The sequence below is a fragment of the Virgibacillus chiguensis genome (genome assembly GCF_900129865.1).
Classification (GTDB): Bacteria; Bacillota; Bacilli; order Bacillales; family Amphibacillaceae; genus Virgibacillus; species Virgibacillus chiguensis.
Window position 1 is genome coordinate 57672 of record NZ_FQXD01000013.1, and the last position, 57316, is coordinate 114987.

General features: G+C 36.9%; 59 protein-coding genes and 2 riboswitches (1 of these 61 running past the window's edge). Of the genes, 39 read left to right on the plus strand and 20 right to left on the minus strand.

The window, feature by feature from the left end:
* The 13 genes from BUB45_RS14120 to BUB45_RS14175 form a co-directional block, all read left to right on the plus strand.
* Window positions 1–282, plus strand: the 3' end of a protein-coding gene (locus tag BUB45_RS14120; protein ID WP_342068359.1) for a peptidase U32 family protein. It extends 630 nt beyond the left edge of the window; the window shows 282 of its 912 coding nt (coding positions 631–912); the start codon falls outside the window, past its left edge; the stop codon is at window positions 280–282.
* Between the two features lie 215 nt (window positions 283–497).
* Complete coding sequence (locus BUB45_RS14125; protein ID WP_073010911.1) at window positions 498–1730, plus strand: peptidase U32 family protein; 1233 nt, start codon at window positions 498–500, stop codon at window positions 1728–1730.
* 102 nt (window positions 1731–1832) lie between these two features.
* The gene (locus tag BUB45_RS14130; RefSeq protein ID WP_073010914.1) at window positions 1833–3395 is read left to right on the plus strand and encodes a BCCT family transporter; all 1563 of its coding nucleotides are present in this window, start codon (window positions 1833–1835) and stop codon (window positions 3393–3395) included.
* A 322-nt stretch (window positions 3396–3717) separates the two neighbouring features.
* A complete protein-coding gene (locus BUB45_RS20225) occupies window positions 3718–3882 on the plus strand; it encodes a hypothetical protein (protein WP_212590778.1) in 165 nt (54 codons plus the stop codon).
* Window positions 3883–3981: 99 nt separating this feature from the next.
* Window positions 3982–4197: an HTH domain-containing protein gene (locus BUB45_RS14135; RefSeq protein WP_073010917.1), complete on the plus strand. Its 216-nt coding sequence runs from the start codon at window positions 3982–3984 to the stop codon at window positions 4195–4197.
* A gap of 30 nt (window positions 4198–4227) precedes the next feature.
* A complete protein-coding gene (locus tag BUB45_RS14140; protein ID WP_073010920.1) occupies window positions 4228–4662 on the plus strand; it encodes a universal stress protein in 435 nt (144 codons plus the stop codon).
* A gap of 173 nt (window positions 4663–4835) precedes the next feature.
* Complete coding sequence (locus BUB45_RS14145; RefSeq protein WP_073010925.1) at window positions 4836–5762, plus strand: c-type cytochrome; 927 nt, start codon at window positions 4836–4838, stop codon at window positions 5760–5762.
* Window positions 5763–6004: 242 nt separating this feature from the next.
* Window positions 6005–6820, plus strand: a complete 816-nt coding sequence (locus BUB45_RS14150) for a sulfite exporter TauE/SafE family protein (RefSeq protein WP_073010929.1) — start codon at window positions 6005–6007, stop codon at window positions 6818–6820.
* A 14-nt stretch (window positions 6821–6834) separates the two neighbouring features.
* Window positions 6835–8232, plus strand: a complete 1398-nt coding sequence (locus BUB45_RS14155) for a bifunctional metallophosphatase/5'-nucleotidase (protein WP_073010932.1) — start codon at window positions 6835–6837, stop codon at window positions 8230–8232.
* Between the two features lie 220 nt (window positions 8233–8452).
* On the plus strand, window positions 8453–9226 hold the full coding sequence (gene yunB / locus BUB45_RS14160; protein WP_073010935.1) for a sporulation protein YunB: 774 nt from the start codon (window positions 8453–8455) through the stop codon (window positions 9224–9226).
* Window positions 9227–9272: 46 nt separating this feature from the next.
* Window positions 9273–9453: riboswitch (Lysine riboswitch) on the plus strand.
* A gap of 160 nt (window positions 9454–9613) precedes the next feature.
* On the plus strand, window positions 9614–11170 hold the full coding sequence (locus tag BUB45_RS14165; RefSeq protein ID WP_073010938.1) for a Na+/H+ antiporter NhaC family protein: 1557 nt from the start codon (window positions 9614–9616) through the stop codon (window positions 11168–11170).
* A gap of 313 nt (window positions 11171–11483) precedes the next feature.
* Window positions 11484–13013 (plus strand): sodium-dependent transporter, encoded by a 1530-nt coding sequence (locus BUB45_RS14170; protein WP_073010940.1) that lies wholly within the window; start codon window positions 11484–11486, stop codon window positions 13011–13013.
* Window position 13014: 1 nt separating this feature from the next.
* The gene (locus BUB45_RS14175) at window positions 13015–13119 is read left to right on the plus strand and encodes a methionine/alanine import family NSS transporter small subunit (RefSeq protein ID WP_073010943.1); all 105 of its coding nucleotides are present in this window, start codon (window positions 13015–13017) and stop codon (window positions 13117–13119) included.
* A 186-nt stretch (window positions 13120–13305) separates the two neighbouring features.
* On the opposite strand, the gene BUB45_RS14180 is transcribed toward BUB45_RS14175, so the two are convergent.
* Together BUB45_RS14180 and BUB45_RS14185 are read right to left on the minus strand one after the other, a co-directional pair.
* On the minus strand, window positions 13306–14211 hold the full coding sequence (locus BUB45_RS14180; RefSeq protein WP_073011092.1) for a M23 family metallopeptidase: 906 nt from the start codon (window positions 14209–14211) through the stop codon (window positions 13306–13308).
* A gap of 351 nt (window positions 14212–14562) precedes the next feature.
* Window positions 14563–15096, minus strand: a complete 534-nt coding sequence (locus tag BUB45_RS14185) for a YhcN/YlaJ family sporulation lipoprotein (protein ID WP_073010946.1) — start codon at window positions 15094–15096, stop codon at window positions 14563–14565.
* A 134-nt stretch (window positions 15097–15230) separates the two neighbouring features.
* Between BUB45_RS14185 and BUB45_RS14190 the strand changes: the two genes are divergently transcribed.
* Window positions 15231–15506 carry a YutD family protein gene (locus BUB45_RS14190; protein ID WP_073010949.1) on the plus strand — a complete coding sequence of 92 codons (276 nt, stop codon included), beginning with the start codon at window positions 15231–15233 and terminating at the stop codon, window positions 15504–15506.
* An 11-nt stretch (window positions 15507–15517) separates the two neighbouring features.
* Here BUB45_RS14190 and BUB45_RS14195 read toward each other — a convergent pair whose 3' ends face one another.
* Together BUB45_RS14195 and BUB45_RS14200 are read right to left on the minus strand one after the other, a co-directional pair.
* A complete protein-coding gene (locus tag BUB45_RS14195; protein ID WP_073010952.1) occupies window positions 15518–15772 on the minus strand; it encodes a hypothetical protein in 255 nt (84 codons plus the stop codon).
* A 116-nt stretch (window positions 15773–15888) separates the two neighbouring features.
* The gene (locus tag BUB45_RS14200; protein WP_073010955.1) at window positions 15889–16158 is read right to left on the minus strand and encodes an SAV0927 family protein; all 270 of its coding nucleotides are present in this window, start codon (window positions 16156–16158) and stop codon (window positions 15889–15891) included.
* Between the two features lie 110 nt (window positions 16159–16268).
* On the opposite strand from BUB45_RS14200, the gene BUB45_RS14205 reads away from it, so the two are divergent.
* The gene (locus BUB45_RS14205; RefSeq protein ID WP_073010958.1) at window positions 16269–16721 is read left to right on the plus strand and encodes a DUF86 domain-containing protein; all 453 of its coding nucleotides are present in this window, start codon (window positions 16269–16271) and stop codon (window positions 16719–16721) included.
* A gap of 105 nt (window positions 16722–16826) precedes the next feature.
* The gene (locus BUB45_RS14210; RefSeq protein WP_073010960.1) at window positions 16827–17603 is read left to right on the plus strand and encodes a TIGR01457 family HAD-type hydrolase; all 777 of its coding nucleotides are present in this window, start codon (window positions 16827–16829) and stop codon (window positions 17601–17603) included.
* 174 nt (window positions 17604–17777) lie between these two features.
* On the opposite strand, the gene BUB45_RS14215 is transcribed toward BUB45_RS14210, so the two are convergent.
* Window positions 17778–18290, minus strand: a complete 513-nt coding sequence (locus tag BUB45_RS14215) for a phosphatidylglycerophosphatase A family protein (RefSeq protein ID WP_073010963.1) — start codon at window positions 18288–18290, stop codon at window positions 17778–17780.
* 417 nt (window positions 18291–18707) lie between these two features.
* On the opposite strand from BUB45_RS14215, the gene BUB45_RS14220 reads away from it, so the two are divergent.
* The gene (locus BUB45_RS14220; protein ID WP_073010966.1) at window positions 18708–19679 is read left to right on the plus strand and encodes a protein kinase family protein; all 972 of its coding nucleotides are present in this window, start codon (window positions 18708–18710) and stop codon (window positions 19677–19679) included.
* A gap of 265 nt (window positions 19680–19944) precedes the next feature.
* Window positions 19945–20913, plus strand: a complete 969-nt coding sequence (locus tag BUB45_RS14225; protein WP_073010969.1) for a 2-hydroxyacid dehydrogenase — start codon at window positions 19945–19947, stop codon at window positions 20911–20913.
* A 212-nt stretch (window positions 20914–21125) separates the two neighbouring features.
* Here the strand turns inward: BUB45_RS14225 and BUB45_RS14230 are convergent, their stop codons facing one another.
* On the minus strand, window positions 21126–21350 hold the full coding sequence (locus BUB45_RS14230; RefSeq protein WP_073010972.1) for a NifU family protein: 225 nt from the start codon (window positions 21348–21350) through the stop codon (window positions 21126–21128).
* A 150-nt stretch (window positions 21351–21500) separates the two neighbouring features.
* On the opposite strand from BUB45_RS14230, the gene BUB45_RS14235 reads away from it, so the two are divergent.
* The 3 genes from BUB45_RS14235 to BUB45_RS14245 all read left to right on the plus strand — a co-directional run bounded on the left by BUB45_RS14235 (window position 21501) and on the right by BUB45_RS14245 (window position 23275).
* Window positions 21501–21833: a YuzD family protein gene (locus tag BUB45_RS14235; RefSeq protein WP_073010975.1), complete on the plus strand. Its 333-nt coding sequence runs from the start codon at window positions 21501–21503 to the stop codon at window positions 21831–21833.
* A gap of 6 nt (window positions 21834–21839) precedes the next feature.
* Entirely contained in the window at window positions 21840–22712 is an 873-nt protein-coding gene (gene dapF / locus BUB45_RS14240) for a diaminopimelate epimerase (protein WP_073010978.1), read from the plus strand.
* A 206-nt stretch (window positions 22713–22918) separates the two neighbouring features.
* Window positions 22919–23275: a HesB/IscA family protein gene (locus BUB45_RS14245; RefSeq protein WP_073010981.1), complete on the plus strand. Its 357-nt coding sequence runs from the start codon at window positions 22919–22921 to the stop codon at window positions 23273–23275.
* A 71-nt stretch (window positions 23276–23346) separates the two neighbouring features.
* Here the strand turns inward: BUB45_RS14245 and BUB45_RS14250 are convergent, their stop codons facing one another.
* On the minus strand, window positions 23347–24333 hold the full coding sequence (locus BUB45_RS14250; protein ID WP_073010984.1) for an NAD(P)/FAD-dependent oxidoreductase: 987 nt from the start codon (window positions 24331–24333) through the stop codon (window positions 23347–23349).
* Between the two features lie 534 nt (window positions 24334–24867).
* Here BUB45_RS14250 and BUB45_RS14255 point away from each other — a divergent pair.
* The 3 genes from BUB45_RS14255 (at window position 24868) to BUB45_RS20655 (ending at window position 27647) form a co-directional block, all read left to right on the plus strand.
* Entirely contained in the window at window positions 24868–26100 is a 1233-nt protein-coding gene (locus BUB45_RS14255) for an NAD(P)/FAD-dependent oxidoreductase (RefSeq protein WP_342068360.1), read from the plus strand.
* A 424-nt stretch (window positions 26101–26524) separates the two neighbouring features.
* Complete coding sequence (locus BUB45_RS14260; RefSeq protein ID WP_073010990.1) at window positions 26525–26836, plus strand: YuiB family protein; 312 nt, start codon at window positions 26525–26527, stop codon at window positions 26834–26836.
* A 112-nt stretch (window positions 26837–26948) separates the two neighbouring features.
* Window positions 26949–27647, plus strand: a complete 699-nt coding sequence (locus BUB45_RS20655) for a 3D domain-containing protein (RefSeq protein WP_073010993.1) — start codon at window positions 26949–26951, stop codon at window positions 27645–27647.
* A 210-nt stretch (window positions 27648–27857) separates the two neighbouring features.
* On the opposite strand, the gene BUB45_RS14270 is transcribed toward BUB45_RS20655, so the two are convergent.
* The 3 genes from BUB45_RS14270 to deoD all read right to left on the minus strand — a co-directional run bounded on the left by BUB45_RS14270 (window position 27858) and on the right by deoD (window position 30385).
* Complete coding sequence (locus BUB45_RS14270; RefSeq protein WP_073010995.1) at window positions 27858–28334, minus strand: divergent PAP2 family protein; 477 nt, start codon at window positions 28332–28334, stop codon at window positions 27858–27860.
* A 268-nt stretch (window positions 28335–28602) separates the two neighbouring features.
* Window positions 28603–29202, minus strand: a complete 600-nt coding sequence (locus BUB45_RS14275; protein ID WP_073010998.1) for a biotin transporter BioY — start codon at window positions 29200–29202, stop codon at window positions 28603–28605.
* Window positions 29203–29677: 475 nt separating this feature from the next.
* Entirely contained in the window at window positions 29678–30385 is a 708-nt protein-coding gene (gene deoD, locus BUB45_RS14280; protein WP_073011001.1) for a purine-nucleoside phosphorylase, read from the minus strand.
* A 275-nt stretch (window positions 30386–30660) separates the two neighbouring features.
* Here deoD and BUB45_RS20230 point away from each other — a divergent pair, with 275 nt between their 5' ends.
* A complete protein-coding gene (locus BUB45_RS20230) occupies window positions 30661–30846 on the plus strand; it encodes a hypothetical protein (protein WP_139300171.1) in 186 nt (61 codons plus the stop codon).
* A gap of 71 nt (window positions 30847–30917) precedes the next feature.
* The gene (locus tag BUB45_RS14285) at window positions 30918–31181 is read left to right on the plus strand and encodes a phosphocarrier protein HPr (protein ID WP_073011004.1); all 264 of its coding nucleotides are present in this window, start codon (window positions 30918–30920) and stop codon (window positions 31179–31181) included.
* A gap of 118 nt (window positions 31182–31299) precedes the next feature.
* Here the strand turns inward: BUB45_RS14285 and kapB are convergent, their stop codons facing one another.
* Window positions 31300–31677 carry a kinase-associated lipoprotein KapB gene (gene kapB / locus BUB45_RS14290; RefSeq protein ID WP_073011007.1) on the minus strand — a complete coding sequence of 126 codons (378 nt, stop codon included), beginning with the start codon at window positions 31675–31677 and terminating at the stop codon, window positions 31300–31302.
* A gap of 373 nt (window positions 31678–32050) precedes the next feature.
* On the opposite strand from kapB, the gene BUB45_RS14295 reads away from it, so the two are divergent.
* Together BUB45_RS14295 and BUB45_RS14300 are read left to right on the plus strand one after the other, a co-directional pair.
* Entirely contained in the window at window positions 32051–32230 is a 180-nt protein-coding gene (locus BUB45_RS14295; RefSeq protein WP_073011010.1) for a hypothetical protein, read from the plus strand.
* Window positions 32231–32498: 268 nt separating this feature from the next.
* Window positions 32499–33068 (plus strand): superoxide dismutase family protein, encoded by a 570-nt coding sequence (locus BUB45_RS14300; protein WP_073011013.1) that lies wholly within the window; start codon window positions 32499–32501, stop codon window positions 33066–33068.
* 103 nt (window positions 33069–33171) lie between these two features.
* Here BUB45_RS14300 and BUB45_RS14305 read toward each other — a convergent pair whose 3' ends face one another.
* Both BUB45_RS14305 and BUB45_RS14310 read right to left on the minus strand, forming a co-directional pair.
* The gene (locus BUB45_RS14305; RefSeq protein WP_073011016.1) at window positions 33172–34341 is read right to left on the minus strand and encodes a MalY/PatB family protein; all 1170 of its coding nucleotides are present in this window, start codon (window positions 34339–34341) and stop codon (window positions 33172–33174) included.
* A gap of 540 nt (window positions 34342–34881) precedes the next feature.
* A complete protein-coding gene (locus BUB45_RS14310) occupies window positions 34882–36228 on the minus strand; it encodes a glucose-6-phosphate isomerase (protein ID WP_073011019.1) in 1347 nt (448 codons plus the stop codon).
* A 145-nt stretch (window positions 36229–36373) separates the two neighbouring features.
* Here BUB45_RS14310 and BUB45_RS14315 point away from each other — a divergent pair, with 145 nt between their 5' ends.
* Window positions 36374–36613, plus strand: a complete 240-nt coding sequence (locus BUB45_RS14315; RefSeq protein WP_073011021.1) for a DUF378 domain-containing protein — start codon at window positions 36374–36376, stop codon at window positions 36611–36613.
* Window positions 36614–36651: 38 nt separating this feature from the next.
* Here BUB45_RS14315 and yugI read toward each other — a convergent pair whose 3' ends face one another.
* A complete protein-coding gene (gene yugI / locus BUB45_RS14320) occupies window positions 36652–37017 on the minus strand; it encodes a S1 domain-containing post-transcriptional regulator GSP13 (protein WP_073011024.1) in 366 nt (121 codons plus the stop codon).
* Window positions 37018–37201: 184 nt separating this feature from the next.
* On the opposite strand from yugI, the gene BUB45_RS14325 reads away from it, so the two are divergent.
* The gene (locus BUB45_RS14325) at window positions 37202–37615 is read left to right on the plus strand and encodes a YugN family protein (RefSeq protein ID WP_073011026.1); all 414 of its coding nucleotides are present in this window, start codon (window positions 37202–37204) and stop codon (window positions 37613–37615) included.
* On the opposite strand, the gene BUB45_RS14330 is transcribed toward BUB45_RS14325, so the two are convergent.
* From BUB45_RS14330 to BUB45_RS20235, 3 genes are all read right to left on the minus strand, one after another.
* The gene (locus BUB45_RS14330) at window positions 37592–38596 is read right to left on the minus strand and encodes a potassium channel family protein (protein ID WP_073011029.1); all 1005 of its coding nucleotides are present in this window, start codon (window positions 38594–38596) and stop codon (window positions 37592–37594) included. The genes BUB45_RS14325 and BUB45_RS14330 overlap by 24 nt on opposite strands.
* A gap of 324 nt (window positions 38597–38920) precedes the next feature.
* A complete protein-coding gene (locus BUB45_RS14335) occupies window positions 38921–39478 on the minus strand; it encodes a thioredoxin family protein (RefSeq protein WP_073011032.1) in 558 nt (185 codons plus the stop codon).
* A 53-nt stretch (window positions 39479–39531) separates the two neighbouring features.
* The gene (locus BUB45_RS20235; RefSeq protein ID WP_073011035.1) at window positions 39532–39765 is read right to left on the minus strand and encodes a hypothetical protein; all 234 of its coding nucleotides are present in this window, start codon (window positions 39763–39765) and stop codon (window positions 39532–39534) included.
* Window positions 39766–40041: 276 nt separating this feature from the next.
* Between BUB45_RS20235 and BUB45_RS14345 the strand changes: the two genes are divergently transcribed.
* From BUB45_RS14345 to BUB45_RS14360, 4 genes are all read left to right on the plus strand, one after another.
* Window positions 40042–41100 carry a M20/M25/M40 family metallo-hydrolase gene (locus BUB45_RS14345; RefSeq protein ID WP_073011037.1) on the plus strand — a complete coding sequence of 353 codons (1059 nt, stop codon included), beginning with the start codon at window positions 40042–40044 and terminating at the stop codon, window positions 41098–41100.
* Between the two features lie 747 nt (window positions 41101–41847).
* Window positions 41848–46176 carry a S8 family serine peptidase gene (locus tag BUB45_RS14350; protein WP_073011040.1) on the plus strand — a complete coding sequence of 1443 codons (4329 nt, stop codon included), beginning with the start codon at window positions 41848–41850 and terminating at the stop codon, window positions 46174–46176.
* A 113-nt stretch (window positions 46177–46289) separates the two neighbouring features.
* Window positions 46290–46431: riboswitch (FMN riboswitch) on the plus strand.
* Between the two features lie 166 nt (window positions 46432–46597).
* Window positions 46598–47194: an ECF transporter S component gene (locus BUB45_RS14355; protein ID WP_371413704.1), complete on the plus strand. Its 597-nt coding sequence runs from the start codon at window positions 46598–46600 to the stop codon at window positions 47192–47194.
* Window positions 47195–47519: 325 nt separating this feature from the next.
* Window positions 47520–48491, plus strand: coding sequence for a P1 family peptidase (locus BUB45_RS14360; protein ID WP_073011043.1), 972 nt, complete (start codon window positions 47520–47522; stop codon window positions 48489–48491).
* 187 nt (window positions 48492–48678) lie between these two features.
* Here BUB45_RS14360 and BUB45_RS14365 read toward each other — a convergent pair whose 3' ends face one another.
* Genes BUB45_RS14365 through BUB45_RS14375 form a run of 3 tightly spaced genes read right to left on the minus strand, consistent with a single transcriptional unit; the run spans window position 48679 to window position 50399 of the window.
* Window positions 48679–49032, minus strand: coding sequence for a TraR/DksA C4-type zinc finger protein (locus BUB45_RS14365; protein ID WP_073011046.1), 354 nt, complete (start codon window positions 49030–49032; stop codon window positions 48679–48681).
* 25 nt (window positions 49033–49057) lie between these two features.
* Window positions 49058–49444 carry a hotdog fold thioesterase gene (locus tag BUB45_RS14370; RefSeq protein ID WP_073011048.1) on the minus strand — a complete coding sequence of 129 codons (387 nt, stop codon included), beginning with the start codon at window positions 49442–49444 and terminating at the stop codon, window positions 49058–49060.
* A gap of 16 nt (window positions 49445–49460) precedes the next feature.
* On the minus strand, window positions 49461–50399 hold the full coding sequence (locus BUB45_RS14375; RefSeq protein ID WP_073011051.1) for a 1,4-dihydroxy-2-naphthoate polyprenyltransferase: 939 nt from the start codon (window positions 50397–50399) through the stop codon (window positions 49461–49463).
* Between the two features lie 214 nt (window positions 50400–50613).
* On the opposite strand from BUB45_RS14375, the gene BUB45_RS14380 reads away from it, so the two are divergent.
* From BUB45_RS14380 to BUB45_RS14400, 5 genes are all read left to right on the plus strand, one after another.
* Entirely contained in the window at window positions 50614–52005 is a 1392-nt protein-coding gene (locus BUB45_RS14380) for an isochorismate synthase (RefSeq protein WP_073011053.1), read from the plus strand.
* On the plus strand, window positions 52002–53750 hold the full coding sequence (gene menD / locus BUB45_RS14385) for a 2-succinyl-5-enolpyruvyl-6-hydroxy-3-cyclohexene-1-carboxylic-acid synthase (RefSeq protein ID WP_073011056.1): 1749 nt from the start codon (window positions 52002–52004) through the stop codon (window positions 53748–53750). The genes BUB45_RS14380 and menD overlap by 4 nt, the downstream gene beginning before the upstream one ends.
* A complete protein-coding gene (menH, locus tag BUB45_RS14390) occupies window positions 53750–54550 on the plus strand; it encodes a 2-succinyl-6-hydroxy-2,4-cyclohexadiene-1-carboxylate synthase (RefSeq protein WP_073011059.1) in 801 nt (266 codons plus the stop codon). The genes menD and menH overlap by 1 nt, the downstream gene beginning before the upstream one ends.
* A 1-nt stretch (window position 54551) precedes the next feature.
* Window positions 54552–55406 (plus strand): 1,4-dihydroxy-2-naphthoyl-CoA synthase, encoded by an 855-nt coding sequence (gene menB / locus BUB45_RS14395; protein ID WP_170861763.1) that lies wholly within the window; start codon window positions 54552–54554, stop codon window positions 55404–55406.
* Between the two features lie 409 nt (window positions 55407–55815).
* Window positions 55816–57264, plus strand: a complete 1449-nt coding sequence (locus tag BUB45_RS14400) for an o-succinylbenzoate--CoA ligase (protein WP_073011062.1) — start codon at window positions 55816–55818, stop codon at window positions 57262–57264.
* Window positions 57265–57316 lie beyond the last annotated feature (52 nt).

Consider the following 57316-nt stretch of genomic DNA (forward strand, 5'->3'; position numbering starts at 1 on the left):
GGTACACATATATTTGACACAAATGATATTAACTTATTACCTTATTTAGAAAAATTAGCGCATGCACGGATTTTAAAATGGAAACTAGATGGGATCTACACACGAGGACAAGCATTTGTAGAGATTGCAAAGCTTTTTGTTCAAGCAAAACAGGCGTTTGTAGATAATGGTTGGAGCGATCAGTTGCAGGAAAATTTAACAACAAAATTAATGGAAAATCATCCATATGAACGAACGCTGGATGCCGGATTCTTTTTAAAAAATCCAGAAGATGTGCAGTAATGCGTTGTTTGCATTATAGGAGGAGCTAACATTTTAGTGTTAACTTATAAAACAAAATTTTTTGCCATGGGGCTTGGATATAAGCCAAGGCGTAGATTTTGTTAACCGAATGTATTTGACTCCCAAAATAGGTAGGTAGCTTTGAGTTTATTTCAAAGGCTCTTTATTTTAATTGAAATTAACTTGATGAATGAGTGAAGGAAGGTTTGTGAATCATGCAAGTTTTAAAGAAAAAGCCAGAAGTTTTAGCGCCAGCTGGAACATTAGAAAAATTAAAAACAGCTATATACTACGGTGCAGATGCTGTTTACATTGGTGGGAATGCATACGGATTACGAAGCCGTGCAGGTAATTTTTCGTATGAAGAAATGCAGGAAGGGGTTGCCTTTGCCAAAAGACATGAAGCGAATGTGTATGTTGCTGCAAATATGGTAGCTCATGAAGGAGATATGAAAGGAGCTGGGGATTTCTTTCGAACGATAAGGGATATTGGGGTCCGTGCAGTTATTGTCTCAGATCCAGCTTTAATTGAAACGTGTATGATAGAAGCGCCGGGACTTCCGATTCACTTATCGACACAATCTTCTGCAACGAATTATGAGACGTTGAACTTTTGGAAACAAGAGGGTTTGGAGCGCGTTGTATTAGCAAGAGAAGTTGGAATGGATGAGATTAAAGAAATACGAAATCATACAGATGTAGAGATTGAAGCATTTATCCACGGTGCAATGTGTATTTCATATTCTGGGCGTTGTACGTTATCTAACCATATGTCTGCTAGAGATGCAAATCGAGGTGGTTGTTCCCAATCCTGTCGTTGGAAATATGATTTGTTCGAGTTGGAGCATCAAGGCGTTTGCCAAGCTTATACAGATGAGGAAACGGATGAACCATTCTCCATGAGTGCGGTAGATATGTCTATGATTCACCACATTCCCGACTTTATTGAAAATGGCGTAGATAGTTTGAAAATTGAAGGAAGAATGAAATCAATCCATTATGTTTCTACGGTAGCAAATGTGTACCGCAAAGCTGTTGACAGTTATTGTGAAGATCCTGCTCATTTTACATTCCAGCAAGCTTGGGAAGATGAACTTTGGAAAGTGGCACAACGTGAATTATCAACTGGTTTTTATTACGGAACGCCGAATGAACAGCAGCAATTATTTGGACGTCGTAGAAAAATTCCGGTATATAAATTTGTTGGTCAAGTATTGGAATATAATGATGCTTCCAAAATAGCTACTGTACAACAACGAAATAGTTTTTCTGTCGGAGATAAAGTAGAGTTTTACGGCCCTGGCTTTACACATGTTTATCAAACAATAAATCAGATGTGGAACGATGAGGGTGAGCCTATAGAGCGAGCTGCTCACCCAATGATGAAAGTCCGTGTGCAAATGGATGCACCTGTGAAGCCATTCGATATGATGAGAAAAGCAAAATAGTAAGATGAATTTTTAATATGTGAAAAACCGTACTAACGTTTACAAACTTCTTCCAAGTGGTATTACAAAAAGTAAACTTAATCATACTTGGAGGTTGTTTGTTTGAGTACAAAGCGTAAAGGAAGGCAGCAAAAAAAATTAATTGATTATCAAATTTTCTTACCGGCACTTTTCATCATTATTGCTATTAGCATTCCCTTATCATTGTATGAAGATGAATCGCTGAAAATTTTAAATATGATATTTAATAAATTAGTAGATGTGTTTAGTTGGGGCTATCTTTGGTATGCAATTATCTTAGTAGGCGTAGCGTTTTATTTATCTTTTTCAAAATACGGTAAAGTGGTGTTAGGAAATCCTGCTGATAAGCCACGGTTTACATTATTTGAATATGCGTCTATTTTAATTGCTATGGGTTTAGGCTCAACGATTATGCGTACAGGCATGACGGAGTGGGCGAATGTTGCGGTTAACCCACCATTTGGAGTCGCTCCTCAGTCAGCGGAAGCTATACTGTGGGGGAATTCATATAGTATGTTTTTATGGAGCTTTCAAACATTTGCTATCTTTGTGATGGCTGCTCCAGCAATGGGGTATATTTTACATGTGAGAAAGAGTCCAGTCATGCGGATATCTGAAGCTTGTCGTGTTATTTTCGGGGACCAATTTACAGATGGTGTCGGGGGCAAAATTTTAGATGTTATCTTTCTAATAAGCATTCTAGCAGGAGCCGCTGTAACATTAGGACTGGGCGCGCCGATTGTTACTTATAATCTTGCTGAACTATTAAACATAGAAATAAACTTTACCCTAACGTTTATTGTTACAGTTGTATGGGTGCTTTTATTTTCGGTGAGTGCTTATTTAGGGATAGAGAGAGGAATAAAAAAGTTAAGTACATTTAATATGTATCTTGCTGGTGCATTTGCTTTAATCATTATGCTAATAGGACCTGGTGTTTTTATCCTTAATTACTTTACGGACAGTGTTGGATTTTTAGTGTCTAATTATGTCGATATGTCTTTTCATACAAATGCTTTAAGTATGGGTGGGACTTCGCATATAGAAAGTCAGACTATATTTTGGTTTGCTTATAATGCTACTTGGGCCATGTTGCACAGCGTATTTGCGGCGAAGATTTCTTATGGTCGTACGATTAAAGAAATGATATTAACGTATTTAATGGCTCCAACTTTTATTTCTTGGGTAGCAACAGGTGTACTTGGTGGTTTAGGTGTAAACAGTTATTTGTCAGGTGATGTTTCCGTCTTAGATACGGTAGCAAATAATGACGCTATGCAAGCTATTCCAGATATATTATCGTCGTTACCATTTTCAACGATCGTGCTTATCATGTTTATTACGATTGCAATGATTTTCTTAACGACTACATTAGATTCTACTACGTATACTATCGCGTCTTATACGAGTACCGAAAATATGAGCAAAGTGGAACCATCCAAATATTTACGCATCATTGTCGCTGCTGTTATTACAGTGCTGGCGTTAATTTTAATGCGAATAGGTGGTTTGCCGCCGTTAGAAGTTGTTTCAGGATTATTGGGGCTCCCAATAATTGTTGTTCAATTTCTAACGATATATGCTATTAAAAAAATGATCGATGAAGATAAAGCTTGGAAAACAAATGTACGTGATGAAGAATAAGTTGTTTAAAAGATATGGAGTGAAGAACCTCTAGTAGCTTAGACTGAAAAGTTACTAGAGGTTTTTTAATTTCTATAGGAAAGCATAAATGTAAAGTTTATAATTCTTACCTGTTTTATTTCATTTGTAAGGAAATATGAAAAAATTTCCGAAAGAGGGGATAGTAATAGACTTAATAGCAAATATTAACATGGTTAATATTAGTGTTCTACTATTTTCGAATAGAATATTTTACCTAATACTTGTACTATAGGATATATAGAGGGAGTATAAAATTTTGGGGTTTATAGGATAAGGAAAACAAAGTCTTTCTCCATAATACTTGGCGACAAGCCAAGTATTTCTAAAAGATAGCACAGCTAATGGCGATTTTGGGCCATTTAGATTGTTTAAAAAAGCATTAAAAATGGCACATAGATGTTTATGGGTGCTCGATTGCGAAAGACTTGGCTTATTGCCAAGTCTTTCGCAATCAATTGCAGTTTAAATTGCAATTGCTAAACCAAAGATTGCAATTTAAACTGCAATGATTTGGTCTTGGTAGCTAAACTAGGGACTTTGTATAATATAAATGAGGTGAAGATAGATGAATAATCGCGCGCGAGATATTGTTTTATTTTTTATTGAAAATGATCATTTTTTTACGGTCCATGCACTTACGCAACACTTTTCTGTAAGTCAACGTACTATTTACAATGACTTAATGGACATTATATTTAGTGTTTACTTTTGGATACTTATAGGTTTCGGCAATGATTTTGTTAAAGATAACCATTATATATGTTATGATGAAACTAGGTAGAAAATGTTAGCTAAGGGGGAGTAGCATAGTATGAGTGCAAATATTCTAGTAGCTTATGACGGTTCAGAATTAAGTAGAAAAGCAGTAGAGGAAGCAAAAAAGCAGGCTAAGCTTGTTGATGATGCAACAGTGCATGCAGTAACTGTCATTACTCACGCTGGGCCAACAGCTAATGCGGCACTTGCTCGCAGTTTTATGGGTGATATGGCAGAAGAAATTCGTCCATCAATGGAAAGGATACGAGAAGAATTTGAAGAAGAAGGCATTCATTGTAAATCGGAAGTGTTGTTAGATTATTCTTTTCGTAATCCAAGCTCTCAAATTGTAGAGTATGCAAAAGAAAATAATATAGAATTGATTATTTTAGGTAGTAGAGGACTGGGTGGAGTAGGTCGACTTCTGTTAGGAAGTGTCAGTAGTCAAATTGTTCAACATGCAGCGTGTAAAGTACTTATTGTAAAATAGAGTAAATGGTGGAGCAAGGGAATAATCCCTTGCTTTTTACATTTGCAATGTCAATATTTTTGCTCACAAAATAAGGGAAATGTTAACTTTGTGAAAACGTTTTCTTAAATAGCATTATGTATCCTGCATATATGTTACGCTTAAAGTGACTAGATGAACAGGGGGGATACATAATGATGAGAAGTAGAATAAAATGGCTGTTGTTCATGTCACTTGGAATGTTTTTAATTTTATTTACAGCGTGTAGTAATAGCGAGGCAGAAAACAATGAGAAAACAGGAGAACAAGAGGGAGAGTTAGCGTATAATCCCCCTTCTATGGAGGAGTTAGATGCGGATGATCCGATGACTTCTTACATTCAAAAAGGCGAAAAAATATTTAACGAGACGAACACTGTATTATCGGAAAGAGTAGGGAATGAATTATCCTGTGCAAGCTGTCACGCGGATGGTGGGGTAGCTCCTTCCTCTAGTATGGTAGGTGTGACGACACAATTTCCGCAGTATAGACCAAGAGAAGGCGTAGCGTTTACAATTGAAGACAGAATTAATGGATGTATGATAAGAAGTATGAATGGGCAGAAAATGGATTATGATAGTGAAGAAATGCGTGCGCTTACAGCTTACTTAACGTATATTTCAGAAGGGGTTGAAACGGGTGAAGAAATCCCGTGGCGGATGCAAAATACGATGGAGGAAATTCCTGAGCCTAATGTAACCAGGGGAGAAGAATTATACGAGCAAAAAAATTGTTTGAGTTGTCATGCCACTGATGGTTCTGGAACCGGAGCAACAACTGGACCAGCCTTGTGGGGAGATAATTCATTTAATGATGGAGCGGGTATGAGTAGACTGAGTAAAATGTCTGGGTATTTAAAAAATAATATGCCTCCAAATAAAGACGACACGTTAACAGATCAAGAAGCAGCGGATATTGCAGCTTTTCTGTTATCAAAAGAGCGACCAGAGTGGAAAGGACATGACTCAGATTGGCCAAATGGAGGAAGACCTTCTGATGTCATAAATAAAGAACGTAGAGAAAAAATTCGTGAAGGCACATTTAATTGGGCTGATATTGAGAATGTTATTCCTGCTAAATAATGCATGAGAGCTGTATTTACTTTATCCCAAAGTATAATTACAGCTCTTTTAAATGCGTTTATATTTATGCAAGATAGGCTATTATAGGCTGTACTCCCATTATAAGAAGGGCATACCCGAGCTAATTATACAAGATGAAAGTTTCTCTTTCTAAAAATCAGTGCTAGGATAGAGAAAGGAAAAGCTTTTTACACTGGCTATCGTCAGAAGAAAATGGCGATATGTAGAAGAAGGGATCAAAAATGGTATTCATTCTTTGTTTAGCAATAGGGATAATAACAGCGCTGGTTGGTGCTTTGATGGGATTAGGTGGAGGACTTATTCTTATTCCAAGCTTACTGGGGTTACATCAATTTGTAGATGCATTCGCGTGGGCAACGCCTCAAGCTGTAGTTGGAATCTCGCTTGTAGCAATGGTATTCACAGCATTATCTTCAACAATTGCTTATGTAAAAACAAAACGAATTGATTATAAAGCAGGCTTGTGGCTTATTTCAGGGAGTATTCCTGGAAGTGTTTTTGGCTCTTGGCTCAACAAGTTTATGGATACAGAGTCGTTTTTATTTTACTTTGGAATCGTTATGATCGCAGTGTCCATGTTATTTTTTATGAAACGAAAGATAACCTCGCAAGTTGAACCCCAAAATAAAGGTTTACGGAGCTTTTATATAGACGGTAAAACGTATTATTATCATTTTTCGGCTTGGATAGCGTTTGTGTTGTCGCTAGTTGTAGGGATTCTTTCCGGCTTGTTTGGTATTGGTGGTGGATCAATCATGGTTCCCGCTATGATTCTTTTATTTGGTATACCTGCGCATGTAGCTACGGCGACATCTATGTTTATGATTTTATTTATTAGTCTAATTGGAGCTAGCACACATATTACGCTTGGTCATTTGGAATGGCAATATGCGCTATTCTTCATTCCAGGAGCATGGATTGGTGGAAAATTAGGAGCCATGATCAATCAACGCTTGACTGGAAAAGCGCTTGAATGGATTTTGCGCATTTTATTAATTATAATTGGAATTCGAATGATTTTTCAAGGGCTGTCATAAGGAGTATTTGTAAAATGGAAGAACAAATCTATTTTTATTATACGAACGATTTACATAGTAAGTTTGATCATTGGTCCCAAGTATCGTATTTTTTAAAGCAGTCGAAACGGCGTTGTGAAGTTACAGGGGAATCGTGCTGGACGGTAGATATTGGTGATCATATGGACAGAGTACATCCAATAGCAGAAGCATTTAAGGGGCAAGCAAATACTGCTTTATTAAATGAAGCTGGTTACGATATCGTTACACTTGGTAACAATGAGGGGATTACTATTTCTCATGATGAGCTCCATGCATTATATGATGAGGCGAAATTCACAGTGGTTTGTGGTAATTTGCATGATACGATTGGAAAATCACCAAGCTGGCTACAGTCTTATACAATAGTAACTTCAAAACAAGGAGTCAAAATTGCTGTGTTAGGACTTACTGCCCCTTTTAATGCGTATTATGAGTTGTTGGGGTGGCATGTTTCCCCGCCTTTAGAACAGTTGGAGCACTTATTAGATACTGTGAACCGTGAAGCGGACATCATTATCGTTTTATCTCACTTAGGATATAGTGAGGATTGTGAAATAGCACGTCGGTTTCCAAATATTGATGTAATTATAGGTGGGCATACGCATCATTTGTTGAAAAATGGTGAACGTGTGAATAATAGCCTTCTTACTGCTGCAGGAAAAAATTGTTATTATGTTGGAGAAGTAATTTTAACATGGGATCATAAGCAAGGTAAATTAAAAAACAAACAGGCACACACGACAAATATTAGCCATTTGCCAAAAGACCTAGATACAGAAGAGTTGCTAGTAGCGTATGAAGAGCAAGCAAAAAATAGATTGGCGGAACCAGTTGTTCAATTATCCAGCTGTTTAGAAGTGAATTGGCGCAAAGTAACTCCAATTTTACAAGCTTTAACAGCAGCGCTAAAAGAGCAGACAAATGCTGATTTTGCTATGCTGAATGCGGGTGTATTACTAGAAAGCTTGCCTAAAGGAGTTGTCACATACGGCGACATTCACCGTATTTGTCCACATCCGATAAATACATGTGTCGTTGAATTAACTGGAAGTGAAATAGTAGAAGCTATCCGTTCTTCTTTAACAGAAGAATTTATGGAATTTCAGTTAAAAGGGTTTGGTTTTCGCGGGAAAATGATAGGAAGAATGGCTTTTTCAGGTTTAACACCACAATTAGAAAAATTAAAGGATGGAGCTGTATTTGTTAAACAAGTATGTCAAACAAGGGACGTTCCATTACAGCCGAATCAAATGTATACATTGGCTACCGCTGATACGTTTACGTTTGGAAGGTTAATACCGGAAATTGCACGTTCGAAAATGAAAAAATACTATTTGCCAGCATTTCTGCGGGATATATTGGCGCAAACTTTAAGACGTATGTATGGGTGATGTTTTTAGCATTCCACCAGTCTGGGAAGCTCCTGCTTGAAGAAAGCCTGTATAGTAGGAGGTAACACTATTTAAGTTTTATTCCTTCTTTAATAATTCGTGGGGAAGAAAAGAAACGCTCTCGAATGCAAGATATACTTTATATGAAACATGGAATGATAGAATTATTCATTCTAAACCTCCTTCAGCATACATAGACTTGCTTTGAGGAGGTTTTTTGATGAAAAAGCGACCAAGAAGGAAATTACGAACAGACTCCCCTTTGAAAATAATATTATTGTTGACGACAATTGCTTTTGTTATTTTGACCTCCCTTAGTATTTTAATTGTTGATAAGGGGATAACTCCTCCTCTGATGGAGATTGCAAATCAAAAAACGAGAGAATTTGCTACGAGGACGATCAATGAAGCAGTGAAGTCGACGGAAAATATTAGCTTTGATGATTTAATGGAAGTTAATTCAGAAAACGATGTCTCTATTGTCGGATGGAAATCTGCTGCTGTAAATCGTGCACTTCGAGCGGCTACCAAACGAGCAGAATACTTTTTGTACGGTATGAATAAAGGGCAAACATTGGATACTGAAGATCCTGACATGCCTCCACAAGATTATGGAGATACAGCAAATGAGTTAGCTGATAAAGACCCTACAGTTGTTGAGATTCCAATAGGTCAAGCTACTGGTAGCACGATCTTAGCAAATCTAGGGCCTAAAATACCGGTTCATTTTGAAATTGTTGGTAGTATTCAATCAGATGTGGAATATATTATGAAAGACTTTGGGATCAATGCTGCATTAATAGAAATATATATACCAGTGACAGTAAATGCACAAATTGTTGTACCGTTTAGTACGGAGTCAGCAGAAATTCGTACGAAGGTATATGTAGATTCTCGCGTAATTATGGGCGATGTTCCACAATTTTACGGAGGTGATGGTGAAAACGCACCTAACATTTCCGTTCCCAAAGATGACTTGAATCGAGACAATTAAAATGTTATAATTACTTTCATAAATAGAATATGAAACCTTATCAGATCGGTGAGGTAGAGGTGCAGTGTATAAGAGTAGTCTATTGGAGGATGATAACAATGAAGATAGATGAAAGGATATATTGCCGAAGCAGTATGTAAGGGTCGCACTTCGTATTGCTGGTATGCTTTTGAATAAGAGGTATACTGTCATGCAGTAAGCAACATGCATGGAGAACTACTGATCGAAATGGAGGATAACGTATATTGTAAAGACAATGGTAGGTTATTTTCTATCATTGTCTTTTTCTATGTTTTAACTTAAAAACTTCAATTCACTTATCCCCTCTCTCCTTGAACAGTATGTTTCCTTGCTCGATTGCAACCAATTTTTATGGAGGTAACCGAAATGGAAGGAACAATTTTTTCGCTTATTCCAGCAGTCTTGATGCTGGTACTAGTTCTCTTGACGAGAAATGTTTTATTATCTTTAGGAACTGGAATTGTAGTAGGCGCTCTACTTATCCATAATTTTTCTGTTTTAGATTCATTCCACGAGATTTGGACACAGTTTTATACCATATTTGTCTCTGATGGAGGGTTAAATACTGGGAATATCCTATTGCTATCATTTTTAATATTATTAGGCATGATGACTGCTTTTTTACAAGCGTCTGGAGGAAGCAAAGCCTTTGGTGATTGGATGATAAAAAAAGTAAAAACTCGCTCTGGAGCTCAGGGAATGAGTGCATTCTTAGGGTTAATTATATTTATAGATGATTATTTTAACAGTTTGGCCGTTGGTCAAATTGCCCGCCCGCTTACAGATCGACATAAAGTTTCTCGAGCTAAATTGGCCTATATTATTGACTCGACATCTGCGCCTGTCACAGTCATATCTCCTATTTCTAGCTGGGGAGCATATATCATTGGAATTATGGGTGGTTTATTTGCTGCCAATGGAATTACATCATTGGAGCCTTTGGAAGCTTTTGTTAAAATGATTCCCTATAATTTATATGCAATCGCAGCAGTTTTAGCGGTTTTTTTAGTTGCTTATTTAAAAGTAGATATTGGGCCAATGCGAAAACATGAAAAACGTGCAATGGAAACAGGTGAATTAATTGATCCGAAACAGGATAATGTACCGGGAGATTTAAGTGACACGTTTACAGCACATCAAAATGGGAGAATTTATCATCTTTTATTACCTATCGGTGTACTTATTATAGCAACAGTGTCTTCCATGATTATTACTGGTGCAATGGCTACAGAAGATAACATTAATTTACTGACTATATTTGCAAACACTAACGTAAACTTATCCTTGTTTACTGGTGGCGTAATCGCAGTATTAACATCCTTTTTGTTTCATCTTAGCCAGCAAAAACCGAGAAATTCAAGCTTAAAGATTGTTTTAGAAGGTGCCAAAACAATGATGCCGGCAATTTATATCCTACTCTTGGCTTGGATGATTGGATCTATTATTGGTGTTTTGGAAACGGGTGAATATTTAGCTGGTATCGTAAATGATGCCTCGATAAACCCTGCTTTATTACCATTTTTGTTTTTCATAATTGCTGGTTTTATGGCACTTGCAACAGGAACATCTTGGGGAACGTTTGGAATCATGTTACCGATTGCTGCGGAAGTAACAAGTATTACAAATATGGAAATGCTATTACCATCTATGGCCGCGGTATTAGCTGGTGCTGTCTTTGGAGATCATTGTACACCGATATCGGATACAACTATTCTGTCAGCTACGGGAGCAGGAGCGAATCATATTGACCATGTGATGACACAACTTCCCTACGCTTTCATTTCTGCTTTAGCTGCATCTATTGGTTACATTTTAGTCGGACTTACAAATCAAGTGTTACTGCCACTAGTAGTGACACTATCCATTATTATTGCCTTTGCTACCATTATTCATTTTGTGAGAAAAACAAAAACCATACAATAAGTGTATGAAAGTGAAAAGCCTCTAAGGTTTTGCTGCTAAGAAATCAAAAGCTTCTTAGTATAAAGCCGAAGGAGGTTTTTTGCATTATAGGAAAGCATAAAAGTTTAAAGATTTATGGTTAGTATTATTTCTCAACATATCGACTGGTTATTTTTAGTGTATCTCTTAAGTACTCCATATAATGATCATAAATATTTTTTGACATATGCATGAAGTGCCGTTATAATACAAACATAAATATCTGAAAAAACTAAACTTTTAAAAGATTTCTTCTTTCTAATTTTTTAGACAGAAGAAAGGAGGGAGAAAAGATATGGAAACACGTTCGCAGTGGGGAACAAGAGCAGGGTTTATTATGGCGGCAATTGGATCAGCTGTGGGATTAGGAAACATTTGGCGTTTTCCTGCTGAAGCTTATGGCAATGGTGGAGGAGCCTTCTTTATTCCATATTTATTTGCATTATTAACTGCTGGTATCCCTATCTTAATCATGGAATTTACGATGGGGCATAAATACCGCGGTTCTGCTCCATTAACGTTTCGGAAAATGAATAAGAAAACCGAATTTATTGGCTGGTGGGCAGTGTTGGTGGCGTTTGTAATTTCTACTTATTATTCTGTTATTATTGCCTGGGCAATATCATATGCCTATTTTTCTATCAATTTGTCCTGGGGGACGGATACAGAAGGGTTTTTATTTAATGATTATTTAAAAACGGTTGATCCGGGTCAAATGGGGAATTTAGTTCCAGGGGTATTTATTCCATTAATTTTAGTCTGGATTGTTGTTTTATTTATCTTGTTCCGCGGTGTGAAAAAAGGAATTGAAATTGCGAATCGGATTTTTATTCCAACATTAGCTATTATATTTTTAATTATTGTTATTCGCGCGGTGACATTGGATGGAGCACTCCAAGGTTTGCAAGCCTTTTTCGAACCAGATTTTACTAGTATTTTTTCAGGTGAAGTATGGGTCGCTGCCTACGGGCAAATATTCTTTAGTTTATCAATCGCATTTGCAATTATGATTACGTACTCAAGTTATTTGCCTAACAAATCAGATATAACAAACAATGCATTTATTACTGGGTTTGGAAACTCTAGTTTTGAATTACTTGCAGGAATAGGCGTCTTTTCGGTACTTGGATTTATGGCAAGTCAATCGGGGGTAGCTGTAGATGAAGTTGTTTCTAGTGGTGTCGGTCTTGCGTTTGTTGTTTTTCCAGCCATTATTAATGAGTTCCCAGGCTTAAATGGGTTGTTCGGTTTCTTGTTTTTTGCATCTTTGGTATTAGCTGGGTTAACATCGTTAATGTCCATTTCGGAAACATACATTGCTGGCATATCTGATAAGTTTAATATATCCCGTGGAAAAGCAGTCCTGTTTGGAGGGGGAATAGCTGCTTTTATTTCACTAGTTTATGCAACACAAGGTGGCTTGTTTTTCCTTGATACGGCAGACTATTTTATTAATCAATTCGGTGTAGCAATGCTTGGTTTAGTAGAAGTTGTATTAATTGCTTGGATACTTCGCCAGGTGAAAAATTTGAAAAACCATGCCGATGAATTATCTGATATTAAGTTAGGTTGGTGGTTCCCAGTTAGTTTAAATGTTATTACACCAATTGTATTAGGATATATGATGTTCGATCTATTACGGTTAAATATATTGAAGTTATTTGATACACAAACAGGTAATTATGAGGGTTATTCTGATACATTTATTTTATTTGGAGGTTGGTCGGTTGCTGCCGTTGCACTAATTATAGGTGTCTTTATGGCTGCTACAAAATGGCGTTCAAAAGAGGCTAAAGGTTATTCGGATCAAAGGGAGGCTAAATGATATGAGTACTAGTGCTATCTTTGTCATGATCTTAGGAATGGTAATTATTTGGGGAGGGCTTGCAGCAAGTATTACTTATGCTGTAAGAAAATCAAAACAAAAATAAAAGCGGATAAAATAAGAGTTTGCAATTAATAAAAACTTGTTTTGAAACAAGGGCCTTATCAAACCCTCTATTCGAGAAGATTAAATCATGTAAATATAAAAAACAGACGTTATATGGAAAATGCCAGCAATACAAAGCGATGTAGCTTTGTATTGCTGGCATTTTAAACGTATATCATTTATCTTTTTATTTTGTCATGCGTTCCCATTTTTTTAAGTACGGATATGGATCAAAAGACCATTCACTATACCCATTATCTTTATACATACCATAGTGTAAATGCGGTGGGAATTTTCCTGAAGTTCCAGGTGGCCCATAACCAGTGGAACCGACTCCTCCAAGCACATCACCTGGCTTCACAACTTTCCCTACTTTAATGTCATCTTCATAACCACTCATGTGAGCATAATAATGGTAAATATTATATATATCTCTTATTCCAATGCGCCAACCACCGTATAAGTTCCACCCCATCATTTCAACGACTCCATAAGTGGTTGACTTCACAGGAGTACCATAATCGGCAAAAATATCTGTTCCTTCATGAATTCTTAAGCCACCAAAGCCTCTTTTATCTCCCCATGTACTGCGATAGCTATAATTATAAGATGTAGACACGGGAAAATCTCGTTCAATTAACTGAATGTCTTGAAATCTTTTAAAGACTTTAGCTGTATTCATAATGGTTTGGACAGTTAAATCTCGGTTATAGTAATTCCAAAGAGCAATCTTAATATCATCTTTTGTTTGTCCGTACTGCAAAATATAGTTTCCCATTGTATAAAGAACATCTTCAGGATTGGTTGGGTCAGCTATTTGATCGCCGTTGCCATCTTTTCCATAACCATTAAAAAAATGTATGAGTCGTTCATCATTAATCATTGCTGCATTACCAAGGCCAAACCAAGCTTCTGTAGGAAATTCAATAGAAACTGCTTGTTCATCATCAGCATCTTTTTTTGCGTTTCGTTCATAGTTATCAATGGCAGCAAAATAATACCATGGAATTTGTGTTACTGCTTCTGTTTTTTTAAATAATGCCATTCTTTTTTTATAAATAGAATTACTATCTGCTTTTGTAAGTGTAGGCATAAGTATAATGGAAAGTGTACATAATAAAAACGTTATAACAATACGGTTGATAGACAATTTTTTCACCCTTTTGATCCACGATAGGAAGTATAAAAATTTATGGATTGTAGTAGTGTTTCAACACTTATCTTTTTGCATTTTAAACTTGTTATTGGCTTTAACTTTTCCTACAATCCTCTTTTATATACAAAATTAGCTGAAAGAATATTTTTATCCTTCCAAGCGTTTTAGCGGAGAAAGTTTGATGGATGGTTATTTAAAGGCTAGCCATCGTCTAGCAAGCAATGATGTGGCTTTCTATAGTGTAAAATAAGGACAAACGGTTGGACGTTTGCCTCATTCTACAAAAGTTTATTTTGAATTTTTCATTTCTTTAATGATGTTATTAATGGTGTTGTCGTAGTCGTCTTCAGTAGTCGTTGAATTATGCAAACTTTGAATGTCATTAATTAAGTTCGTGTTATCAGTAGAATAGATATTAAAGTATCTTGGCAAGATGGAAGCAGCAGTTTTCTCTGCCATTTGAGATGCTTTTTCTTTATCGAAATCATCTGCCTTTTCATAGGCAATGAGTACTTCTTCATCTGTTACTAACGTAGCAGCTTCTTTAAAAGCATCTGATCTTAACATACTACGAGTAATCATATCAGCCATCTTTGTACGGTCTATACGCATGGAGTGCTGCTTTTCTTTATCATTATCAATTTGTTCTTTTGAATAACGAACATAGCCCAGTCTGTTATTTGAATCATTATCCGCAGGAGCTTCTTTATTTGGGTCAAGTTGGTTTTGTATACGTTCTCTTTCATTTGTAGCAGTATCATTATCCATACAGCCAGTGGCTAAAAAGAGAACGGATAGACCAATGGGAATTATCCTTTTCATTGTTTACCCTCCATTCTTTTAAAAGATCATTATTAGTTTGTTTATTCTAACGGAAATCATAACTGTTTTTTTCTGGAGCGTTTAGGTAAAAGGTGTTAAACTGAGAAGATACCGATGTTAAAGGGGAATCGAGTATGGTTGAACTATTTGGAAAAACATATGAGTTGATTGAAGATCATAAAGCTGGGTTTCAGGAAAGTGTTGTAAAGGAGAGGTATTCTGATATTTTAGCTAAATATGATTATATTGTTGGTGATTGGGGATATGATCAATTACGGCTAAAAGGTTTTTATGATAATAGGCACGTGAAAGTTCCAGTAGATACTAAAATTGATACATTGGATGATTACCTATATGAGTATTGTAATTTTGGTTGCGCTTATTTTGTATTAAAAAAAATGGAGCAGTAGTAAAAGCCTCTCTACTGCTCTTTTTCATCATGAATAATATGAGAGCCTGGCGCCTTTCTAGGGACGTTTTCATGCTGTTTGCGATCTGGATAAACAAAGGCGCTATCTCTATGCTGTCCTTCTTCCCATGAAGTTGATTTCCCTTCCACAGCTGTATCGCTATGGATAGGAGAGCCAAAAGCCCCTTCTGGAAATTCTTCGGGTATTAAACGATCATGGGAATGCTTTACATTTGAAAAGTCACTATAGTTTTTTTTCTTAACCATGTTTTTTCACCTTCTTCATTGTAAACGCAAGTTATTATTAGTGTTACCCTATGTGTATAGCTTCTACGCTTAACAATTTAAGGTAAAAATATATTGTAGTTATTTATACTTTTGCTTCACAGAATATCTTGTAAAAAGTGGCGAATCTCATCCGCCTCCATGTTGGCTTCGTTAAATGTATGTTCGATCACACCTTTATTGTGCAAATCTTGTTTATCAATCGATAAGCATCGGTTTTTTCGCATGTTTATAATCAGCTTTTTGTTTACGTCTTCATGATCATCTAAAATAGCTAAATCATAACGTTGTAACTGCCCCATAAAGCTGACATACCGCACATCTTTTCCTACTGTCTCATCCTTAATTACTTCATAATTTTTGCCCATCATATCCCCCCATTTTAAAAATAATATTTTCCCAACTATATCATGTTTTACTTCATATTCCTACAGAATATGGTATGATAAAATTGTAATTCTTGATGGAGGGGTGACCAATGTATTTTGTTGATCGAGAGAAGCTGGAGTCGATTTTACAGTATATGGATCAGTTAAATGGTATATTGGAAATGGACCGTCTACACTCTTTAGAAGAAAAGTTAAGCTTGGAACGAGCAGTACATGTTTACATTGAGTCTGTACTTGATGTAGGAAATATGATGATTGACGGATTTATTATGCGTGATCCAGGTAGTTACCACGATATTATTGACATTTTATTGGACGAAAAGGTACTGCCAACTGAACAGGAGCGTGCATATAAAGAATTAATTACGCTAAGGAGAATGTTGATTTCCGACTATGCGCAAGTGGATCATAAAAAAATGGTTCAAGTAATGCAAACCTATCTTAAAGATTACAAACAGTTTGCAACATATATTCGCAAATATATTAATGAAGAACATCAGCAAGTTACTCACGCGTTTTCAAATGATACTTCAAAACAATAAACGAATTAATAAACAGCTAGTGTGTTGTTTATTAGCACGATGGAAAAGTAAAAACATTAGTATAAAGAAAGCGTCTATTTAATAATGAGGAGAGTACTAACTACCATGACTAAAGCATATCAAGGCTATTTAATCGATTTAGACGGAACAATGTATCAAGGAGATGAAGCTATTCCGTTTGCGTCTGATTTTGTAAAAGCATTACAGGAAAAACAACTCCCTTATGTTTTTGTAACGAATAATTCTTCCAAAACACAGCAAGATGTAGCGATGAAACTTAAAAAGTTAGATATTCCAGCAGAACCTAAGCAAATTGTTACTACAAGTTTAGCCACTGCTTCTTATATTACAGAAAATTACGGACAATCTCGTTGTTACGTTATTGGTGAAGAAGGGATACATAAAGCATTACAGGAAGAAGGGCATACCATTACAGAAACGGAAAATTGCGACGTCGTTGTTATAGGAATTGACCGTAATATTACGTACGAAAAGCTGGCTAAAGCTAGCATAGCCGTTCGTAACGGTGCAACATTCATTTCGACAAATGGCGACAAGGCTATTCCTAACGAACGTGGTTTATTACCAGGAAATGGGTCTTTAACGGCTGTTATTTCTATTTGTACTGGTGTTGATCCTGTGTTCATCGGCAAGCCTGAGGCAGTTATTATGAAAGAAGCATTGCACGTGCTCGGTTTAAAAGCAGATGAGGCATTAATGGTTGGAGATAATTATGCAACAGACATTCAGGCGGGCATCCAAGCAGGTATAGATACCTTAATGGTTTTTACAGGGGTGACGCCATTTTTAGAGTATGAACAACTACCTGTTAAACCTACTCATTATGTACACAATCTCAAAGAATGGTTGGAAAAGCTATAATCGTAGAAAAAGCTCGTTTAATAAATTCCAGCTATTTTTAGATAGAAATATGGCGAGCCTTCGAAACGCTGTTAGCTTGGAGGCTCGCTAATTTCCATGTAGACCTATCAATCTTGGTTTACGTTGGTAAAAATACTACGCTTACTATATTTATTACTGCAATGTGATTATGATTTAATCATCAAGCAGTATATCTTCACCCGTTCCATGCGCCAAACGGCTGGAGGCCGCTGCTGCAATAGCCCCTACAATATCATCTAAAAAAGTATGGCATTCTCTAGTAGATTTATCATTTAATTTTTTTAAGATACCTGGCTTTTGTTTGTCAATATATCCATAATTAGTAAATCCAATGGAACCATAAACATTGACAATAGATAATGCAATTACTTCGTCAACACCATATAAACTTTCATCTGTATCAATTGTTCTTTGTAAAGGCTGCTCCAATTGTTTTTTTTCTGCTAGAACATCTAATTGAATTCCAGTTAAAATGGCATTTTGCACTTCTCGTTTTTTAAGTACACGGTCAACATTATGCCTGCATACATCAAGTGTTAAATTCTCGTGATATTTAGATTGCAAGTAATATACCAGTTCTGCAATGTCATCTAAAGATACGCCTCGTTCCGTTAACCACTGTCTGGCTTTCTCTTCTAACTCACTTCGATCTGTTTTTGCATCCATTTTTAAATCATCCTTTCTAATTTTAGTTAAAATTAGCTAACCTAGATCATAAACTGTTATAAAAAGCATATGCCTTTCTTAAGAGATAAGAAAGTATAAAATTTGATGCTATGGCGTAACCAAATAACCGAATGGGCCCCGTCCGGGTTCAGCGCCCATCAACTAGGCGACTTCGCGAAATCGCCCTACGATAAGTCATCATCGGTTCGTTCTAAATTGCCGGAGGGCGCCGGCATACTCCTGTTGCAGGAGCATGATTCCTAAAACTTTCGTTGATTCGTTCCAGTCGCTGCGTTGCTAACAGGGCGCCCCGAGCCTTTGTTCTACTATAGAAAAAATAACACATTAATCATATCAACTGTGTCTTTCTGAACGAACAAATTGCTTTATAGAAAGCCCAGTGAAGGAGGTATACATGTGCAGGTTAGTGATTGGCTTTATGAGAACTATAAAATTCATCCAGAAACGAAACGATGGATTGCGGGTAAGGAATGTTATCAAGCGAGTCAATATGTATATTTTATCACTTCTATCGATAACAATGAAATTATACATATGGAACAAGCGGTAGTTGCTTACTATTTAGCAGAAAACGGCTATTCACATATGGCTATTCCAATCCCTAATCACCAAGGGGGTTGGCTAACGTCTTACGAAGATGTAAGCTATATGGTAGTTAAAGGGCTTGCTTCAAGAACTGAAACCCAAGCTACTAACGGTTCCCTATTAGCGCAATTTCATCAAATTGGTAGCCTATATCATTATGAACCACAAGCAATTTCCAGTTATGGACAGTGGAAGCAATTATGGATAGATAAATTAAGCTGGATAGAAAGCAATGTTGAAAAAGCAGCTCAAGCAGGAGCAACGAATTATTATCGTTTAGTTATGGATATCCTCCCATATCTTATTGGCCTTAGTGAAAATGCAATTCAGTACATTGGTGAAAGTGAGCAAGAATTACGCTATCATGAATCAGATCAAGGCACGATATCCTTTCGTCGGTATATAAATCAATTGCAACAACCTCTAATGTGGCCGATGGAGTTAGTATATGACCATCCAGCACGGGATATTGCTGAGTTTTTACGACAACTATTTCTTCAACCTCATCCAGATGAAGCTGTTATCCACTTTTTGCAAGATTATCAAAAAAACCGGCCTGTTTCCATCTTTTTCTGGAGGTTAGTGTATGCAAGGCTGTTGTTTCCAATTCATTTATACGATTGTTTAGAGCAAAATTTATCCACAGTTCAGGATAAAGGGTACGAACAATTAAAAGATTTAGTACAGCTTCAAGATAGGTATGAAGCAAATGTTAGTCGGTTTTTTGAGTGGGCAGAACTTGACTGTGATTTTTTACAGGTACCTATGTTAGACTGGTTGTGACAGATTCATGATAAAAGCATCCTGTATATAGGTACTGCAAGACTTCCTCTATGTGTTCACAAAACGAGGGGTGGGGATGAAACTATCCCCATTGATTGTTTGATTTTATCTACTAGCCGAGAATACTATTGGCTTGGTTAGGGTTACGGAATAGCTTGGTACATCAGAGAAACTGGTGTATTTGGTGTATGCCACCAAATATCCAGTAGCTTTTAGTCGAGAGGTTCTAGAGAGAAGATGTTCCAGATGTATTGGAGGAGAAAGAGTGAAAAAGCCATATGTATACGTAACCAGAAAAATTCCGGCTGCATTGTTAGCGCCATATAAGGATGATTTTACTTTTAACTATTGGGAAAGAGAAGAAACTTCCGTGCCTAGAGAAGAATTAACTAAACAAATAAAGAAAGCTGATGCTCTTATTTGTATGGTGGGCGATGCTATTGATAAATCTATATTAGAAGAAGCGAACCAACTAAAAATTATTGCTAATTTGGCTGTAGGGTATGATAACATTGATTTAGAAGCGGCTAAGTCAAAAGACATCGTTGTGACCAATACACCAGATGTTTTAACGGAGACAACTGCCGATTTAGGGTTTGCTTTACTTTTAGCTACCGCAAGACGGTTAATGGAGGCTAATGACTATATTAGGCAAGGTAAATGGAAAGAATGGTCCCCTTACTTATTAGCTGGTGCTGATGTACATCAAAAAACAATTGGTATTGTCGGAATGGGGAGAATTGGCAGAGCGTTAGCCAGAAGAGCGCAAGGTTTTGGAATGAAAATTATGTATCACAACCGTTCTAGAAATTTAGTAGCAGAAAGCGAGTTAGGGACCACATATGCTAGCTTTTCTGATTTATTAAAAACGGCCGATTTTGTTGTGTCTGTTGTACCATTGTCAAGTGAAACTGAAAATATGTTCGACAGTCAAGCTTTTCAATTAATGAAAAAAGATGCTCTGTTTATTAATATTTCTAGAGGGGGAGTAGTGAATGAAGAAGCACTATTGCAAGCCCTGCAAAATGGAGACATTCAAGCGGCTGGCTTAGACGTTTTTAAAGAGGAACCAATTTCAAAAGATCATCCTCTGTTACAATTACCAAATGTTGTTGCATTGCCACATATCGGTTCAGCAAGTATGGAAACGAGAACAAGCATGTGGAACCTTAGCTTAGAAAATGTTGCTGCTGTACTGCGTGGGAGTGCACCAAAAACGCCTGTATCTCAGTAATAAACGATGGACATTAAACTTAGCGCTTGGACCTTCTTATCCAAGCGCTAGGTTTACTATACAAAAGTATAAAGCGATGCACGTTATAGTATAAGACCATAAAGTTTTGACGAAAGTCGCGTTTTTCTAATAGTTTACAATTAGCATTTTGCCACTTGTTACAATTTAAGAAATAAGAAACCAAAGTTTCTTTTTGTACGTTATTGAAGTGTTTAAAATACTTGTTCGATTTCAGTGACGCCGGGAACTTCAGCCATAAGTGCCCGTTCAATTCCTGCTTTTAAAGTAATGGTTGAGCTAGGGCAATTTCCGCAAGCACCCATGAGACGAAGAAGCACAATGCCATTTTCATCAACATCAATTAGTTCCACATCGCCACCATCACGCAGCAAGAATGGACGTAATTTATTTAATACTTCCTGTACTTGTTCATGCATTATCCATCTTCTCCTTTCTTACTATTTATTATAAAACGATTATGGTAAAAAATCTATGAACATTTAACGAAGCGATAATCAATATTATTTTAACTTTGATTCGACTTTTTGTAAAATAAAAGATATCAATGTATAGAACGGAGGGTAGGGATGAGTAAAATCCATATTACGGTTTACGGAGCAGAGCAGGTTTGTGCTAGTTGTGTTGGTGCTCCCAGCTCGAAAGATACGTATGAATGGCTACAAGCAGCGTTAGGGCGTAAATATGATACAGAGTTTATCATATATGAGTATGTAGATATCAAAAACCCGCCGCCTGTAGAGAAACATCAACAATTTGCGGAACGTATTATAGAGAAAGATTTATTTTATCCCGTCGTTTTTATTAATGATGAATTGGTAGTTGAAGGAATTCCAAGGTTAAAAACAATTTACCGAGCGTTGGACCAATATGAATTGCCTTTACAACCAGCAAAGAAATGAGGACAGATGATGCAGATACCATTTACTAAAATGCATGGCTTAGGAAATAATTATATATACCTTGATTTTTTTCAACATACTATAGCGGAAGAGAAATTATCAGAATTAGCAAAAACTATCTCCAATGTGCATACAGGAATTGGTTCGGATGGGCTAATTATTATTCATCCAAGTGAAGTAGCTGATGTTGGTATGCGTATATTTAATAAGGATGGTTCTGAAGGACAAAGCTGTGGAAATGGTTTGAGATGTACAGCGAAGTATGCGTACGAACAAGGAATAGTTGCAGAAAAGCAATTTCAAATTGAAACGAAAGCAAATAAGGTTGTAGCTGAAGTGCAAGTGATAAATGGAAAAGTCGACCACGTTACGATAAATATGGGGAAGCCACATCTTAAGCGTGAACTTATTCCGATGCAAGGGGAACCAAAAACAAAAGTCATTGCGGAGCGGTTTGAAATTCAAGGAGAAGTGTTAGAGTTAACCGCACTTTCTATGGGGAACCCACATGCGGTATTTATAGTAGAGCAAGTCTCTAAGAAGCAAGTGTCTCAACTTGGCCCGTTAGTAGAAAAGGATCCACGCTTTCCGCAAGGGGTCAATGTAGAATTTATTGAAATCCTTTCTCCAAACGAAATAAATTTCAGTGTCTGGGAAAGGGGCTCTGGTATAACACAAGCTTGTGGCACAGGGGCTTGTGCTGCTGTTGTGGCAGGGATATTAAATGATCGTTTAGAACGAAATGAATCTGTGAAAGTGCATTTGCCAGGAGGAGATTTGGATATTACGTGGGATAATGATGGTGATGTTTGGATGACAGGAGGCGCAGAGTTAATTGCTACAGGCTTTTATGAAGCGGCACATTTATCCAAAGTATAGCTTTAAAGCCTGCCTCTTACTTGTTGGAGAAGCGTTCCCATCATTATAATGTGGATTTTCCATCAGAGCGATCAGTAATATTGAATGGTTAATAATATAGATGTATAATGAAAATACGCAGTATGCCTAGAAAGCCTTCGTTTTTCTTATCTATAATCCAAAAAATTTTATACTATCCTATAGTGAAAAAAGGAGTGAACTGTGCAATGACATTGACGATTACAGACAATGCTAAACAGCAAATTGTAGAGATGATGAAAGAAGAATCAGAAGGAGTCTATCTTCGCTTTGGTGTGCAAGGCGGTGGCTGTAGCGGTCTATCTTATGCCCTTGGTTTTGAATATGATATTAATGATGAGTTAGATACAACAGAAGAAATAAATGGTATTTCCGTAGTAATTAATAATCAAGATATACCAATCATAGAAGGTACAACGATAGATTTTAAACAGAATATGATGGGTGGGGGATTCAGTATAGATAACCCAAATGCTATCGTATCTTGTGGTTGCGGTTCTTCATTTAGAACAAAAGATAAGGTTGGTACGCCTGGTGATTGTTAATATAAAAGCTGAAACCGTGAAAGAAGGTTTCAGCTTTTAACTCTAATTAGGGAGAATTTGTTTTACCCTCATTAAAACATGCTTGTTGAATGTTTTGGCTGAATTCTAGCGTTAGGATCAATGTAGTGTTTAGCATTATTAATAGCAGTTGGTCCTTCTCCAAATCCAGTGGCAATTAAGTTCACTTTCCCATCGTAAGTGCAAATATCTCCCGCTGCATAAATGCCAGGGATATTCGTCTCCATTTTCGAATTTACTACAATACTATTTTTCTCTATCTCAAGCCCCCAGTTTTTAATGGGACCAAGAGAAGAAATAAAGCCATAATTACATAACACTGCATCCACTTCTAATTCCACCTTGCGTTCTCCTTTAACCTCTTCCAAAATAACTTGGTTAATTCGATCGTCTGCAACAATGCTACTTGGAACAAAAGGGGTCAGAATATCAACGTTAGAAGCGTGTAATTTTTCAACACTATGTTCATGGGCGCGAAATTTTTCACGGCGATGAGCGAGGGTGACTTTCTTAGCGATCGGTTCGAGCATTAACGCCCAGTCAACAGCAGAATCTCCCCCGCCAAGTAATAGCACATGCTGGTCTTTATATTGGTTCATATCCTTGACATGATAATGTAAGTTAATCCCCTCATATTGTTCACAATGATCTATATTAAGTTTACGCGGTTGAAATGCACCATTACCAGCAGTGATAATCATTGTCTTTGTGTAATGAATATCATTTTTATGTGAAGTTAATTTTAATGTCCCATCATCAAGTCTTTCCACTTGTTCAATTGCTTGCTCCAATACAATTTCAGGATGAAATAAGTTAGCTTGTTCTTCTAAGTTATCAATAAGCTCCTGAGCTCTTATTTTGGGGAAGCCAGCAATATCATATATATATTTTTCTGGATAAAGAGCAGTTAACTGTCCTCCAGTATGTGGTAAACTTTCAATGATTTTTACAGTTGCTTGGCGCATTCCGCCGTAAAAAGCGGTAAATAATCCGACAGGCCCTGCACCAATGATGGTTACATCGTATACCTCATTTGTCATTATAATCCCTCCGTTCAAAATAAACATGACGACATCTTTTATAGTACCATATCTTTATTATAATAGAATACAAATGTACTCAAACCGAATAACCCCATTATTGTAATTTTAATAATCTAATTATTATGTATTTTTAGTGTGAGGTTGAAAAGGATACATAAACAGGCTACTATAACAAAGGGACTATTTTACGATTGTGTGACAATGAAATGAAAATTTGTTTACACTAGTATACCATCACGGCTCATAAAGGCTCATCGAGCTTCAGAAATCTATTTTAAATGAGAGTAAGTTTTTCGTTTATAGAATAAGTAAAATGAGTTTAGCTATAAAGATTTACTGATAAGCTAAGTTTTACTAAGCAATTTATCTACAACAGCAAAGAATATGATAGACTAAGAATAAAGCTTTATGATTGCTTAGGGCTGTGTACTATATGGATACATTACCGATAGTATTGTGGAATAATTAGTTAAGTTATTCGTTCTCAAGTGAAACAGGTCACAATTTTCAGCTAGGGAGTAAATGGAAGTGATGAATATGGAAAAAAAAAGCATAGTTATTCTAGGTGCTGGTTATGGTGGAATGATGACTGTGACCAAAATACAAAAATCTTTACGCACTGAAGAGGCAGAAATAACTTTAGTAAACATAAATGAATACCATTATCAAACAACATGGCTTCACCAGAATGCTGTAGGAACAGTGAATGATGATCGAACGAAAATACCTATTAAAGATGTTATTAATCCTCAAAAGGTAACGTTTATTCAAGATAAGGTTTTATCAATTCAACCAAAAGATAAAAAAGTGATTTTAGAAAACAGAATACTTCATTACGATGTACTAGTTATTGCTCTTGGATTTGAAGTAGAAACTTTTGATGTACCTGGCTTAGAAACATATGCTTATACGATAAATAATATAGAGAAAGCTCGTGAACTTCGGCAGCACATTGAAGATAATTTTTCCTTGTTTGTAAAGGAAGAAAAGAAAAATCTTTCACGATTAACCTTTGTTATTGGTGGCGGCGGTTTTACAGGCGTAGAGTTTTTAGGTGAGCTTGCAGATCGTGTATCCGAACTTTGTAAAAAATATAACGTTGACAAGCAATTGGTGCGGATCATTAATATTGAAGCTACTCCGACAATTTTACCTGAATTTGATGAACAGTTAGTAGAATATGCTATGAACTCTCTGGAAGCACGTGGTGTTGAATTTATTACTGGGGCAACCTTTAAAGAATGTACCCCAACGAGTGTGTTATTTGAGAAATATGGTATGCAAACAAAGATATCTACGCATACGATAGTATGGGCTGCTGGAGTAAAGGCGAATTCAATTATAAAAGAATCAGATTTCACAACAAATAAAGGTAAAATAGAAGTGAATAATGATATGCGATCACCAGAATATGATAATGTATTTGTCATCGGAGATTGTGCATTAATTATGGATTTTGAAAAAGGCAAGCCATATCCACCTACTGCTCAAATCGCTATTCAAGAATCAGAAGCTGTAGCTTATAATATAAGAGCATATATACGAAATGAAGAAATGGAAGGCTTTAAACCGAATATTCTCGGTACCGTTGCTTCTTTAGGAAGTCGAGATGCAATTGGAATTATATTTAAGAACAAGAAGGTTTTAGGTTGGAAAGCGACCATATTGAAAAAAATAATTGATAACCGCTATTTGTTTAAGCTTGGTGGGCTCCGTTTATTGGTAAAAAAAGGGAAATTCACTATATTTCCGCGTGCTAAATAATAAATGTTAACATTATATTTATTATATCTTTTATACTATAGGAAAGCTTAAAGGTTTAGTATAAGAAGGTGTTAGGCTCCCGCTTCAAATTAGAAGGTTTATTGCTTTATTATGCGAAGTGGGGGGTAACAACAACACCTATTGTAAGACCGCCTTTAGGTCGTCCCTTGCATAAAAAGGAAGTATGACATTTTCAGGTTTATAGTATAATAGAATCGACATCGTTTTCCTAATATTCAAAATAGATTTGCCTTATTTTAATTACTTTTTTGTGCTAGAAAAAAATGAAAGTGATAAACGGTATAGATTCTTTTGTCTTCATTTAAGAATGTTAGCTTTGCTTTTTTTTCTATATCCTTTAAAATGATGGGGAAGATATGATTAAGTAAAGATTAAAAAGGGGATTGGAAGGGAGCAACAAAGTTTGATTCAATTAGTAGTGTCTATCTTATTATATTTCGTTATATTCTTTGGTATCGCTTTTATTTTAAATATGCTTCTTCGAACGACTTGGTTAATGGCTTTTATTTATCCATTTGTCGTTATTATTATTGTGGATAATACTGCGACATGGAATTATTTCACAAATACAAGTGAGACGTTTACCAAGTTAACTACTCGACTTACAGAACTTACTGCAGTTGATATCTCTATTTTAGCTGCTGGTTTTGTAGGGACAATTGTATCCGGTCTTGTGATACGTTTACTTAGGAAGAGTGGATACCAAATGTTTTAAGGTTAGCTAGAATATCATCCGTAGTCAACATAGAAAACAAACTAGTAATTTAATAGAATAATGTATAAAATTTTTTAAATTGGACATGATGACATCCAAAGAGGTGTTATTCATGAAAATCAAAAAAATCATTGAAAAAACGGTTTTAAGTTTTATGTTTGTGACTATCATGCTCCTAGGGATAGTGGGTTTAAAGGAAGGAGTTTCTGCTAAACTCTGGCCATATACGCCTTCTTCTATAGACAGATTAGCGGACAATAGTGATACAATAAATGGCAAAGATGTTTATACGAGACAAACAAATTTGAAACAAAAAGAGCTTAATCATGTGAAAGAAGTAGACCGACAAATATCAAGCAATCAAATGGGACGTGTGAAAACGTTGGAAGAAGCTGTGAATTATGAACAATATCCAAGCAAAAAAGTGATTGCTACTGGGTACACGGCAGGTGTAGAATCTACCGGTAAAACTCCAGATCACCCACAATATGGAATTACCTATTCGGGAGTCCAAGTGAAAAGAGACTTGTATTCTACTATTGCTGCAGATCTATCTGTTTATCCAATAGGAACCATTCTGTTTATACCAAATTATGGATTTGGTGTCGTTGCTGATAAAGGTAGTGCTATTACAGGAAATAAAATTGACTTGTATTATGAGACAGTAGAAGATGTTTACGATAAATGGGGTAAACAGCAAGTCGATGTGTATATGATTGAAAAGGGAAATGGAGAATTAACAGAAAAACAATTACAACAATTAAATGAGAATGAGGCATTACAAGTGTTCAGGCAGGACATAACAGGTTAATGCAGTGGTAGTTAAAATGACAGGTACGATGTAGGTACCTGTCATTTTAACATGTATATCGCTTTTTTGTTCTATAGGACAACATGAGATTTTTTCGTTTATAGGATAAGAAAAAAGCTTTCGCCATAAGACTTGAGTGGCAAGCTAAAGTTTTGCTAATAAGACGTGAGACTTTCGGAGTGAGTCAAGTTTGTTTTCAAATAACATTTTTCAGTAAAATAAATGGTACACTGTAATAGCAATGATAATTCCAGCTAAACCGCCAAAAAACACTTCGATTGGTTGGTGACCTAGCAACTCTTTTAATTCCTGTCTTTTTTCATCTTCTTCTTTTTTTTGCCAGCCTTTTGCTCCATCTATAAAAAGCTGAAAATCGCGAATTAGTTTGTTCAACACAATTGCTTGCTCCCCTGCTTGTCTTCTAACGCCAGTAGCATCAAACATAATGATGACACTGAATACACAAGAGATAGCGAACATGGTAGACGTTACACCTTCTATAATACCTACGCTAGTAGTTAATGCCGCCACCGCCGCCGAATGGCTACTTGGCATCCCGCCAGTACTAAATGCTAAACTAGGGTTCAGCTGTTTTGTAACAACTAGCCCAATTGGTATTTTAATTATCTGTACGAAAAAAATAGCTGTTAATGCTGCCCACAAGGGATAATTTAAAAATAGTTCCATGCTGTTAAAACACCCTCTCTAAAACAAGTGTATCCTGTGTTGTAAGAAGATATGCGTTAAATTACATACTGTTATCTTACCATAAGAGAGAAGGATACGCATGAAATATTTCAACTAAATGATGATTGGATTAGCCGTTGATTTCTATTCCCATATTCCAAGCAGGATGTACTAGGTGAGGCGTTGTTCTTACCTATAATTTCGTCTCTAGAACATAACATGTGTTATAAAAGGACACACTAAAGTTATATTAGAATTGAATTAATATTTATCCACTTAGTTTAGCGCGACTTAAGACGGGAATTCTTTTAATGACACGGACCATAAATAAAGCCGCTAACCCGGCAAAAGCAATATCTTTAATTAGAAACGGTATCATTCCGCTCCAGGCTAGTGTGTAGCTAAGTGGGACGTCTAACCACATATTGGAAGCAGCATACATATATGTCACGCCAATTATATAATTTATTGCCGTTCCTAAGAGCGCTGCTGAACAATAACGAACAAAGGAATAATTTTGTTTAGGTTTATTTACAATCCAACCAGTAACTAGAGCTACAAAAATAAATGATATAATAAATCCGCCAGTTGGACTGATGAACATTCGAGGCCCGGCTGATAGTCCAGCAAATACAGGAACACCAGCTATCCCTACAAGCATATATGCGAGCATTGAAAAACTTCCAAGTTTACGACCTAACATTAATCCTGCTAGAACTGCAAAAAATGTTTGCAAGGAAAGTGGAACATCAGCTCCGCCAATGGGTATCGTTAGCATCGGGAACCATACGGTAATATTAGCTCCAATTGCCATTAGTACAACAAAAACCGCTCCATATGTAAGGTCTATTGTTCTCATTTGATTCATGTTTTTCCCCCCTGTGTATAATGGTTTATACCTGTTGAATATTTATCATGCTAGAAATATAGTATCGATTAAAACACTGTTTGTCAACCAATAGATTTGTTAGTTAACGTTTGTGAGCGGTTAGGGAAGATATGTCTGTTAAGTGGTATAGCATGGGGATAGGGATGCCATGTTTAAGATTTAAATAGCACTATATTGTTTCTATAGCCTAGCATAAAATTTCAATGATTTATAGAATAAGCAAAACGACGGCGTTCCATCACCATAAAGACTTGATGGTAAACCGGTTTTTTAAGGTTTAAGGTGTAATTCATTTCCTTGGCTTATAGTGTTAATATTAAAAACAAAGGAAGCAAAAATAAAATTCGCGCACCAAATATAGGTACGCGAATGCGCTGTTTCAACTAAATGAAAGTTCTAAAAAAGGTTTAGCTATTATCTAGTAGGGAGAATGGAAAACCCTCAATGTAAAAGTTTACTTAATAGCCGCTTCTAGCGCCACTTCCATCATTTCGTGGAAAGTGGTTTGTCTTTCTTCAGCTGATGTTTCTTCTCCAGTTAAGATGTGGTCGGATACGGTTAGTACGGATAATGCTTGACGATCAAATTTTGCAGCTAATGTATAAAGAGCAGTTGTTTCCATTTCTACAGCTAGCACTTTGTAGGCAGCTAATTTTTCATTTACTTCCTTTGCATTGTCTCTGTAGAAGGTGTCGCTTGTAAAGACATTACCGACTTTTAGGTTTAGCCCTTTTGCAACACCGGCATCGTATGCGTTCTTTAATAAATCAAAGTCTGCAATTGGTGCATAATCAATACCACCGAAAACCATTCGATTCATCTGTGAATCCGTAGTTGATCCTTGAGCGAGAATAACGTCTCTTACCTGAACATCTTTTTGAATTGCACCACATGTACCTACACGAATTAATTTTTGAACATCATAGCTTTGCATTAACTCATTTATATAAATAGAAATAGAAGGGACTCCCATACCTGTTCCTTGAACAGAAATCTTTTCCCCTTTATATGTTCCAGTATATCCTAGCATGCCTCTTACCTTATTATACTGTTTTGGATTTTCAAGAAATGTTTCTGCGATAAATTTAGCGCGGAGAGGATCACCAGGCAATAAGATTTTATCAGCAATTTCTCCATATTTTGCACCAATATGTACACTCATCATGTTAGCCTCCTATAATAATATTGAGTAGCTTTCAAGATAACGTTATCACAGGCTAAAATGAAAAACAACTACAAAGAAATAATAAATATGAATATTATGTGGTCAAAAAATGCAAGTTATATAAAAAGGCTTAGATAAGTATGATGGCTAGTGCTAGTAGAGAGAAAATCAGATACTACTCAATAGAACAGCAATTTATCTATTGGGGTTTCGTAGGTGTGGTAGTTAGTTTTTAAATAGAAAAATAAAACATTTTATTAAAAAACACTTTTTTGTTTCAAAATATCGTTTTTTTGTATATAATAGGTTTAGCTCAGTTTTTCACTTGGATGAAATGTATACCTATGCAAAAAGCTTGTGCTTGTCCTGTTGGAAAAAACAAGGTTAAGGGAGCAGGGGCTATCTTCATTGAGATTTGTTTGGAAGATGAGGAGAATGTAATCGATTCAAAAAGATAAGAAAATCCTATGCTTGCTGAGCCATTTTATAATTACATTACATGATTATTTCTTTGGAAGGATGAAGGAAAATGACAGAAAAAACTTTTACAATTACTGCAGAAACTGGAGTACACGCTCGTCCTGCTACACTTTTAGTAAACAAAGCAGGTCAGTTTGAATCTGAAGTGGAAATTGCTTACAATGACAAAACAGTAAACTTGAAATCCATTATGGGTGTTATGTCGTTAGGTATTCCTAAAGGAGCACAAATTAAAATTACTGCTAATGGCTCAGATGAGGTAGAAGCTATTAATGGTATTGAAGAAGTTATTAAAGAACATCTTGGTGAGTAAATAAATAAACAAGCTGTCAGTCTGTGATGCTGGTAGCTTGTTTATTTTTAGACTCTATACTAATGTTGTGGGTACGCCTTATTGTATCATTGCGCAGAAAGAGAGAAAATAGTACACATTAATAATAATTTTTTTCCAAATTAGCTAAGCATTGAAGAGCAGCTTGGTTGTAATCTGAATGTTTTTGTAACAGTTTATTACGGTATAATTCTACGGCTTCTTTTAATGAATTATTGTAATTTGGAACCGTTTCATTAAAGGGGTGTACAGCTGCTTTTTTAACGTTAGTTTTTTCACCAAAGGCTAAAGCTTTTCGTTCATGAAAGAAAACGCCTTCTGTCTGCTGTGGGTTGTGTAAATCACCTTGCATTGGGTGTTTTTTTACTGCAAGCACTTCAACTACGTAACGATCTCCCTTATCACCGACCACTTTTCCAATATAGGTACCTGATCGATAATGCGCTTTTACAATTTGCCCTATAGCTACGTCCGCCATAATATAAGTCTCCCTTCTGTCAAACAAATGCACGTAGTTCCATTTTGCCAAAGAAAAAAAGAAACTGCAAATAGTTGTAGCTTTGTGATACTTTTTTTAAAAGTAATAAAGAACCCAAAGAATACGATATGTTACTTGCGATAATGGGTATTTTTGGGGGTTAACTTATATCTTGCGAAGCTGTATTTTGCCTATTTATACTATGGAAAGCATAAATCTTTCAGGGTGTATAGTATAAAGAAAACGACGGCGTTCTATCGTCATAAATATTTTTGCCACAAGATTAGCTCTTTCTGAAAATAAACAAATTCCTTTATGCTTGTAGCAAATAATGATAAGTTTGTTATAATAACATGGGAGGATGTGAGGAAAAATGATGCCTTTTCTTTATTTTCCAGAGGATAAATCGGAATATATCCCTGCCATTATAACATTACTTATTTTTATGATTGCTGCAGGGGTGGCCATGTACTTTATTTATAAGAAATCGAAGAAGGATGAGCGAAAATTTAAGCAACAATACCACAAGGAATTGCATGAACCTCATGATTAGGAAAACTTGGCTTCTAGCCAAGTTTTTATGTGAGAGGCGAAGTCCAAGTAATAAAATTTCAGTGGGAGAAGGTAACAGCCGAATGCTACACTTTGCATCTACGTTAAAACACAATTGTATTGTATGTTATATAACTGCCCCTTCCAAGGTGAAGGGGTTTTTAATATTTTTTGTTTCTTTCTCTGTATAATAATTGGATCTATAAATAAACGAGTAGCCGTATAGTTAATGGGCAAGCTAAGTTTTAAAAAAGGGTGGATGTAAAATTATGAGAATGGTGATGGTCATTTCTCTATTATTAATAGCTGTAGCTTGCCAGCCAAAAGATGAGAAAACAAAAGAAGTTGAAATGTACAATTCATCTGGTGATATGGTTGGTACAGCTAGTTTTCATGAACAATCTGATGGGGTAAAGGTGAAAGTGGAATTAGAAGGGCTGGAACCAGGGTTTCATGGAATACATGTACACGAATACGCCAAGTGTGAAGCGCCTGATTTCACATCTGCTGGCAATCATTTTAACCCGACTGGTGCAGAACATGGTCTCATGCATCCAGAAGGAAACCATTTAGGGGACATGCCAAACATAGAAGCAGATGCTAACGGAGTTATTAACGCTGAATTAATGATGCCGGAGACGACGTTATTAGATGGAAAAAATTCGCTAACTGAAGGTAAAGGAACATCCATTATTGTTACTAAGAATAAAGATGACGGAGTAAGCCAACCTGGAGGAGATTCAGGAGAGAGAATAATTTGTGGCACGTTAACAAAAACAAATGGTGATAATGAAAAACGACCATCAGACCCAACACAAAATAATGAAGAGCAAGAGTAGAACGAATGTATTAGAAATGTTCGCTTGATAAAGTAGCTAAAGCAAAAAAAGCAGGTCTGGCTAAACGAAACACGATTATGCCATCCTGCTTTTATGAATGAAATTATCTGTTTTGAATTGCTTGGATGATTCTTCTAACGCCCTCTTCCAATGTTGCTCTTGGACAAGCTATATTCATCCGCATAAAGGTTGATCCTTCTTTTCCGTAATCTTTTCCTGTATTTAACCCTACTTTTGCCTTGTGAATCATAAATTCACGTAATTCTTTTGGATCCATATTTAAAGCACTGCAGTCAATCCAAAGTAAGTAAGTCCCCTCTGAATGTGTTACAGTTATTTCTGGAATATGCGTTTTTAACATTTCTTCAACATACTGTTTATGACTTAGCAAAACTTCGCGAAGTTCGTCAAGCCAACTATCTCCATACAAATAAGCTGCCTCTAAAGCGGTGTTCCCCATTATGTTTAAACCATGTACGCCTTGTTTTGATAATTGTGCTTCAATTTTTTTTCTTCGTTCTTGGTTAGGAGTAATGATATAGGAAGCCTGTAAACCAGCTAAATTAAATGTTTTCGATGGAGCCATACATGTTACTGTTTGGTCATTTATTTCTTCAGAAAGAGAAGCGATAGGGATATGTCGCTCATTGGGAAACGTTAAATCACAATGGATTTCATCTGATATAATAGTTACATTATAATCCAAACATAATTTTGTCATTTTTTCTAGTTCTTCCCTTTTCCACACACGTCCTACTGGATTATGCGGAGAGCAAAGAATGAACGCCTTTACGCCTTGCTTTAATTTAGCTTCAAAATCGTCAAAATCAATTTGATAGTAGTTATCTTCATAGCGCAATGGATTTTTTACAATTTGTCGATCGTGGCTTTCGATCACATTGTAAAAAGGGGTATATACGGGTGTTTGAATAAGTATTTTATCATTAGGCTCTGTTAAAGCTTGCACTGCCATATGTAAACTAGTGACAACACCAGGACTAAATGATAACCAATTAGGATCAATGTGCCAATGATGCCTACGATGAATCCACTTTACAACCGAATCTTTAACTGCATCATCCACTATTGTGTAGCCGTAAATACCGTGTTTACTGCGCTCGATAAGTGCTTCGTTTACCTGTTCAGGAGCTCTAAAGTCCATATCTGCTACCCACATTGGTAAAACATCGTCTGTTTGGAATACAGGCTTTAACATATCCCATTTTACAGATCGCGTATTTTTTCTGCTATGTTGCTCTTCAAATATACTCATTTATAGCCTCCTTAATAATAACATTCTGCATATATTGTTGGAGACATAGTTCGTCATCCAGCTTTGTTATTGAAACTGTCTATCTAGACCAGTGCTCAAACGCATATGTTTAGTATAACATGATATGAAATGAAAGCGCAGAATTTTTGTTCTTGTGCTTAGAGGCTTTACGTTATATGAGTTTCTTAATTTTTACTCTAGATATAAAATGCAGTGAAATTGCCACTAAAAAATGGCAGATGTGAGCTGAACAAGTCTAAGTGGTGAATACTGTACTAACTTTTATTTTGTAATATACTTTTGGTCAAATCTTTGAGCTAGGGGATGATAAAAATCCTCATTGTGAATTCGAGAGAATGATGTGTATGGAAAAGAAAAAAGCAAAGCGATTTAACGCTTTGCCTACAGGGGGAATACGAGAAAGTCTTACATTTCTTAGTATACCCAATGAGATTTTTTTTAAACATGCTCATTCTATTTTTAATATACGCTCATCGCTGCGCTGGATGAAGGGGATTAAGGTTATGATTCCCCTAAAAATTACAACCTGTCTTCTAATTCTTTTTTCGCATCTTCAAAGCCTGGTTTACCTAAAAGCGCAAACATGTTCTTTTTATATGCTTCCACACCTGGTTGGTCAAATGGGTTAACACCTAATAAATAACCGCTCACCGCACAAGCTTTCTCAAAAAAGTAAACAAGGTAGCCAAAAGTATAAGCATCCAGTTTAGGTACTTCTACTACAAGATTTGGTACGCCACCATCTGTATGAGCTAAAAGTGTTCCTTGGAAGGCTTTATCGTTTATTTCGTGAATCGTTTTGCCAGCCAAATAATTTAACCCGTCTGCATCAACAGGGTCTTTTTCTACAGTTAATTGACGCTTTGGCTCTTGAACGCGAAGCACGGTTTCGAAAATATTACGGCGCCCTTCTTGAATATATTGCCCTAATGAGTGTAAATCAGTCGAAAAATTAGCTGAAGATGGGTAAAGGCCTTTATGATCTTTTCCTTCGCTTTCGCCAAATAACTGTTTCCACCATTCTGCAAAATACTGTAAACTTGGTTCATAATTAATAAGCAGTTCAGTTGTTTTCCCTTTATTGTAAAGAATGTTACGAACTGCAGCGTATTGATAACTTATGTTGTTTTTTAAGCTAGGTTCAGAAAAATCGTTCATAGCATCACGTGCACCTTGCATCATTTCATCGATGGAAGCGCCACTTACTGCAATTGGGAGCAACCCTACAGCTGTCAAAACAGAATAACGTCCTCCAACGCCGTCAGGAATTACAAATGTTTCATAACCAGCTTGATCGGCAGAAGATTTTAATGCTCCTTTTTCTTTATCAGTTGTTGCAAAAATACGTTCTTTTGCACCTTCTACTCCATATCTGTCTTCTAACATTTGCTTGAAAATACGGAACGCAATTGCTGGCTCAGTTGTTGTACCGCTTTTAGAAATCACGTTAATGGAAAAATCTTTATCCTTTAACACGTCCATTAAATCATGCATATAGGTTGAACTCATATGGTGTCCAACAAAAATAATATGTGGTGCTTTTCGTTCTTCTTTTGTTATATAAGCTTGGAAGGAATGGTTAAGCATTTCCAAAGCAGCTCTAGCACCTAAATAAGAACCCCCTATACCGATAACTAATAGCACATCCGAATGATCGCGGATTTTTTCTGCTGCTTTTTTTATGCGATTAAATTCCTCTTTATCATAATTTTCGGGTAAATCAATCCAATCAAGAAAATCACTACCAGCGCCTGTTCGATTGTGTAGTGCGTGATGGGCAGTTTCTACTGCATTTTCAAGATGATCTAATTCTTGTTCATTCATAAAGGGAAGAGCTTTTTTATACGTGAATGTTACGTGAGTCATGTGTATCCTCCTTTAAAGAGTTAGAAATAAGTTTGTTACATTATTCACTTTACCCAAGAGACGGAGGGAAATCAAGAAAGAAACTGCATAATCTCTATCATTTTACAAAAACTATGTTAGATACGAAAGGAAGGAGGTTGTAAAAATGAATGGAATACAACGGACAGCTTTAGCATTAACAATTATTGGCGCAGTGAATTGGGGCTTAATTGGTTTATTTCAGTTTGACTTAGTGGCTGCAATATTTGGCGGTGAGCAGAGTGCAACTTTTGCTCGAATTATCTATACAGTAGTAGGGATTAGTGGGCTAGTATTAATCCCACTGTTGTTTAAAACCGATGAAGCTTTTGCAGATCAGCACGAACCAGAAGGTGTAGATCAATAAAACATAAGGCAAACTCCGAATGCGAGTTTGCCTTATCATTATTTCTTATTGTAGTTAGATTGTTTCATCCACTCTTCTAGTTTATCTTTTAGCGTATTAAATCCAGAAGGTTCTACATCTACTTGCTTTGGCTTAACTTGTTTTGGTTTAGCTTGTGGTGTGTCTTGTGTAGCCCGAATGGATAAAGAAACTTTGTTTTTTTCTTCATCAATTTGCAATACTTTTACTTTTACGTCATCACCAATTGTTAAATGATCATTAATATCTTTAACGTAGCCATGAGTAACTTCGGAAATATGAACGAGTCCTTGTGTTTCTTCATCTAGTGCAACAAATGCACCGTATGGTTGAATTCCAGTAACCTTACCATCTAAAATTTGCCCAATCTCAAAATTGCTTGTCATGCTGAACAACTCCTATTTCTTTTCGTTTCTTTTTACACAATAAAATATTTTAGCATAATAATCTCTAGGTAGCAAAACATACGGGTAGTATTTTAAATGAAAAAGGAATATTTTTAACGGGTTCAGATAGAAAGTGCGAATATGTATTTTTAACACTATTATTATTATGTGAGGAGACAGGTAAATGGTACCAATACAAACAAGTTTGGAAGATGAAACATATGCTTTGTTTAAATTAGAGGAAGTGTTGAAACCAATAGGATTTGTTATAGGTTCGAGTTGGGAGTATGATCATGGATACTTAGATATTAAGTTGGATGATCGAGGTACGTATTATTTTTTACGAATTCCGTTTAAAGCTATTGCAGGAGAGTTAGATTCCCCGGGTGTTATCGTTCGTCTACAACAACCATTCGTATTGGGACATCAATATGAGTCTGGAAATGATATCGATAGTCGAAATGGTGCTATTCAAGGTCTAGTTAATCAATTCCAGACGCCGACAGATCCAGATACGGATATCCCAAAAGAATATATTGATATGGGAAAAGATTATATACAGGAAGTGGAAGCGTTACTTATTCCAAGGAAAGAGTAGGATTAATTGGTCTCCTGCTTGTAAACGAAATTGGGGTGAAGGGTTCACATAATAGCGCTCATTACGAATAATACCAAGAGGGATTTGCTGTTTATTGCTTAATAAAACAATCGTTTCCTGAAAGGTTAAATCTCCCAACTCTTCTTCTACTTCTTTATGGTAAAATTGTTGCTTTGTTAATAAGTGAAGGATATCTTCAAATGGTTGCGATGCTCTATGACGAAATAGTTCATGAAAAAATAATATACTTGTAAAGTCGTTAGAGCGAATGATAGTGGTAGCTCCTGCACGACGTGCGTTTTCGATTTGTGTGACGGAAACAATCTCGGCAATAATGGGTACGTTTGCATTATTTCCTCGAATAGCTACGGCCGAGAGAATGGTTACATTGTCAGCATCTCGTTCATTTTTGGCTGTATCTGTAGTTATTAATACACGTTCGGCTAAATGTATATTTGCTTTTTTTAAAACCATGTCCTCTGTAGGGTCACCTTGAATAAAGTGGACAGGATAATCGGAAAACGAGACGTGCTCTAACGTTGTATCGATAAGTACCATTCGAGTATGTGAATTAGACTGAGCAATAGATTCGATTAGCTGTCGGCTTCTTTCATTCCACCCAATCAGTACAAGGTGATTGCTTCCTTTAAACGCTACTCTTCCTTCCTCTATAGCTTGTTCTTGTCTAAAAGTAGAGGCTGCTAATGAGGTTATGTAGAAAGCAATTAAACTGCCACCTGTTAAGATTAACAATATGGTTATTAATTTACCAATTGGAGTTAAAGGAACAAAATCTCCATAACCGACAGTTGCTCCAGTAATGAATGCCCACCAAATACCATCAAAAATGGAAGGGAATTGGCTAGGTTCTGCTAAATGAATGAAAAATCCAAAAACGAGCATAAATAAAAAAATGCTCATTAGTAGTTTAAATAATAAAGGCAGTTTAAAATAAATTTGTTTAATTAGTCGAATACTCAAATTGCTCACCTTTTACATGTTCTTTTAATTATAGTATAAAAAACAATAGCTATTCCATTGTGAAATCGGGCTTTTCTATGTATAACGAAGAAATAAGAGATTCACCATTTTGAGCATAAGCAACTAACGCTGCTGTATGCTCAAAACGCTACATGTTTTTCATATAGTATAGACAAGTTATGGTCTTTATAATCACAGGGCTTTTTGATTATACGAAAGATGATCTCCGTAGCTATTCATATACCAGTATGAATTTAGGGGAGAGTTAGCGTCCTAACAGGTTGTCGTTTGCTATTCCATAGAGGCTTTAACAAGGCAATTTCTCTAACTAATTTGCTTTAACGTGTGTTCTAAACTTTTGTGTACATGCTCCCAAAACTGGGAGTTATCCCGGAAGCTCTTATTCATAAATAATATCATTTCTTTAAATTTATCTTGATAATCAGCTTCCTCTCTATTTGGTAATTTCGCTTGAGCTTTATCCACAAAATCTTGTATGCTCTTTGCTCGTGGTCCCCATGTAGCTTTTTCATTTCCATTTGTATCAATAAAAATAAAAATAGGAATGGATCGAGATGTTTCATTTGTCAAATATTGATCCATTAGTTCTAGATTTTGATCACGATATAGCATACGCACGTCCAGGTTAGTAGCTTCAGCAAGTTTTAACAAGATAGGAATATTGAGCATGGCATCACCACACCAGTCCTCTGTTAAAACAATCACTTTTAATTGTTTTTCTTTTACTTGCGCATAAAGCGTATAATTATCTGGCAGTTGGAAGTGATCATAAATGGCAAGTAAGTTCTCCTTATGCTTTTTCATTGATTCAATATAAACGTCTGGTTCTATTCCTTTTTCATACCATTGTAGAAGGTCCATTCGCCTCAACTCCTTGTATAGTATATGTAGGCGTTCGTATTTGCCTATTATTTCTAACCTATTATTTGCTTTCCTGATTGAAGTAGTATACCTTCTTGAACCCGTCGCTTTTCACTACAGGAGGACGCTTTCTTCAGGGCTGCTTGAGCTCCCTCAAATGCTAATCTCATGCTTCCTGCAGGAGTCGTCACCTTGTGTTCTAAGCGACCGATTGCCTGTCTTACACGTCCAAAGGAGCGTAGATAAATAAAGCTTAAATAAGATTTCAAATCCTTTGCGGAATTCATAATTTACATTTCATTCATTTTGTGAAGGTATTGTTATAGTCCTAAATCAGTCCACCATAAATTTTTAATTCATCCTCTCTCACATAATACTTACCTATTCGGCACAGAATAACCGCTAAAGAATCGGTATATTGTCTTACGATACACTCTCATTTATGTCACACATGTACTTTTAATTAGTCTACCTATACATGAAAGATTGGTAAACAAAAGTGCTTGTGCGGTGATTTTTTGCTATGATAGCAATAGAACTTAACAACGTTAGGAGGAAATAAGATGCAATTAGCAAACCAAGAATTTTTGTTAGAATTATTACAAACCCCTTCTCCATCCAGCTTAGAAATGGAAATCCAAAAGAAGTGGTTGGAATATGTCAAACCTTTTGCAGACGAAATAAGAACAGATCATGCTGGGAATGTCATTGGTGTTTTAAACCCTGAGGCACCATTTAAAGTGTTATTAGCCGGTCATTGTGACGAAATAGCACTAGTTATTAATCGAATTGACGAGCGTGGTTTCTTACATTTTGATAAAATGGGTGGGATTAATCCTAAAGCTGCGGTTGGAATGAAGGTGACGGTGCTAGGTGCAAATGATTGTTTAACAGGTGTTATTGGCGTCAACGCTCAACATCATGGTGGTTTAAAGAATGACTTTAGTTTAGAAGATTTGTTTATCGATTGCGGTTTTAAAACGAAAGAAGAGGCAGAGGAGCAAATACATATTGGTGATCTAGCGGTATATAAGACGGAACCGGAATGTCTGTCGGATCGTTATGTTGCTGGTCGCGGTCTAGACAATCGAACAGGCGCATTTATTGTAGCAGAGGTGCTAAGAAAATTGAAAGAGGCGGGCTGTCAAGTAGGTGTCTATGCAGCTAGTACAGTAAATGAAGAAACGAATATGGGCGGCGCTTATTTTGCAGCGGCAGGTGTAGCACCGGATATGGCGATTGCTTGCGACGTTACATTTGCGACAGATTATCCTGGAGTTAATACAAATAAATATGGTGATGTTCGATTAGAAAAAGGCCCTGTATTAGCAAAAGGTGCCCCTATCAATATCAAGATCAATCAACTACTTGAAAAGGCGGCAAAATCTTTAGATATTGCTATTCAGTATGAGCTTACGCCACGTATGACTGGAACAGATGCTGATAAAATGCGGCTGACAGGAAAAGGGGTTCCTGTATCGCTTGTATCCCTTCCGCTTAGATATATGCATTCTCCTGTTGAAACAGCAAGTATCAAAGATATAGCCGAAGAAATTGATTTGTTAGTGGCAATGATCTCTGCGTTAACAGGAGAAGAAAGCTTAAACCCACTTGATTTATAACAGTGTAAAATTATTTTTTACACTGTAGGAAAAGTATAGGATTTTTTTGGTTTTTTATAGTAGAAACGAAGGCTTTCTAAATAGACAACATTTTTACATGAATCTTTGCGTTTTAACGACAGCACGTTTAGCCTTTTCTAGGTAAATAGAAGCTATGAGCAAAGGTGAGTAGGTTTTTATCCTAAATTTCAAGTGAAAAATTAGGTAGAAGGTCGTTTGTTTTCTTTATATAAGCAAATTGCTTAAACTAAATCTTGGATTTGTAGGTAAACTTAATCATTTTTATACTAGAAAAAAGAGAAACGTTAATCGTTTTTAGAACAAAAAGCGTGATTTTTTTCATCCCTATAACAAAGCTATATTTGAAGCTAGTTTTCCTAAGTAGGAGGAAACTAGCTTATTTTTTTTGCGCTATAGGAAAATATAAGATTTTTTGGTTTACAGTATAAGCTTTCGTCATAAAATCGCTTGGGTACAAGCCAAGTGTTACTAAGAGAATAAGCATGTATAGGTTACAAAGAGGATGAATAAAAGTGAGAAAAAATAAGACTATTTTATTAATTTGGAATATTGAGATATAAAACGACTTATATCGACACCTTTCTTCATGGGTACTCTACTATACTTAGTCTAACAACAGAGAGTGACCTAGTAGCTACAAAAGAACGCAGAAAATGAAAGGGGGCAAGATGCATCTGCTGTTCTTTCATTTGTAGCAGGATTGAAAAATTGGAGGGAGGAATAGTTTTGAAAAGAAGAAGGCGACAAACCAAAATGCTAAGCATTGCCGCAACATGTTTTATTGCATTTTCTTTATTTACGCCTGGGGTAGCTGGTGCGCAAGAAACGCAGAATCTGCATCAATCTGTTAGTGATTCTACTAAGGTAGAAAATAAACTAAGTAGCAAATTAACAAAGCAATTTAAAGATAATGATAAGGTAACTTTTCTTGTTAAATTTGCTGAAAAGGCAGATGTGAAAAAGGCGGCTAATAATGCAAAAAAAACAGCAAAAAAAGCTAGCTTGACAGCTCAAAAGGTAGAACATGTTCAACGTTCAGCAGTTATTTCAGAGTTGAAGTCTACAGCTTTAGAATCGCAAACGAATGTAAAAGATTATATTCAAAAGCAAAAAGAGAAAGGCAATGTAGAGACATTCCAATCTTTTCACATTGTGAATGGAATGTCAGTAACAGCTACCAAAAAGATAGCTGAAAAAATTGCTTCTTATCCTGAAGTAGAAAAAATATTACCCAATGAGGAACGTAAACTATTTGAAGTAACTGTCGATAAAGAAGAAAAGCAAATAAAAGCTGAGAACGAAAATGTAGAATGGAATGTGGAGCGTGTTGGTGCTCCGTCTGTATGGGATATGGGATTTGACGGCTCGGGTATTGTAGTAGCAAGTATTGATAGCGGAGCGCAATGGGATCATCCAGCTTTGCAGGAGCAGTATCGTGGGTATAATTCTGAAACGGGAGAAGTAGATCACGCTGCAAGTTTCTTCGATGCGACAGCTGGTGAAGAAGAAGCTTATGATGATCACTCACACGGTACACATGTTACGGGGACAATGGTTGGAGCAGAGGCTGACGGTTCCAATCAAATCGGGGTAGCCCCAGGAGCAAAATGGATTGCAGCAAAAGGATTAAATGCCGCAGGTGTTGGCTATGACAATTGGTTATTATCAGCTGCAGAATGGATGCTGGCTCCGAATGGAGACGCTTCCATGGCTCCGGATATTGTAAATAACTCTTGGGGTGGTGGCTCAGGGCTTGATGAATGGTATCGAGATGTAGTAACTGCATGGAGAGAAGCGGGAATTTTCCCAGCATTTTCCGCTGGGAATACTTCCCTATCTAATCCAGGTGGGCCAGGTTCAGTAGCGGTGCCAGCTAATTATCCAGAGTCTTTTGCCATTGGTGCAACGGATGTTAACGATGTGTTAGGAAGTTTCTCTTTACTTGGGCCTTCGCCATATGACGAAATAAAACCAGAAATAACAGCACCTGGTGTTAATATTCGTTCAAGTGTGCCAGGAAGCGGTTATGAAGGAGGATGGAACGGTACATCCATGGCAAGCCCAGCGCTCTCTGGAGTTTTAGCATTAATGAAGCAGGCAGATGGAAGTCTTACTGTGAATGAAATGGAAGAAATTGTTATGTCAACCGCTAATCCGCTCACAGACAGTGAATACCCTGAATCACCGAATAACGGATATGGACATGGATTAGTTAACGCTTATGACGCTGTTTCTTCTTTAGTATCTGGTTTAGGAACGTTAGAAGGGCAAGTAACAAAAGCTGGTGAAGACACAGAGGCACCTGTTTTCGAGCATGAGCCATTAACAGAAGCGTATATGGGGATGGATTTAGATTTAAATATTCAGGTGTCCGACAATATTAGTGTAAGTTCAGTTGATTTACAGTATACAAACGCAGCTGGGGAAGAAGAAACAATTGAAGCAGAACGTGTTTCTGGTGATTATAAGGATGGAAGCTATATAGCTTCCATCCCTGGAGAACAATTAACTGGAGAAAGTTTATCTTACACATGGCATATGAACGATTTTGGCAACAATGAAACGAGCAGTGAAACGTATGAGGTAGCTTTACGACCGGGAATTACGGTCGGTTATGAGGAAGATTTTGAAGCTGCATCGGCTGGCTGGACGGTATTTGGAGAAAACAATAGTTGGGAGCGTGGAGTGCCAACTTCCGGACCTGAAACTGCTGCTTCTGGAAAGAATGTATATGCCACTAATTTGGCTGGCGCGTATGAGAGTGATTCAAATACGACACTTGTGATGCCGCCAATTGATCTTCCAGAAGAAGGGAACGCTTTTTTACAATTTAATCAATGGTATAACTTAGAAAACAACTACGACTATGGTCATGTATTTATTTCCACGGATCAGGAGGATTGGACACAGCTTGAGGAAATTTCCGATGTTTCTGAAGGATGGGAAAATATCACAGTTGATTTATCCGACTATCTCGGTCAACGAGTTTATATAGGCTTTAATTTAGATACAGACGGTAGTGTTACACGTGATGGCTGGTATATTGATGACGTTGCTTTAACAGATACAGCAGGTACAAAAAATGCATCTTTAACAGCAGAAGCGTCAAATCCTGGTTTGTTAGGATTTATAGATACGGTACGTGTAGCTTCCAAAGACAAACAAGATAAACAATCAGCCAAAAAGGAAAAAGTAGACCCGGAAAAAATAAAACCTATCCAGCCAAAGAAAAAAGCAAAACCAAAACAGGATACCGTGAATCCAACATTATTACCAATGCAAGCGCAAGTAAGTGTCATAGAAAGTGGGCGTACGGTAACTACAGACCCAGCTACAGGTAGCTACTCATTATTACATGCAGCGGGAGATTTTACGGTAAAAGCAGAAGCATATGGCTTTGAATCCCAAGAACAGTCTGTAACAATTGATTCGGATGGTACTTCGGAGGCTGATTTTACGTTAGAAGAAATGGACCAATACACGATAAGCGGAACTATTACGGATGAACAAACAGGCAAGCCTATACCAGATGCAACGATTTTAGTAGTGGAGGATGCCAATATTGAACCAGTAACAACAGATGAGGAAGGTAATTATTCACTCACCGCTTATCAGGGGACATATACGTTAAAAGTTCTTGCAAGCGGTTATCATGGTGCAGAAATGGAAATTAATCTAGAGGATAGCGATCATACTCAAAATGTGGAATTAGAGCCATTCTACACGGTGCCTGGTGGAGAAATTGCTTATGATGATGGAACACCAGAAAATGCTCGCGCCTTCTATGATGCTGGAAATGGTTGGGGAGTAAAGATGACATTACCAGAAGGAAAGGAAACTGGTGTTGTTGATGCTGCTGTCTTTAAATTTTGGAATGAAGAGTTTCCACAACCAGGCGGTACTGCATTTCAAGTGGAGGTTTGGGACGCAAATGGACCAGATGGTACACCAGGTGAAAAGATAGCAGGCCCAGTTGATGCTGAAGCCATTCGCGATGAAAATGAATGGACAGTTGTCGATTTAGAAGAGCATGGCATTGTGGTAGAAGAAGAATTTTATGTGGTGTATATGCAAACAGCACCAAATACAGAAGCACCTGGACTTGCTACAGATGAAAGCAGTCCAAATGCAGAAAGAAGTTATCAACTAGTTGGTGAATCTTGGTCTAAATCACCAGTAGAAGAAGGAAATTATATGATTCGCGCTCACGTTAATTACGAAGTAGAGGAACCTGAAATTACCTCGCCAAAAGATGGCTCTATTACGAATAAGCAACAGGTTACTGTAGAAGGAAATGCTTCACCAACGACTACGATTCAATTAATGAATAATGGAGAAGAAATTGGCTCGGCTGAAATAGGAGATGACGGTGCGTTTGCTATTCCAGCGGAACTGGCAGAAGGGGAAAATGAACTTACAGCAGTTTCTCAGCTAGATGGAAATCCAACAGGCGAATCAGAGCCGGTTAATATAACACTAGATACCGAAAAGCCTGAGCTAACCATCGATTCACCAAAAAATGAGGAAAAACTGAATCGAGAGACTGTTACTGTAGAAGGTTCTGTCTCTGATAATAACTTAGACGCCGTAAAAGTGAACGGTAAGAAAGCAAAAGTACAAGATGGCAAATATTCCAAACGAATTTTGTTAGACAATGGTGAAAATGAAATTAAAGTCGTAGCTCAAGATGCAGCTGGTAATAAAACGAAGGAAAAAATTACAGTGGATGTTAATTTCACAGCGCCTGAGGTTGAGAATTTAACCCCAAAAGAAGATACTACACTAGCCGCTGGTGAGTCCATCAAAATTGAGTTTGATAGTGAACCAGGGCTAAATCCAACCTATGCTATTCATATGCCATTAACGAATACAGCTACGAATGCTACAGAATTACCAATGATGGAAACATCAGAAGGTCATTATGTTGGTTATTGGACAGCAACAAGCAGTGTCGTTGCAGAAGGTGCTGTTATTGAGGTAAAAGTAGAAGATAATTATGGCAATGAGACACGTAAGCAAGCAGAAGGAAAGTTATGGATTAACGCTGAGAAGTAATTGCCATTGCAAAACCTCGCATTTTATTGGAATGCGAGGTTTTGATTTGAGATATTATTTTCTTGCAAAACTAAAAAATCTCATGTAAAATAACCGTAACAATAGAATATCGATTCCATCTTCGGGGCAGGGTGAAATTCCCGACCGACGGTAAAAAGCATGAGTGCTTAAGTCCGTGACCCGCAATTTTTTATTGTGGTTGATCTGGTGCAAGTCCAGAACCGACAGTTACAGTCTGGATGGGAGAAGATGTCGAGCCAAATTTCAGGTACATATATGTGCCTCGTTTTTTCCTATGGTTTGTTTACGTTTACCCTAAAGCCCCAATTAGGCGCTTTAGGGTTTTTCTGTAGAAAGCAAACTGGCTCTAAACCTTCATCACGAAATTGGAATCGATACATGATGAAGGGAGAAATAGAAAATGCAACCAATGAATAAACAATCATCCAAACTGATGAAAGTCATCGTCTTAGCTTTACTAGGTACCATTTCATTATTATTATTTTTCTTAAACTTCCCACTGCCATTATTACCAGCTTTCTTGAAAATTGACTTCAGTGATGTTCCGGCTTTAATGGCATCATTCATCTTTTCACCAGTTGCTGGGGTCCTTGTGGTCGCCATTAAAAATCTCTTGTATTTAGCTGTATCTGGTGCCTCTGACCCAATTGGTGTACTTGCTAATTTTATAGCTGGAATAATGTTTGTTGTACCAGTGTCTATGCTCTATCACAAATTTAAAGGTGTGAAAAGTATAGTTTCTGGTTTAGTTACGGGAACAATCGTAATGGCAGTTGGAATGAGTGTTTTAAATTATTTTGTTTTCTTACCAGCATATGCATGGTTTATGGGATGGGAAGACATGTCAAATACTGCAATTAAATGGGGAATAGTCTCTGCTGGAATACTACCATTTAATATTATAAAAGGAATAATCGTTGGCTTGTTATTTGTCCCATTGTTTTTAAAGTTACGCGTATGGATAGAAGAGAAGCAAGCTAAATTTGCTTCCTCGTAATCTAATTCTAATCGCAATTATATTAACAAGAGCAGTGCAGTCTTTTATTTTAGAATGGCTCGCACTGCTTTTTATTTCCTTCATATGAACTAGCGCAAGTCTTGCCTCGTATCAAATAGCCTGTTTTAAAAATGTTCTACAGATCACAAAAATGAAGTGAATTTTTTGCTTCGTATACCTTATTTAGTAAATAATGTTTTTGTTCTATAGAAAAGTATAAAAGTTAAAAGGTTTATGGTATAAGAAAAAAACAGCTTTCCCAATAGACTTGGCGACAAGAAGCCAGGTTTTTCTAATAAAAATAATAGAAACAGAGGTGTTTTAGATGGCTTATGGGAACATAACGGATGTACCAGGGATAAAAGTAGGAAATGTTGAAAATATGGAAGCGATAACAGGGTGCTCTGTCGTTGTGGCAGAAAATGGTGCGGTTTGTGGTGTAGATGTTCGAGGTTCAGCGCCAGGAACAAGAGAAACAGCATTATTAGATCCTGTAAATACTGTGAATCAAGTACATGCAATTACGCTTTCTGGTGGGAGCGCGTTTGGCTTAGCCGCAGCTGATGGAGTGATGCACTATTTAGAAGAGCAAGGAATAGGTTTAGATGTTCGTGTTGCTAGGGTTCCAATCGTTCCTGCAGCAATTTTATTTGATTTAGCTCTTGGAGATAGCAAGGTTCGTCCGGATAAAGAAATGGGGTACCAAGCAGCAAAACAAGCTAAAAAAGGATTTTTTTCTTTTGGGAATGTTGGTGCAGGATGTGGTGCAACGGTCGGGAAAGTAGCGGGCTTCAAACATTGTATGAAGGGAGGGTTAGGAAGTGCTTCAGTAGAACTTGATAATGGCATAGTTGTGGGAGCATTAGTAGCTGTAAATGCAGTTGGAGATATTAGACACCCAGACACAGGAGAAATATTAGCAGGACCAATAGATTTGGACACCCGAGAAATGATGGACAGTATTACTTATATGCAAAAACACCAAAGTCAAATGTCGGCCGGTATGAACACGACAATTGGTGTGATAGCTACGAATGCTTCGCTTACGAAAGCAGAGGCTACCAAGATTTCACAAATAGCTCATAATGCTTTGGCAAAGACAATCTATCCTGCACATACGCTAATGGACGGTGATACGATCTTTGCTTTAAGTACAGGGAAAAGAAAACAATCCATTGATTTAATAGGAACTATGGCTGTAGAGACATTAGAACAATCCATTGTCCAAGCAATTCTAGCAGCAGAGTCAGTTGGAGGTATCCCTGCTTCTCAAACATATAAGCTAAAAAATAGGTAGGATCCCCCAAATAAATTAGGCTACTAACAATCAGGGGGGAATAAAAAACCCCACTGATTGAATGTTCGCTTTTATTCTTTATGTTTTAAAATTTTTCAGGATCATAGTGTTAGGGTGCCCACGATTAGTTGGGCTAAAAGTAGCCACACGGATTGGTATTAGACACTAGTAAAATGAGCGTTAACTTTTAATTTTCTCCTACTAAAAAACGTGCTGTCGGTTGTGCTTCTAGACGTTCAATTGAGATTGGCTTTCCAGACTTTTCACTTAAACCAAATGTACCCATTTCAATTTTCTGTAGCGCATCATCAATATCTTGTAATTGTTTTTCTAGCATTTGTTGTATCCCTGCTTGTTTTTCCTGTTCAAATTGTTCCGAACCCATATCTGCTGGGTGATTATCGTAATCTGCCAGCTCCTCCAAAGATTCATTTGGTGCTTCCATAATCTTGGCTTCTATTGCTTCTTCTGTTTCTTTTTTCAACTTTAAGAGTCGTTCTTTAAATTCAAATAACTTGTCTTCACTAAGATGTGTTTTCATTGACGAACCCCTTTCAAGCTTTGGATTATTTTTCTTTGGTAATAATACCAATAGTGCATCGAGAAACGCATACGAGCCTATGTTCTGCATCGGTAATTTTTATTTCCCAGACCATCGTTGACTTGCCAATGTGTATCGGAAGTGCTGTAGCTGTAACCACTCCATTTTTAATGCTTCGAATATGGTTGGCGTTAATTTCTATTCCGAAAACGGCTTGCGTTTGGAAGTCAACATACAGACTCGCCCCAATACTAGCAGCCGATTCTGCTAATGCAACGGAGGCACCTCCGTGTAAATATCCAAATGGTTGGCGTGTTCGCTTATCGACTGGCATGGTAAGCTGCACTTTTTCCTTCGTCATGGTTACTGTCTCAATTCCAAGTGCTTCCATTAATGTATTCGGGTAAGCCATGTATTTTAGTACCCCCCTAATTCACAAACGTACTGATAAATAATGAAATTCCTAATAATATCCCATAAATAGAATTGGTTTTACCTGTTGCAGCCATTGCTGGCATCATTTCAAGTGGTTGTGTTTTACCTTTAAATTTTAGAATAACATCTACAGCTTTAATTGCCCCTATAAAGGTAATTAATGACCAAATTGGAAAGATGTTTTCGATAATAAGCCATGCGGTAATTACGAAGGCAACTATAAACATTAGTCCTAGAAACCCGATAGCATTCTTTCTCCCTAATAAAATTGCTAATGTTTTGCGTCCGTTTTCCTTATCATTTTCTAGGTCTCTAATGTTATTAGAAAGTAAGATAGCGCCGATAAAAATTGCAATTGGAATGGAAGCAAACAACACTTCTGCAGTAATGGTTTTTGTTTGAATGTAATAACTAATGCCGATAATCACAGTTCCCATCAAGAATCCTGAAGATAATTCGCCTAATGGAGTATAGGCGATGGGTAAAGGACCTCCTGTATATAAATATCCGAAAAGCATACATATTAAACCTATAACTGCAATCCACCAGCTAGAAGTTGCACTAATATAAAGACCAAGTAGCATTGCCATTCCAAAAAAGGTTAATGCCAAGTTTAGTACTGTTTTCGGTTTAATACCATCTCGTACGATTGTACCCCCAATACCAACAGAACCTTCATTATCAAGACCTTTTACAAAGTCATAATACTCATTAAACATGTTTGTCGCCGCTTGAATAAGCATAGAAGCAATTAGCATGGCTAAGAAAAGTAGTAGATTCATATGCCCTTCATGAAAAGCAAGCATTGAGCCAACAAATACTGGTACGAATGAAGCAGTTAATGTGTGAGGACGTAATAGCCTCCACCATATTTGTAAACCATCCCTTTCATTGAGCGCTTGTTTTACGGTTACTTTATTAGATGAATGCATATATTTTTCCCCCTCCCTTTATTTGAATGCAATATATTGGTAGTATCAAAGACCTAACAATCGTTTTGTTAAGGCGCATGGGACATGAATCATATTAATTCTATGGAAATTACGATATAGTGTCAACGCTTGCGATTGATTTCCTTGAGAATAACCGTAAAAGAGAATAAAATGAAGTAGAAAGTTTGTCATTGTGAGGCGGAGGTTAATTGAAATGATAGAAGTACAGGGTCAGCAAGTTGAAGAACTTTTGCGTGAGGCTATTAACCAGATGGGATTAAAGCAAAGCGCACAACTTGTAAGTATTACGAAACGAGTAGAAGCACAAGATCCCGTTCTCTTCTTTGCATCTGCTGCAAAGCTAAATAAAGAGCGTTGTTTTTGGATGAGTACAAAGGATGCATTTTCCGTTGTCGGTGTTGGCAATGTGTTTGAAATAAATGCGAATGAAGATCGTTTTCAATATATAGAAGAAACATGGAAAAAATTAATAGATGATGTATGGGTCTATAATCCGTTTAAAGCTCCAGGAACAGGGTTAGTGACTTTAGGTGGGCTAGACTTTGACCCAAAGAAACCTAGAACGGACCTGTGGAATGATTTTCCAAGACTTCAATTTAAAATTCCAGAATATATATTGACAAAAAATAATAGTGATTTTTATTTAACGATAAACATAAAAGTATGCAAAGATGACCATCCGATTCAGCTATTGAAAGCGATAGAAACTGTGGAAACAAAGTTGTTTCAAACTGCAAAAGAGCAGCTTGACTTACCCAAAATCATTCATAAAAAGATGATTGCTCCAGAACAATGGAAAAATACGGTTCAAAGAGCGAAGCAAGAGATTCAGCAAAAGCAAATGGATAAAATTGTACTTGCAAGAGAAATGCGACTTACGTTTAGTAAGCAAGTTGATGTTAGTCAAGTGCTAAGTGATTTAATTGATAAACAATCAAATAGTTATATTTTTGCTTTTGAACAAAGTGATAGTTGCTTTGTAGGCGCTACTCCTGAACGACTAGTAAGGGTAGAGAATAAGAAGTTGTTATCAACCTGTTTGGCAGGAACTGCTCCGAGAGGCGCTACGGAGGAGGAAGATCAACGTATTGCTGCTATGCTTTTCCAAGATCCTAAAAATAGAGAAGAACATGACTTTGTTGTGCAGATGATAAAGCAAGGCATTAATAAATATTGTACAGATGTGCAAATACCAGATACACCAGTAGTTTATCCATTAAAAAATTTACAGCACTTATATACACCTGTTACGGGAGTACTTAAAGATGGTTATACCATTTTTAATGTCATTAAAGAATTGCATCCCACTCCTGCATTAGGAGGAGTTCCCAGAGATTTGTCTATGACTTTTATCCGAAATAATGAGCAGTTAGATCGTGGCTGGTATGGCGCGCCAGTCGGTTGGTTAGACAGTAATAACTATGGGGAATTTGCTGTAGCTATTCGTTCAGCATTAATCCAAGAAGATGAAGCTTCTTTATTTGCTGGCTGTGGAATCGTGAAGGACTCAGATCCAGAAGAAGAATTTGCGGAAACCGAAATAAAATTTTCACCAATGCTGACTGTTTTAGGAGGACAACCATGAACCATACAGAAGTTTTGACACGATATGTGACGAATTTTGTCGATGAATTAGTTGCTAATGGTTTAACAGACGCTGTTATTTCTCCAGGATCTAGGTCAACGCCATTAGCGTTAACATTGGCTGAGCATAAAGAAATAAAGGATTGGGTTATTATTGATGAAAGGTCGGCTGCTTTTTTTGCGTTAGGACTTGCGAAAAAATCGAAACGTCCTGTTGTGCTTGTTTGTACTTCTGGAACAGCGACAGCCAATTATTATCCTGCAATTGTGGAAGCCTATCATAGTCGAGTTCCACTCATCGTGTTAACTGCTGACAGGCCACATGAATTAAGAGGAATAGGCGCGCCTCAAGCAATTGATCAAATAAAAATGTATGGGGATTTTGTGAAATGGTTTCATGAAATGGCACTTCCAGAAGCAGGAACTGCCATGCTACATTATGTGCGAAATAAAGCGGCAAGCGCTTACTATATCGCGAAGGAAGGAAATCAAGGAGTTGTTCACTTGAATTTTCCTTTTCGTGAACCATTAATGGTGGATTTTAGTTTTAATGATGTATGGGAAATAAATGATATTTCCTGTACAAGTCCCATATTACCGACGTTTGAAGGGAAAAAGCATTTGCCTAAACAGCAAGTGGAAGAAATTTTGCGTCAATTAGCAGGTAAGCAAAGAGGGGTTATTGTATGCGGACCGCAAACAGATTTGGATTTTCCAGTTGCGGTTACGAAGCTTGCTGAGAAGTGGGGACTTCCTATTTTAGCTGACCCTTTATCGCAAGTTCGATCTGGAGCTCATGTTTCTGATGAAATTATTGAAGGATATGATGCGCTACTGCGTAATCAAACCGTTCGCGAAAAACTAAAGCCTGATTTTATTATTCGTTTTGGGGCCATGCCTGTTTCGAAAGCCTATTCTTTCTATTTGAAGCAACACCAGGATGCACTTCAAATGGTCGTTGAAAATGATGAAGGTTTCCGCGAACCAACCAATAACCCGACGACGTTTATTTTTGCAGAACCAACTATTTATTGTGAGGCTTTAGCAAATGCAGGGGTTGAAACCACATCAAAAGAATGGTTGCAATTGTGGAAGCAATTTAATGACATTGCGAAGAAGCATTTAAATGATCAATCAGATAGTGAAATTAGAGAAGGGGAAGCGATTCGTGCTGTCATGGATTCAACTCCAAACCAGAGCACAATTTTTGTAGGCAACAGTATGGCAGTTCGTGATTTAGATTCGTTCTTTTGGAAAACAGATAAACAGATAGAAGTGCTTGCCAATCGAGGGGCAAATGGTATTGATGGTGTTGTATCTTCTGGTTTAGGTGCTTGTGCGGCTGGGGTAAGAGTTACGCTTGTATTAGGCGATTTATCTTTTTTTCATGATATGAATGGGCTGCATGCGGCGATGCATTACCAATTGCCATTGACTATTTTATTAATTAATAATAATGGTGGTGGAATATTTTCCTTTTTATCGCAGGCTGATGATAAAAAACATTTTGAAGCTTTATTCGGTACACCTTTACATATCGATTTCAAGTATGTTGTTCATATGTATGGAGGTTATTATGTACATGCAAAAACAGAAGCGGATGTGAAGCAGAAACTCATTGAAAGTTACAATAGAGAAGGTCTGTCCGTAATTGAAGTGAAAACAAATAGAGACATAAATGCCAACTGGCACAAATCGAAGTGGCAGGCCATTGAACAGGAAATTTTGGAGGAGAGGAATAGATAGTGTACTTTTCTACAAATGATGCTACGTATTGGTATAAAATAAATGGCGAAGGATATCCCCTTGTTTTATTACATGGATTTACGGGTAGTAGTCAAACGTGGCAACCATTTATAACGAAATGGAAGCAAGAATGGCAAGTTATCACGATTGACCTTCCAGGACATGGAAAGACGAACGCGAAACATAAATCCATGGAAGCATGCTGCAGAGATATTGCTTCACTATTGCAATATTTACAGCTTGAACCTGTTCATCTGCTTGGTTATTCTATGGGTGGAAGAACAGCCATTGCATTTGCAATAAGTTACCCTGAATGGGTAAACGGTATAATATTAGAAAGTACTTCTCCAGGTCTTGAAGATTCAATAGAGCGGCAAAAACGAAAACAAGTAGATGATGAATTAGCAAAGAAAATAGAACAAAAAGGTCTAGCATGGTTTGTTTCCTATTGGGAAAACATCCCCCTATTTTCTACGCAACAAAAAATGCCGATCAATAATCAAACCAGAATTCGAAAAGAACGCATGCGTCAATCTGCTGTTGGTCTTGCTGATTCCCTCCGTTTTATGGGTACAGGTACACAGCGGTCCTATTGGAATGAATTAGCTTCCATGAATAAGTCTGCTCTTCTAATAACTGGTGAGTTAGATCAAAAGTATTGTGTTATTATGGAGAAAATGTCTCGCATCTTGCCAAATGCAGTGCATCATATGGTTCCTGATGCTGGACATGCAATTCACGTGGAGAAACCAAATATTTTTGGTAAAATAGTAAGTAGACATTTAGAAAGTTTATCATAAAATGTCTGCTTACATACATTTTAAAGGAGGAAGTATCGTGGCAGTACAATGGGAAAAAGTAAGAGATTATGAAGAAATTTTTTATGAAAAATATAATGGCATCGCCAAGGTAACGATTAATCGCCCTGAAAAGCGAAATGCGTTTACTCCATTAACTGTAAATGAAATGATTGATGCATTTGCGGATGCGAGAGATGATTCTGACATTGGTGCAATTATTTTAGCAGGAGAAGGGGACAAGGCGTTTTGTTCAGGTGGTGACCAATCAGTACGTGGGCATGGCGGTTATGTAGGTAGTGACCAAGTGCCAAGATTGAATGTATTAGACTTGCAACGCTTAATTCGTACAATTCCAAAACCGGTAGTTGCTATGGTGTCTGGGTATGCTATTGGCGGTGGGCATGTCTTGCACGTCGTGTGTGATTTAACAATTGCTGCTGACAATGCTGTTTTTGGACAAACTGGTCCGAAAGTAGGTAGTTTTGACGCTGGTTATGGCGCTGGCTTGCTTGCTAGAATGGTCGGTCATAAGCGTGCAAGAGAAATCTGGTACTTATGCCGTCAATACAATGCTGAGGAAGCGTATGAGATGGGCTTAGTTAATACAGTTGTACCATTGGAAAAATTAGAAGAAGAGACAATTCAATGGTGTGAGGAAATGTTATCCAAATCTCCAACCGCTTTGCGTTTCCTAAAAGCTTCCTTTAATGCAGATACAGATGGGCTAGCTGGACTCCAACAAATGGGCGGCGATGCAACGCTGCTTTACTACACAACAGAAGAAGCAAAAGAAGGAAGAGATGCTTTTAAAGAAAAAAGGCAGCCAAACTTTAAAAAGTTTCCTCGCTTTCCTTAATTTAAAAACTGTTTTAAAGGAAGTAGCTGAAGTACATGTATAATTCTAAGCTTCTTACATATGTTCGCCATGTAAGATGTGCTGGAAGGCTCTACTTTTAGAATAGATAACAAGATATATATAACACTTTAAGTAGGAGCTAACAGAGTGCACAAAAAGTTTTTAATGAACGTTTGCGGTATTCAACAGCATGAATTAATGGACGGAATTACTTATTAAGAAGGTAGGTTCGCTTTCTACTCTACTTCTATACAAAAAGCCTTTGCTCCAATCCTAAGCAAGGGCTTTTTGCACTATCAGGAAACCGGTTATGGCTTACAGATATGAACCCGTTCTATGAAAGTAACTATCTATTTGAATAATGATTGTGTAGCCGTTTCTCTAATGCAAAATGAAAAGAGGTGTTAATATGCAAACAGTAATACCGCATTGGCTTACTAAGCAGGCGGAGATATCACCTGAGCAAATAGCAATTCAAAATGGTAATGGAAGTACACTTACATTTCAACAGCTAAAGAAAAGCAGTCAGAATTATGCTAGAAAATTGGCTGCTTTAGGCGTGTCAAGCGGAACTCATGTTGCGGTGCTTTCAACGAATAAACAGGAGATGGTAGTTGCCATTCATGCATTAAGTTATTTGCAGGCAGTAGTTGTTTTACTAAATAGTAGATTAACAAGTGAGGAATTGACTTATCAATTGAAAGACGCTGAAGTGTCATTCTTATTTTATGATGAATCATTAGCTCCTCTGTCCGAACAAATATCTTTCTCACAAAGCCTATCTTTTACTGCTGTTAATCATTTACAGCCAAAAGATGTGAAATTAGCAACAGAAATAAATTTGCAGACGCCGTTTACGATGATGTATACATCTGGCACAACAGGTTTTCCTAAAGGAGTGATACATACATATGGAAATCATTGGTGGAGTGCGATAGGGAGTGCACTAAATCTTGGAATTCAAAAAGAAGATAAGTGGTTAGCTGTATTGCCTTTATTCCATGTTAGTGGTCTGTCTATTCTGATACGTAGTGTTATCTATGGGATGACTGTCTATTTATTAGAAAAATTCAACAAAAAAATAGTACATGATGCGATTTTAACGAAAAAAATAACAATGATTTCCGTAGTAACCGTTATGCTGCAGCAATTATTAGAAGAATTAGGGGATGATTCATATCCTGCATATTTACGTTGCATGCTATTAGGAGGAGGGCCAGCTCCAAAGTCTTTGTTGGAACAAGCGAAAGAAAAAAACGTACCAGTTTTCCAATCTTTTGGGATGACTGAAACGGCTTCACAAATTATTACATTAAGTGCTAAAGATGCTTTAAAGAAAATTGGTTCTGCGGGAAAACCTTTATTTCCGGCGCAATTAAAAATTAATACACCGGATGAAAACGGAGTTGGTGAAATATTTGTTAAAGGGCCGATGGTTACAAACGGCTATTATAATAATGAATCTGCAACAATAAACGCTTTTCACAATGGTTGGCTAGCTACAGGGGATTTAGGTTATTTGGATAAGGAAGGTTACTTATATGTGGTTGACAGGCGGAGTGATTTAATTATTTCTGGCGGTGAAAATGTATATCCTTCCGAAGTAGAAAGCACACTGGCACGATTTCCGGGTATTAAAGAAGTTGGTGTGACAGGTAAAACTGACCCGAAATGGGGAGAGGTTCCAGTTGCTTTTATTGTAACGGATCAAACGTACAACCATGGGAAACTACAATGTTTTTTAACCGAACATTTAGCTGCATATAAACGCCCCAAAGAAATACATGAGGTAGATTACTTACCACGTAATGCTTCTAATAAGCTAGTTCGTTTAGAGTTGAAAAAATTAATCAAGTGAATTGTAATTATTACTCTGTTTAAATAGACGGGAGCGATCTAGTAGATAAATT

What these genes read in the sequence shown, in the direction of transcription:
- BUB45_RS14205 (WP_073010958.1), top strand. Translation starts at nt 16,269, where the DNA reads ATGTATTTTGTTGATCGAGAGAAGCTGGAGTCGATTTTACAGTATATG.
- BUB45_RS14325 (WP_073011026.1), top strand. Translation starts at nt 37,202, where the DNA reads ATGGTACCAATACAAACAAGTTTGGAAGATGAAACATATGCTTTGTTT.
- BUB45_RS14315 (WP_073011021.1), top strand. Translation starts at nt 36,374, where the DNA reads ATGAATGGAATACAACGGACAGCTTTAGCATTAACAATTATTGGCGCA.
- yunB (WP_073010935.1), top strand. Translation starts at nt 8,453, where the DNA reads ATGAAAAAGCGACCAAGAAGGAAATTACGAACAGACTCCCCTTTGAAA.
- BUB45_RS14170 (WP_073010940.1), top strand. Translation starts at nt 11,484, where the DNA reads ATGGAAACACGTTCGCAGTGGGGAACAAGAGCAGGGTTTATTATGGCG.
- BUB45_RS14140 (WP_073010920.1), top strand. Translation starts at nt 4,228, where the DNA reads ATGAGTGCAAATATTCTAGTAGCTTATGACGGTTCAGAATTAAGTAGA.
- menD (WP_073011056.1), top strand. Translation starts at nt 52,002, where the DNA reads ATGAACCATACAGAAGTTTTGACACGATATGTGACGAATTTTGTCGAT.
- BUB45_RS14380 (WP_073011053.1), top strand. Translation starts at nt 50,614, where the DNA reads ATGATAGAAGTACAGGGTCAGCAAGTTGAAGAACTTTTGCGTGAGGCT.
- BUB45_RS14305 (WP_073011016.1), bottom strand. Translation starts at nt 34,341, where the DNA reads ATGAGTATATTTGAAGAGCAACATAGCAGAAAAAATACGCGATCTGTA.
- BUB45_RS14245 (WP_073010981.1), top strand. Translation starts at nt 22,919, where the DNA reads ATGACATTGACGATTACAGACAATGCTAAACAGCAAATTGTAGAGATG.
- BUB45_RS14345 (WP_073011037.1), top strand. Translation starts at nt 40,042, where the DNA reads ATGCAATTAGCAAACCAAGAATTTTTGTTAGAATTATTACAAACCCCT.
- BUB45_RS14235 (WP_073010975.1), top strand. Translation starts at nt 21,501, where the DNA reads ATGAGTAAAATCCATATTACGGTTTACGGAGCAGAGCAGGTTTGTGCT.
- BUB45_RS14200 (WP_073010955.1), bottom strand. Translation starts at nt 16,158, where the DNA reads ATGGGCAAAAATTATGAAGTAATTAAGGATGAGACAGTAGGAAAAGAT.
- BUB45_RS14190 (WP_073010949.1), top strand. Translation starts at nt 15,231, where the DNA reads ATGGTTGAACTATTTGGAAAAACATATGAGTTGATTGAAGATCATAAA.
- dapF (WP_073010978.1), top strand. Translation starts at nt 21,840, where the DNA reads ATGATGCAGATACCATTTACTAAAATGCATGGCTTAGGAAATAATTAT.
- yugI (WP_073011024.1), bottom strand. Translation starts at nt 37,017, where the DNA reads ATGACAAGCAATTTTGAGATTGGGCAAATTTTAGATGGTAAGGTTACT.
- kapB (WP_073011007.1), bottom strand. Translation starts at nt 31,677, where the DNA reads ATGGCGGACGTAGCTATAGGGCAAATTGTAAAAGCGCATTATCGATCA.
- BUB45_RS14150 (WP_073010929.1), top strand. Translation starts at nt 6,005, where the DNA reads ATGGTATTCATTCTTTGTTTAGCAATAGGGATAATAACAGCGCTGGTT.
- BUB45_RS14180 (WP_073011092.1), bottom strand. Translation starts at nt 14,211, where the DNA reads ATGCCTACACTTACAAAAGCAGATAGTAATTCTATTTATAAAAAAAGA.
- BUB45_RS14375 (WP_073011051.1), bottom strand. Translation starts at nt 50,399, where the DNA reads ATGCATTCATCTAATAAAGTAACCGTAAAACAAGCGCTCAATGAAAGG.
- deoD (WP_073011001.1), bottom strand. Translation starts at nt 30,385, where the DNA reads ATGAGTGTACATATTGGTGCAAAATATGGAGAAATTGCTGATAAAATC.
- BUB45_RS20235 (WP_073011035.1), bottom strand. Translation starts at nt 39,765, where the DNA reads ATGAATTCCGCAAAGGATTTGAAATCTTATTTAAGCTTTATTTATCTA.
- BUB45_RS14175 (WP_073010943.1), top strand. Translation starts at nt 13,015, where the DNA reads ATGAGTACTAGTGCTATCTTTGTCATGATCTTAGGAATGGTAATTATT.
- BUB45_RS14335 (WP_073011032.1), bottom strand. Translation starts at nt 39,478, where the DNA reads ATGGACCTTCTACAATGGTATGAAAAAGGAATAGAACCAGACGTTTAT.
- BUB45_RS14155 (WP_073010932.1), top strand. Translation starts at nt 6,835, where the DNA reads ATGGAAGAACAAATCTATTTTTATTATACGAACGATTTACATAGTAAG.
- BUB45_RS14275 (WP_073010998.1), bottom strand. Translation starts at nt 29,202, where the DNA reads ATGAATCAAATGAGAACAATAGACCTTACATATGGAGCGGTTTTTGTT.
- BUB45_RS14255 (WP_342068360.1), top strand. Translation starts at nt 24,868, where the DNA reads ATGAATATGGAAAAAAAAAGCATAGTTATTCTAGGTGCTGGTTATGGT.
- BUB45_RS14295 (WP_073011010.1), top strand. Translation starts at nt 32,051, where the DNA reads ATGATGCCTTTTCTTTATTTTCCAGAGGATAAATCGGAATATATCCCT.
- BUB45_RS14185 (WP_073010946.1), bottom strand. Translation starts at nt 15,096, where the DNA reads ATGAAAAGGATAATTCCCATTGGTCTATCCGTTCTCTTTTTAGCCACT.
- BUB45_RS14210 (WP_073010960.1), top strand. Translation starts at nt 16,827, where the DNA reads ATGACTAAAGCATATCAAGGCTATTTAATCGATTTAGACGGAACAATG.
- menB (WP_170861763.1), top strand. Translation starts at nt 54,552, where the DNA reads ATGTCTGCTTACATACATTTTAAAGGAGGAAGTATCGTGGCAGTACAA.
- BUB45_RS14370 (WP_073011048.1), bottom strand. Translation starts at nt 49,444, where the DNA reads ATGGCTTACCCGAATACATTAATGGAAGCACTTGGAATTGAGACAGTA.
- BUB45_RS14400 (WP_073011062.1), top strand. Translation starts at nt 55,816, where the DNA reads ATGCAAACAGTAATACCGCATTGGCTTACTAAGCAGGCGGAGATATCA.
- BUB45_RS14310 (WP_073011019.1), bottom strand. Translation starts at nt 36,228, where the DNA reads ATGACTCACGTAACATTCACGTATAAAAAAGCTCTTCCCTTTATGAAT.
- BUB45_RS14135 (WP_073010917.1), top strand. Translation starts at nt 3,982, where the DNA reads ATGAATAATCGCGCGCGAGATATTGTTTTATTTTTTATTGAAAATGAT.
- BUB45_RS14250 (WP_073010984.1), bottom strand. Translation starts at nt 24,333, where the DNA reads ATGACAAATGAGGTATACGATGTAACCATCATTGGTGCAGGGCCTGTC.
- BUB45_RS14285 (WP_073011004.1), top strand. Translation starts at nt 30,918, where the DNA reads ATGACAGAAAAAACTTTTACAATTACTGCAGAAACTGGAGTACACGCT.
- BUB45_RS14355 (WP_371413704.1), top strand. Translation starts at nt 46,598, where the DNA reads ATGCAACCAATGAATAAACAATCATCCAAACTGATGAAAGTCATCGTC.
- BUB45_RS14195 (WP_073010952.1), bottom strand. Translation starts at nt 15,772, where the DNA reads ATGGTTAAGAAAAAAAACTATAGTGACTTTTCAAATGTAAAGCATTCC.
- BUB45_RS14365 (WP_073011046.1), bottom strand. Translation starts at nt 49,032, where the DNA reads ATGAAAACACATCTTAGTGAAGACAAGTTATTTGAATTTAAAGAACGA.
- BUB45_RS14215 (WP_073010963.1), bottom strand. Translation starts at nt 18,290, where the DNA reads ATGGATGCAAAAACAGATCGAAGTGAGTTAGAAGAGAAAGCCAGACAG.
- BUB45_RS14125 (WP_073010911.1), top strand. Translation starts at nt 498, where the DNA reads ATGCAAGTTTTAAAGAAAAAGCCAGAAGTTTTAGCGCCAGCTGGAACA.
- BUB45_RS14270 (WP_073010995.1), bottom strand. Translation starts at nt 28,334, where the DNA reads ATGGAACTATTTTTAAATTATCCCTTGTGGGCAGCATTAACAGCTATT.
- BUB45_RS14300 (WP_073011013.1), top strand. Translation starts at nt 32,499, where the DNA reads ATGAGAATGGTGATGGTCATTTCTCTATTATTAATAGCTGTAGCTTGC.
- BUB45_RS14165 (WP_073010938.1), top strand. Translation starts at nt 9,614, where the DNA reads ATGGAAGGAACAATTTTTTCGCTTATTCCAGCAGTCTTGATGCTGGTA.
- BUB45_RS14230 (WP_073010972.1), bottom strand. Translation starts at nt 21,350, where the DNA reads ATGCATGAACAAGTACAGGAAGTATTAAATAAATTACGTCCATTCTTG.
- BUB45_RS14360 (WP_073011043.1), top strand. Translation starts at nt 47,520, where the DNA reads ATGGCTTATGGGAACATAACGGATGTACCAGGGATAAAAGTAGGAAAT.
- BUB45_RS14145 (WP_073010925.1), top strand. Translation starts at nt 4,836, where the DNA reads ATGATGAGAAGTAGAATAAAATGGCTGTTGTTCATGTCACTTGGAATG.
- BUB45_RS20655 (WP_073010993.1), top strand. Translation starts at nt 26,949, where the DNA reads ATGAAAATCAAAAAAATCATTGAAAAAACGGTTTTAAGTTTTATGTTT.